The 56913-nt window shown below is 71.8% G+C and carries 50 protein-coding genes and 1 tRNA gene (2 of these 51 only partly in view); 27 read left to right on the top strand and 24 right to left on the bottom strand.

Features of this window, described 5'->3' with window-relative positions; genetic code table 11:
* Nucleotides 1-448: the 5' portion of a S41 family peptidase gene (locus IE318_RS12630; protein ID WP_189899699.1), read on the bottom strand. 2828 nt of this gene lie to the left of the window's left edge; the window shows 448 of its 3276 coding nt (coding positions 1-448); the start codon lies at nt 446-448; its stop codon lies off the left edge, out of view.
* Nucleotides 449-615: 167 nt separating this feature from the next.
* On the opposite strand from IE318_RS12630, the gene IE318_RS12625 reads away from it, so the two are divergent.
* From IE318_RS12625 to IE318_RS12605, 5 genes are all read left to right on the top strand, one after another.
* On the top strand, nt 616-1257 hold the full coding sequence (locus tag IE318_RS12625; RefSeq protein ID WP_229903485.1) for a TetR/AcrR family transcriptional regulator: 642 nt from the start codon (nt 616-618) through the stop codon (nt 1255-1257).
* A 114-nt stretch (nt 1258-1371) separates the two neighbouring features.
* Nucleotides 1372-3591, top strand: a complete 2220-nt coding sequence (locus tag IE318_RS12620; RefSeq protein WP_189899697.1) for an MMPL family transporter — start codon at nt 1372-1374, stop codon at nt 3589-3591.
* A gap of 159 nt (nt 3592-3750) precedes the next feature.
* Complete coding sequence (locus IE318_RS12615; protein ID WP_030163934.1) at nt 3751-4266, top strand: YbaK/EbsC family protein; 516 nt, start codon at nt 3751-3753, stop codon at nt 4264-4266.
* On the top strand, nt 4263-5108 hold the full coding sequence (locus tag IE318_RS12610) for an EamA family transporter (RefSeq protein ID WP_189899694.1): 846 nt from the start codon (nt 4263-4265) through the stop codon (nt 5106-5108). The genes IE318_RS12615 and IE318_RS12610 overlap by 4 nt, the downstream gene beginning before the upstream one ends.
* A gap of 113 nt (nt 5109-5221) precedes the next feature.
* Nucleotides 5222-5497 carry a DUF1876 domain-containing protein gene (locus IE318_RS12605; protein WP_030163937.1) on the top strand — a complete coding sequence of 92 codons (276 nt, stop codon included), beginning with the start codon at nt 5222-5224 and terminating at the stop codon, nt 5495-5497.
* Between the two features lie 52 nt (nt 5498-5549).
* On the opposite strand, the gene IE318_RS12600 is transcribed toward IE318_RS12605, so the two are convergent.
* The 4 genes from IE318_RS12600 to IE318_RS12585 form a co-directional block, all read right to left on the bottom strand.
* On the bottom strand, nt 5550-6761 hold the full coding sequence (locus IE318_RS12600; RefSeq protein ID WP_189899692.1) for a serine hydrolase domain-containing protein: 1212 nt from the start codon (nt 6759-6761) through the stop codon (nt 5550-5552).
* A 110-nt stretch (nt 6762-6871) separates the two neighbouring features.
* Complete coding sequence (locus IE318_RS12595) at nt 6872-7633, bottom strand: energy-coupling factor ABC transporter ATP-binding protein (protein WP_030163942.1); 762 nt, start codon at nt 7631-7633, stop codon at nt 6872-6874.
* Entirely contained in the window at nt 7621-8382 is a 762-nt protein-coding gene (gene cbiQ, locus IE318_RS12590) for a cobalt ECF transporter T component CbiQ (protein WP_189899690.1), read from the bottom strand. The genes IE318_RS12595 and cbiQ overlap by 13 nt, the downstream gene beginning before the upstream one ends.
* Nucleotides 8382-9434 carry an energy-coupling factor ABC transporter permease gene (locus IE318_RS12585; protein ID WP_189899688.1) on the bottom strand — a complete coding sequence of 351 codons (1053 nt, stop codon included), beginning with the start codon at nt 9432-9434 and terminating at the stop codon, nt 8382-8384. Before IE318_RS12585 ends, cbiQ begins: the two co-directional genes overlap by 1 nt.
* Before the next feature lie 177 nt (nt 9435-9611).
* Between IE318_RS12585 and IE318_RS12580 the strand changes: the two genes are divergently transcribed.
* Nucleotides 9612-9977 carry an SsgA family sporulation/cell division regulator gene (locus tag IE318_RS12580; protein WP_189899686.1) on the top strand — a complete coding sequence of 122 codons (366 nt, stop codon included), beginning with the start codon at nt 9612-9614 and terminating at the stop codon, nt 9975-9977.
* 15 nt (nt 9978-9992) lie between these two features.
* Here IE318_RS12580 and IE318_RS12575 read toward each other — a convergent pair whose 3' ends face one another.
* The 3 genes from IE318_RS12575 to IE318_RS12565 all read right to left on the bottom strand — a co-directional run bounded on the left by IE318_RS12575 (nt 9993) and on the right by IE318_RS12565 (nt 15691).
* Nucleotides 9993-11666 carry a penicillin-binding transpeptidase domain-containing protein gene (locus tag IE318_RS12575; protein WP_189899684.1) on the bottom strand — a complete coding sequence of 558 codons (1674 nt, stop codon included), beginning with the start codon at nt 11664-11666 and terminating at the stop codon, nt 9993-9995.
* 167 nt (nt 11667-11833) lie between these two features.
* Entirely contained in the window at nt 11834-13471 is a 1638-nt protein-coding gene (locus IE318_RS12570; RefSeq protein WP_189899681.1) for a penicillin-binding transpeptidase domain-containing protein, read from the bottom strand.
* A 468-nt stretch (nt 13472-13939) separates the two neighbouring features.
* Nucleotides 13940-15691, bottom strand: coding sequence for a dolichyl-phosphate-mannose--protein mannosyltransferase (locus IE318_RS12565; RefSeq protein ID WP_189899679.1), 1752 nt, complete (start codon nt 15689-15691; stop codon nt 13940-13942).
* Nucleotides 15692-15832: 141 nt separating this feature from the next.
* Between IE318_RS12565 and rsmI the strand changes: the two genes are divergently transcribed.
* The 6 genes from rsmI (at nt 15833) to IE318_RS12535 (ending at nt 21978) form a co-directional block, all read left to right on the top strand.
* Nucleotides 15833-16678 (top strand): 16S rRNA (cytidine(1402)-2'-O)-methyltransferase, encoded by an 846-nt coding sequence (gene rsmI, locus IE318_RS12560; protein WP_189899671.1) that lies wholly within the window; start codon nt 15833-15835, stop codon nt 16676-16678.
* A 264-nt stretch (nt 16679-16942) separates the two neighbouring features.
* A complete protein-coding gene (locus IE318_RS12555; protein WP_189899669.1) occupies nt 16943-17377 on the top strand; it encodes a hypothetical protein in 435 nt (144 codons plus the stop codon).
* A gap of 450 nt (nt 17378-17827) precedes the next feature.
* On the top strand, nt 17828-18706 hold the full coding sequence (locus IE318_RS12550) for a TatD family hydrolase (protein WP_189899667.1): 879 nt from the start codon (nt 17828-17830) through the stop codon (nt 18704-18706).
* An 89-nt stretch (nt 18707-18795) separates the two neighbouring features.
* Nucleotides 18796-20124 (top strand): resuscitation-promoting factor, encoded by a 1329-nt coding sequence (locus tag IE318_RS12545; protein ID WP_444546215.1) that lies wholly within the window; start codon nt 18796-18798, stop codon nt 20122-20124.
* Nucleotides 20125-20215: 91 nt separating this feature from the next.
* Nucleotides 20216-21088 carry a 16S rRNA (adenine(1518)-N(6)/adenine(1519)-N(6))-dimethyltransferase RsmA gene (gene rsmA / locus IE318_RS12540; RefSeq protein WP_030163964.1) on the top strand — a complete coding sequence of 291 codons (873 nt, stop codon included), beginning with the start codon at nt 20216-20218 and terminating at the stop codon, nt 21086-21088.
* Nucleotides 21085-21978, top strand: a complete 894-nt coding sequence (locus IE318_RS12535) for a 4-(cytidine 5'-diphospho)-2-C-methyl-D-erythritol kinase (RefSeq protein WP_189899654.1) — start codon at nt 21085-21087, stop codon at nt 21976-21978. The genes rsmA and IE318_RS12535 overlap by 4 nt, the downstream gene beginning before the upstream one ends.
* Nucleotides 21979-21983: 5 nt before the next feature.
* On the opposite strand, the gene IE318_RS12530 is transcribed toward IE318_RS12535, so the two are convergent.
* On the bottom strand, nt 21984-22577 hold the full coding sequence (locus IE318_RS12530) for a Uma2 family endonuclease (RefSeq protein WP_189899779.1): 594 nt from the start codon (nt 22575-22577) through the stop codon (nt 21984-21986).
* A 157-nt stretch (nt 22578-22734) separates the two neighbouring features.
* On the opposite strand from IE318_RS12530, the gene IE318_RS12525 reads away from it, so the two are divergent.
* The 4 genes from IE318_RS12525 (at nt 22735) to IE318_RS12510 (ending at nt 29770) form a co-directional block, all read left to right on the top strand.
* Nucleotides 22735-24546 carry an ABC-F family ATP-binding cassette domain-containing protein gene (locus tag IE318_RS12525; RefSeq protein ID WP_189899652.1) on the top strand — a complete coding sequence of 604 codons (1812 nt, stop codon included), beginning with the start codon at nt 22735-22737 and terminating at the stop codon, nt 24544-24546.
* A 275-nt stretch (nt 24547-24821) separates the two neighbouring features.
* A complete protein-coding gene (locus tag IE318_RS12520; protein WP_189899650.1) occupies nt 24822-26741 on the top strand; it encodes an outer membrane protein assembly factor BamB family protein in 1920 nt (639 codons plus the stop codon).
* A gap of 79 nt (nt 26742-26820) precedes the next feature.
* Nucleotides 26821-28740, top strand: a complete 1920-nt coding sequence (locus tag IE318_RS12515) for an outer membrane protein assembly factor BamB family protein (RefSeq protein ID WP_189899648.1) — start codon at nt 26821-26823, stop codon at nt 28738-28740.
* A 358-nt stretch (nt 28741-29098) separates the two neighbouring features.
* Nucleotides 29099-29770, top strand: coding sequence for a helix-turn-helix transcriptional regulator (locus IE318_RS12510; protein WP_030163976.1), 672 nt, complete (start codon nt 29099-29101; stop codon nt 29768-29770).
* 159 nt (nt 29771-29929) lie between these two features.
* On the opposite strand, the gene IE318_RS12505 is transcribed toward IE318_RS12510, so the two are convergent.
* Nucleotides 29930-30280 carry a hypothetical protein gene (locus IE318_RS12505; RefSeq protein WP_189899646.1) on the bottom strand — a complete coding sequence of 117 codons (351 nt, stop codon included), beginning with the start codon at nt 30278-30280 and terminating at the stop codon, nt 29930-29932.
* A 21-nt stretch (nt 30281-30301) separates the two neighbouring features.
* Entirely contained in the window at nt 30302-31993 is a 1692-nt protein-coding gene (locus IE318_RS12500; protein ID WP_030163980.1) for a sodium:solute symporter family protein, read from the bottom strand.
* Nucleotides 31994-32207: 214 nt separating this feature from the next.
* On the opposite strand from IE318_RS12500, the gene galT reads away from it, so the two are divergent.
* The 3 genes from galT to galK are packed head-to-tail and all read left to right on the top strand — an operon-like array spanning nt 32208 to nt 35415.
* Nucleotides 32208-33269, top strand: coding sequence for a galactose-1-phosphate uridylyltransferase (gene galT, locus IE318_RS12495; protein WP_030163981.1), 1062 nt, complete (start codon nt 32208-32210; stop codon nt 33267-33269).
* Complete coding sequence (gene galE, locus IE318_RS12490) at nt 33266-34234, top strand: UDP-glucose 4-epimerase GalE (RefSeq protein WP_189899644.1); 969 nt, start codon at nt 33266-33268, stop codon at nt 34232-34234. Before galT ends, galE begins: the two co-directional genes overlap by 4 nt.
* Nucleotides 34234-35415 (top strand): galactokinase, encoded by a 1182-nt coding sequence (gene galK / locus IE318_RS12485; protein WP_229903483.1) that lies wholly within the window; start codon nt 34234-34236, stop codon nt 35413-35415. Before galE ends, galK begins: the two co-directional genes overlap by 1 nt.
* Nucleotides 35416-35589: 174 nt before the next feature.
* Here galK and IE318_RS12480 read toward each other — a convergent pair whose 3' ends face one another.
* Nucleotides 35590-36033: a GNAT family N-acetyltransferase gene (locus IE318_RS12480; RefSeq protein ID WP_030163984.1), complete on the bottom strand. Its 444-nt coding sequence runs from the start codon at nt 36031-36033 to the stop codon at nt 35590-35592.
* A 327-nt stretch (nt 36034-36360) separates the two neighbouring features.
* On the opposite strand from IE318_RS12480, the gene IE318_RS12475 reads away from it, so the two are divergent.
* Complete coding sequence (locus IE318_RS12475; protein WP_189899642.1) at nt 36361-37143, top strand: LuxR C-terminal-related transcriptional regulator; 783 nt, start codon at nt 36361-36363, stop codon at nt 37141-37143.
* Here IE318_RS12475 and tamR read toward each other — a convergent pair.
* Nucleotides 37102-37599: a MarR family transcriptional regulator TamR gene (tamR, locus tag IE318_RS12470; RefSeq protein ID WP_189899640.1), complete on the bottom strand. Its 498-nt coding sequence runs from the start codon at nt 37597-37599 to the stop codon at nt 37102-37104. The genes IE318_RS12475 and tamR overlap by 42 nt on opposite strands.
* 79 nt (nt 37600-37678) lie before the next feature.
* Between tamR and IE318_RS12465 the strand changes: the two genes are divergently transcribed.
* Together IE318_RS12465 and IE318_RS12460 are read left to right on the top strand one after the other, a co-directional pair.
* The gene (locus IE318_RS12465; protein WP_189899637.1) at nt 37679-38530 is read left to right on the top strand and encodes a trans-aconitate 2-methyltransferase; all 852 of its coding nucleotides are present in this window, start codon (nt 37679-37681) and stop codon (nt 38528-38530) included.
* A 3-nt stretch (nt 38531-38533) separates the two neighbouring features.
* The gene (locus tag IE318_RS12460; protein WP_189899635.1) at nt 38534-38977 is read left to right on the top strand and encodes a VOC family protein; all 444 of its coding nucleotides are present in this window, start codon (nt 38534-38536) and stop codon (nt 38975-38977) included.
* On the opposite strand, the gene IE318_RS12455 is transcribed toward IE318_RS12460, so the two are convergent.
* Both IE318_RS12455 and IE318_RS12450 read right to left on the bottom strand, forming a co-directional pair.
* Nucleotides 38907-39581 (bottom strand): TetR/AcrR family transcriptional regulator, encoded by a 675-nt coding sequence (locus tag IE318_RS12455; RefSeq protein WP_030163993.1) that lies wholly within the window; start codon nt 39579-39581, stop codon nt 38907-38909. The genes IE318_RS12460 and IE318_RS12455 overlap by 71 nt on opposite strands.
* On the bottom strand, nt 39578-40588 hold the full coding sequence (locus IE318_RS12450; RefSeq protein WP_189899633.1) for an acyl-CoA desaturase: 1011 nt from the start codon (nt 40586-40588) through the stop codon (nt 39578-39580). The genes IE318_RS12455 and IE318_RS12450 overlap by 4 nt, the downstream gene beginning before the upstream one ends.
* Nucleotides 40589-40919: 331 nt before the next feature.
* On the opposite strand from IE318_RS12450, the gene ppc reads away from it, so the two are divergent.
* Complete coding sequence (gene ppc, locus IE318_RS12445) at nt 40920-43649, top strand: phosphoenolpyruvate carboxylase (protein WP_189899631.1); 2730 nt, start codon at nt 40920-40922, stop codon at nt 43647-43649.
* 79 nt (nt 43650-43728) lie between these two features.
* Here the strand turns inward: ppc and IE318_RS12440 are convergent, their stop codons facing one another.
* The 7 genes from IE318_RS12440 to IE318_RS12410 form a co-directional block, all read right to left on the bottom strand.
* Nucleotides 43729-44445 carry an LPXTG cell wall anchor domain-containing protein gene (locus IE318_RS12440; RefSeq protein WP_189899629.1) on the bottom strand — a complete coding sequence of 239 codons (717 nt, stop codon included), beginning with the start codon at nt 44443-44445 and terminating at the stop codon, nt 43729-43731.
* Between the two features lie 136 nt (nt 44446-44581).
* A complete protein-coding gene (locus IE318_RS12435) occupies nt 44582-45145 on the bottom strand; it encodes a hypothetical protein (RefSeq protein ID WP_189899627.1) in 564 nt (187 codons plus the stop codon).
* Nucleotides 45146-45198: 53 nt separating this feature from the next.
* On the bottom strand, nt 45199-45804 hold the full coding sequence (pth, locus tag IE318_RS12430) for an aminoacyl-tRNA hydrolase (protein WP_030164000.1): 606 nt from the start codon (nt 45802-45804) through the stop codon (nt 45199-45201).
* An 88-nt stretch (nt 45805-45892) separates the two neighbouring features.
* On the bottom strand, nt 45893-46489 hold the full coding sequence (locus IE318_RS12425) for a 50S ribosomal protein L25/general stress protein Ctc (RefSeq protein WP_030164001.1): 597 nt from the start codon (nt 46487-46489) through the stop codon (nt 45893-45895).
* 205 nt (nt 46490-46694) lie between these two features.
* Entirely contained in the window at nt 46695-47669 is a 975-nt protein-coding gene (locus IE318_RS12420) for a ribose-phosphate diphosphokinase (RefSeq protein ID WP_030164002.1), read from the bottom strand.
* A gap of 148 nt (nt 47670-47817) precedes the next feature.
* Complete coding sequence (gene glmU, locus IE318_RS12415; protein ID WP_189899625.1) at nt 47818-49266, bottom strand: bifunctional UDP-N-acetylglucosamine diphosphorylase/glucosamine-1-phosphate N-acetyltransferase GlmU; 1449 nt, start codon at nt 49264-49266, stop codon at nt 47818-47820.
* 129 nt (nt 49267-49395) lie between these two features.
* Nucleotides 49396-49466 (bottom strand) — tRNA-Gln (locus IE318_RS12410).
* Between the two features lie 180 nt (nt 49467-49646).
* On the opposite strand from IE318_RS12410, the gene IE318_RS12405 reads away from it, so the two are divergent.
* The gene (locus tag IE318_RS12405; RefSeq protein WP_189899623.1) at nt 49647-50981 is read left to right on the top strand and encodes a sensor histidine kinase; all 1335 of its coding nucleotides are present in this window, start codon (nt 49647-49649) and stop codon (nt 50979-50981) included.
* 100 nt (nt 50982-51081) lie between these two features.
* Here IE318_RS12405 and IE318_RS12400 read toward each other — a convergent pair whose 3' ends face one another.
* Nucleotides 51082-51576, bottom strand: coding sequence for an SUKH-3 domain-containing protein (locus tag IE318_RS12400; RefSeq protein WP_189899621.1), 495 nt, complete (start codon nt 51574-51576; stop codon nt 51082-51084).
* A 61-nt stretch (nt 51577-51637) separates the two neighbouring features.
* Nucleotides 51638-52162: a YwqJ-related putative deaminase gene (locus tag IE318_RS12395; protein WP_189899619.1), complete on the bottom strand. Its 525-nt coding sequence runs from the start codon at nt 52160-52162 to the stop codon at nt 51638-51640.
* A 317-nt stretch (nt 52163-52479) separates the two neighbouring features.
* Between IE318_RS12395 and IE318_RS12390 the strand changes: the two genes are divergently transcribed.
* From IE318_RS12390 to IE318_RS12380, 3 genes are all read left to right on the top strand, one after another.
* Nucleotides 52480-53520, top strand: a complete 1041-nt coding sequence (locus tag IE318_RS12390) for an SMI1/KNR4 family protein (RefSeq protein ID WP_189899617.1) — start codon at nt 52480-52482, stop codon at nt 53518-53520.
* 9 nt (nt 53521-53529) lie between these two features.
* Nucleotides 53530-56397 (top strand): SUKH-4 family immunity protein, encoded by a 2868-nt coding sequence (locus tag IE318_RS12385; RefSeq protein ID WP_189899615.1) that lies wholly within the window; start codon nt 53530-53532, stop codon nt 56395-56397.
* Between the two features lie 232 nt (nt 56398-56629).
* Nucleotides 56630-56913: the start of a coiled-coil domain-containing protein gene (locus IE318_RS12380; RefSeq protein WP_030164025.1), read on the top strand. Its footprint extends 613 nt past the window's final position; 284 of the gene's 897 nt are visible here — the first part of the coding sequence; it begins with the start codon at nt 56630-56632; its stop codon lies beyond the right edge, outside the window.

Below are 56913 nucleotides of genomic sequence, written 5' to 3'. Positions count from 1 at the left end.
GTTCACCGTCGAGGTCGGCGACCTGGAGGTCGGCGACCGGCCCCCAGGGCAGTTTGCGGCCGGGGGAGCCGTCGGTGTCGACCTTGTAGGCCCAGGTGAAGTACGAGAACGGCTCGCCGTGCGAGGTGACGGCGAGGATCTCGGTGTGGCCGTGCTCGTCGGGCGGGGCCCAGCCGCACACCTGGGTGTCGGTGCTGCCCCAGTACGACAGCTGCCGGCCCGGACCGCCGTCCACCGGCACGAGGTGGATCTCGGGCGCGAGGCTCCGCCAGCTCGTGTAGGCGATGTGGCGGCCGTCGGGGGAGAAGCGGGGGTGGCCGGTCTTGGTGCGGTCCACGGTGAGCCGCCAGGCACGCTCCGCTCCGTCGAGCGGCGCCAGCCAGAGGTCGTCCTCGGCCACGAAACACAGCAGATCGCCGCTGAGATGCGGCAGGCGCAGATAGCTCACCTCCCCCATGCTTCGCCCGCCCATCCAGCGCAGCAACTTGTGCCGTTTATGCGGATCCGACAGACGTGACCCACCACACGTACGAAACGGTTTCGTTTCGTTGAAGCGCTGCGCTACATTCGTTCCGTACGAAACCGTGTCGTTCGACAAGCGGAAAGGCGGGCGGGATGACCGAGGCGTCCAAGGGCGCGGCGGCAGCCGCTCCAGTGGAGCCGGTGCTCGCACCGGGGCGCCGGAGCCGGATCACGCCCGAGCGTGAGGCCGAGTTGTACGAGGCCGTGCTCGACCTGCTCCGCGAGGTCGGCTACGACGCCCTCACCATGGACGCCGTCGCCGCCCGGACCCGGTCCAGCAAGGCCACGCTCTACCGCCAGTGGGGCGGCAAGGCCGAGCTGGTCGTCAGGGCCGTCCGGCACAGCAAGCCCGGACAGCTGGACCAGATCGACACCGGGTCGCTCCGCAGCGACCTGCACGCCCTGGTCTCCCGCGAGGACGACTGCGGCATGGCACAGAACTCCGCGCTGATGCGGGGCCTGGCCATGGCGATGCACAGCAACGACGACCTCCGGCAGGCGTTCCGGGAACAGCTCATCGAGCCGGAGATGGCCGAGTTCCAGCGGCTGTTGCGGCGCGCCGTCGACCGGGGCGAGATCCGCGAGGACTGTCCCGCGCTGGACTTCGTGGTGCACATGCTGGCCGGCGGGTTCGTCGTCCGCGCGCTGATCGAGGACCAGCCGCCGACCCAGGCCTTCCTTCGTTCCTACATCGACGCCGTGGTCCTCCCCGCCCTCGGCGCGCCCACCGTCTGACACCTCTCCCGAGACCTCCCCAGCAAGCCCACCTTCTGACGTCTCCGCTCACGTCGTCGGGCTGATCACCCCTGCCCAGTTCCACCCCAACGACCTGACCGGGAGTACGCCCACGTGGCCACGTTCCTGTACAAACTAGGACGCCTCGCCTTCAGGCGACGGCACTTCGTCGCGCTGATCTGGGTGGCGCTGCTGACGCTCGCCGGCGTCGGCGCCGCCTCCGCGCCCCCCGCGGGCAACAGCTCCTTCTCCATCCCCGGCACCGAGGCGCAGAAGGCCTTCGACCTGCTGGAGCAGCGGTTCCCGGGCGCGAGCGCCGACGGGGCCACCGCCCGGGTGGTGTTCAAGGCGCCGGGCGGCGAGAAGATGACGGACGCCGGCAACAAGGCGACCGTGAACAAGACGGTCAAGGAGCTCTCCCACGGCTCCGAGGTCGCCTCCGTCGCCGACCCCTACACCGGACACGCCGTCAGCAAGGACGGCACCATCGCCTACGCCTCGGTGAAGTACAAGGTCTCCGGCATGGAGCTGGAGGACTCCTCGCGCACCGCCCTGGAGGACGCCGCGAAGGACGCGCGGGACGCCGGGCTGACCGTGGAGATCGGCGGTGACGCGCTGAGCGCCGCGCCCGAGACCGGCGCCACCGAGGTCATCGGCATCGCCATCGCCGCCGTCGTGCTCGTCATCACCTTCGGCTCGCTGCTCGCCGCCGGGCTGCCGCTGCTGACCGCGATCATCGGCGTGGGCATCGGCGTCTCGACGGTCACCGCCCTCGCCCACGCTCTCGACCTGGGCACCACCACCTCCACCCTGGCCACGATGATCGGCCTCGCGGTCGGCATCGACTACGCGCTGTTCATCGTCTCCCGCTACCGCGCCGAACTCGCCGAGGGCCGCGAGCGCGAGGAGGCGGCCGGCCGGGCCGTCGGCACAGCGGGTTCGGCGGTGGTCTTCGCGGGCCTCACCGTCGTCATCGCCCTGGTCGGACTGTCCGTCGTCAACATCCCGATGCTGACCAAGATGGGCATCGCGGCGGCCGGCACGGTCGTCGTCGCCGTCCTCATCGCGCTGACGATGATCCCGGCACTGCTCGGCTACGCGGGCCGCAGGGTCAAGCCGGCCGGCCAGAAGAGCAGGCTGCTGGGCGGCGCCCGCGCCGCGAAGAAGGCGGCCCGGCCCAACATGGGCACCCGCTGGGCGAGTTTCGTCGTCCGCCGTCCCGTCGCCGTGCTGCTGCTCGGCGTGATCGGCCTGGGCGCCGCCGCCGTCCCCGCCGCCTCCCTCGAACTGGGCCTGCCCGACGACGGCTCCCAGCCCGTCTCCACCACCCAGCGCCGCGCCTACGACCTGCTCTCGGAGGGCTTCGGCCCCGGCTTCAACGGCCCGTTGATGGTCGTGGTCGACGCGAAGAAGAGCGACGACCCGAAGGCCGCCTTCACCCGGGTGACCGACGACATCAAGGGCCTGAAGGACGTCGTCACGGTCACCCCGGCGCAGCCGAACAAGGCGGGCGACACCGCGACCGTCACCGTGATCCCGAACTCCAAGCCGTCCTCGACCACCACCGAGGACCTGGTGCACGCCATCCGCGACGCGGGCTCCGGGATCAAGGCCAAGACGGACGCCGAGGTCCTGGTCACCGGCTCGACGGCGATGAACATCGACGTCTCGCAGAAGCTGAACGACGCCCTCTTCCCGTACCTGGCCCTGGTGGTGGGCCTGGCCTTCCTGCTGCTGATCGTGGTCTTCCGCTCGCTCCTGGTCCCGCTGAAGGCGGCGCTCGGCTTCCTGCTGAGCGTGCTGGCGGCGCTGGGCGCGGTGGTCGCGGTCTTCCAGTGGGGCTGGCTGTCCGGCCTGATGGGCGTGGAGGAGACCGGCCCGGTCATGTCGATGATGCCGATCTTCATGGTGGGCGTCGTCTTCGGCCTGGCGATGGACTACGAGGTCTTCCTCGTGACCCGGATGCGCGAGGCCTACGTCCACGACGAGAAGCCGGGCCAGGCGATCGTGACGGGCTTCCGGCACGGCGCTCGCGTCGTCACGGCCGCCGCGGTCATCATGATCGCCGTCTTCTCCGGCTTCATCGGCTCCAGCGAGTCGATGATCAAGATGATCGGCTTCGGCCTGGCGATCGCGGTCTTCTTCGACGCCTTCATCGTCCGCATGGCCGTCGTCCCGGCGGTCCTGGCGCTGCTGGGCCGCAGGGCCTGGTGGCTGCCGAAGTGGCTGGACCGGGTCCTGCCGAACGTGGACGTGGAGGGCGAGGGCCTGCGCACGGAGCCGGGCTCCGGGCCCAAGGACCTCGACGAGGACAGGGAGTTGGTCCGCGTCTGACGCGGACGGCTCTTCGCCGACCGGCCGGTGAGGGTGCCCGTGGGGACGGGGCTGCACCCTCACCGGCCTTCGCCTCACCGGCCTTCGCCGCACGTGCCCTCGCCCCGCCGGGGGGAATTCGCTCGTGACCCGTGCGGCCGGCGGGCTAGCCTGCCCGGCATGACGACGACTGCCACCACCGACGCCGGAGGATCAGGAGCTCACCCCAGGTTCGTCGAGGCGTTGCGGGAGATGGGGATCGGGGAGCTGGCCGGTGAGGTGCGCCGGTTTCCCGAGGCCACTCGGACCGCCGTCGAGGCCGCCGCGGCCGTGGGGTGCGAGCTGAGCCAGATCTGCAAGTCGCTGGTCTTCGATGTGGACGGCGAGCCGGTGCTGGTGCTCATGGACGGCGGCTCCCGGGTGGACGTCGAGCGCGTCCGCGAGGAACTGGGCGCGGGCAAGGTCAGCCGCGCCAAGGCCGATGTCGTACGGGAGACCACCGGGTATGCCATCGGGGGCGTGCCGCCGTTCGGGCACCGTACCCGCACCCGGGTGCTCGCCGACCGGGGGCTGCTCGGCCACGACGTCGTCTGGGCGGCGGCCGGCACTCCGTACACCGTCTTCCCGATGGAGCCGAAGGAGCTCGTCGCCCACGCCGGCGGCACGCTCGTGGACGTGCGCGAGCGCACTGCGTGACGCCGCTGGTCACGGCGGCCGTGCTGGTGGCCGCGGTCACGCATGCCTGCTGGAACGCGCTCGCGCACAGGATCCCGGACAAGCTCGTCGGGTTCACCCTGATCTCCGGCGGCGGGCTGCTGATCGGCGCCGTCCTGGCCGCGTTCACCGCCGTGCCGGCGGCGGGCGCCTGGCCGTACCTGTGCGCGTCGGCCGCCATCCACATCGTGTACTACGCACTGCTGATGACGTCGTTCCGGCTCGGTGACTTCGGGCAGGCGTATCCGATCGCGCGCGGCACGGCACCGCTCGTCGTCACGGTGCTGGCCGCCGTCTTCGCGCACGAGGTGCCCGACCGCTGGGTCGCGGCGGGCATCGCGCTGTCGTGCGCGGGGCTGACCGGGGTCGCGCTGTGGGGGCTGCGCGGACGGCGGCCGAACTGGGCGGCGGTCGGGGCCGCGCTGGCCACCGGGCTGTCGATCGCGGCGTACACGGTCGTCGACGGCCTCGGCGTCCGCGCCTCCGGCACACCCCTCGGCTACATCGCCTGGCTGATGGCGGTCCAGGGCCTGGTCATCCCGGCGTACGCCGTCCACCGCCTGCGCCCCCGGACGGTCGCCGCGCTGCGTCCCCACGCCGCGCTCGGCCTGCTCGGTGCCGTCCTGTCCGTCACGGCGTACGGCCTCGTCCTGTGGGCGCAGACCAGGGCGGACCTCGCCCCCGTCTCGGCGCTGCGGGAGTCCTCCATCCTCGTCGGCGCCGCCATCGGCGCCCTCTTCTTCAAGGAGCGCTTCGGCGCCCCTCGCCTGGCGGCCGCCGGGCTGCTGGTCGTCGGCATCGGGCTGATGCTGCACGCGGGTTAGGGCCGGCTGCCGCCTGGGGCCAGGGCCCGGTCGCCGCCCGCGGGTTGGGGCTGATGCTGCGTGTCGGCGGCGAAAGGAGCACCCTGGAAGGAGGTGTTCCGGAGGTGATGGTCATGATGATGACTGCCGTGGGATGGCACGTCGAGCTCGAGTTCCAGGAGGACGACCAGCACACGCGGGCGGCGGCTCTGGTGCGACTGCCCGACGGCAGCGAGGTCCGGTCGCACGGGCGGGCAAGCAGGCACCGCACCGATTCCAATCAGCCACGCGTCGGCGAGGAGATCGCCGGGGCACGCGCGCTGAACGAGCTGGCCATGGAGCTTCTCACCAAAGCGCACGAGGAGATCGACCAGGCGTCGGGCCGCACGTCCCAGCCGATCCACATCTGAAGACCCTGCTGGGGCCCCGCTGAAAGCCCTGCGTCCGGTTCCGGCGCCGTGCCTACGCCAGTGACGCCCGCACGGCCCGTACCAGCGCCTGGGCCCTCGGGTCCGCCGTCACACTGGTGCGGAAGCCGTTGGTGACATAGCCGAAGGCGATGCCCGACTCCGGGTCGGCGAAGCCGAGCGCGCCGCCGCGGCCCGGGTGGCCGAAGGAGCCCGGCGCGAGCAGCGGGGACGCGCTGCCGTGCAGCATGTAGCCGAGGCCGAAGCGGGTGGGGACGACGAGGACGCGGTCCGGGCCCGCCGAGGCCTCCGCGCGGGCGCGGGCCGCCGTCTCCGGCGTGAACAGGCGTACCCCGCCGTCCACTTCGCCGATGAGCGAGGCGTAGAAGCGGGCCAGGCCCTCGGCCGTCGCGATGCCGTTGGAGGCGGGCAGGACGGCCGCCTTGTACGCGGGGTCGTTCTCGTCGGGCTGCGGGGTGATCGCGCCGAAGGCGCGGCGGGTGAGGGAGTACGGGTCGGCGTAGGCCTCGGCGACCGCACGCCGGGGGCGGGTCCGCAGTGCGCCGCTCTCGGTGGCCGGGGGCTCGACGCGCCCCACCCGGCCCACGCGCGGCGCCTCGCCCTCCGGCAGGCCGACCCACAGGTCCGCGCCGACCGGCCCGGCTATCTCGTCCGCGATCCACTGGCCGATCGTGCGGCCGGTGACCCTGAGCACCAGCTCGCCCGTCAGCCAGCTGTACGTCTGCGCGTGGTAGCCGTGGTCCGCGCCCGGCTCCCACACGGGCGCCTGGGCCGCCACCGCCTCCGCGCCGAGCACCGGATCGGCGGCCTGCGCGGGCGTGAGCGGCCGGTCCAGCACGGGCACGCCCGCCCGGTGGGCCAGGAGGTGCCACACCAGCGTCCGCTCCTTGCCGGCCGCCTTGTACTCGGGCCAGTAGGTGCCCACCGGGGCGTCCAGGTCCAGCTCCCCGCGCTGGTGCAGCAGCAGGAGCACGGCGGCGGCGACGCCCTTGGTCGCCGAGCGCAGGATCTGCGCGGTGCCCCGCTCCCAGGGCGCCGCACCGCCGGCCGGACCACCCGCGGTACCGTCCGCCGTGCCGTCGGCGACGGCGTCCACGTCCCGGGTCCCGGCCCACAGGTCGACGACCTTGTGCCCGTCCCGGTACACCGCGACCGCCGCGCCCCGCTCGCCCCGCGCGGTGAAGTTCCCCGCGAACGCGTCCCTGACCGGCTCGAAGCCCTCGGCCACCGCACCGTTCACGTCCACGTCCGCACTCCTGTCGCTGTCGCTCGCCACTTGCCGCTCGGCGCTCGTATCCGTCCATCACCTGCGACAGTGAGTGCAACACAGGCGTGCCGCCTGCGATTCCTCGGGGGTCAGGTCCTCGCCGTCACCGAGCGCGGGTCGAAGCCGAACGGCAGTTCAAGGCGGTGGGCGCCCATCAGCGCGTCGTCGGAGAGCAGCTCGCCCGTCGGGCCGTCCGCCGCGATCACCCCGTCGCTCAGGATCAGCGAGCGCGGGCACAGCTCCAGCGCGTACGGCAGGTCGTGGGTGACCATGAGCACCGTCACGTCCAGCGAGCGCAGGATGTCGGCGAGTTCGCGGCGCGAGGCCGGGTCGAGGTTGGACGACGGCTCGTCCAGGACCAGGATCTCCGGTTCCATGGCGAGCACCGTCGCCACGGCCACCCGGCGGCGCTGGCCGAAGGAGAGGTGGTGCGGCGGGCGGTCGGCGAAGTCCTGCATGCCGACCCGCTCCAGGGCCGAACGCACCCGCCGCTCGAGCTCCGGTCCCTTCAGGCCGGCCGCCGCCGGTCCGAACGCCACGTCCTCCCGCACCGTCGGCATGAACAGCTGGTCGTCCGGGTCCTGGAAGACGATGCCGACCTTCTGCCGGATCTCGGCCATGTGCCGCTTGCCGACCGGCAGCCCGGCCACCGTCACCGTGCCCGTCCCGCCCCCGAGGATGCCGTTGAGATGCAGGACGAGGGTCGTCTTCCCGGCGCCGTTCGGGCCGAGCAGGGCCACCCGCTCCCCGCGCGCGATGGAGAAGTCGACGCCGAACAGGGCCTGGTGCCCGTCGGGGTAGGCGAAGGCGAGGCCGGAGACCTCGAGAGAAGGCACAGTCACAGGACCCATCCCAGCAGACAGACGACGAGCGCGGCACAGGGGAGGGCGAGGGCGTACGACCACTGCGCCCGTGAGGCGGTCACCTCGTCGATGACCGGCATCGAACCGGCGTAGCCGCGGCTCACCATGGCCAAATGCACCCGCTCCCCGCGCTCGTAGGAGCGGATGAACAGCGCGCCCGCGGACTTGGCGAGCACCCCCCAGTGCCGGATGCCGCGCGCCTCGAAACCGCGCGACTCCCGGGCGATCCGCATGCGCCGCATCTCGTCGGTGATCACATCGCCGTAGCGGATCATGAAGGAGGCGATCTGGACCAGCAGCGGGGGCAGCTTCAGGCGCTGCAGGCCCAGCAGCAGCTCGCGCAGCTCGGTCGTGCTCGCCAGCAGCACGGACGCGGCGACCCCGAGCGTGCCCTTGGCGAGCACGTTCCACGCGCCCCACAGACCGCTCACGCTCAGGGACATGCCGAGGACGTCGACCCGTTCGCCCTCCGCCACGAACGGCATCAGCACGGCGAAGGCGACGAACGGGATCTCGATCAGCAGCCGTCCGAGCAGGAAACCGGCGGGCACGCGCGCCACGGACGCGACGACCGCGAGCAGCACGGCGTACAGCGCGAAGGCCCACATCGCCTCGCGCGGGGTCGACACCACGACCACGACGAAGGCGAAGGCCGCGGCGAGCTTCGTGTGCGGCGGCAGCGCGTGCACGGGCGAGTGCCCGTGCCGGTACAGCCGGTGTGCGTGCCCGGCCCCCATCAGGCGGCCTGCGAAGAGGGACGGGAGGAGGCGGCCGTACGGCGCCTGCGCACCACCCAGAAGACGGTGCTGCCCACGACGACGGTGGAGCCGACGCCGATCACGCCCGCGAGCCCGCCGGACAGCCGGGCGTCGGAGACGTCCTTCACGCCGTAGCCGGCGAGCGGGGAGTCGGCGGAGGTGTGCCGCTCCTCCTTCTTGTCGATGCCGTGGTCGTGGGCGACCTTCTCCAGGCCGTCGGGGCTGGCCGAGGCGTAGAAGCTGACGAAGCCGGCGAGGACGAGCGAGGTGACCAGGCCGGTGATCCACAGCTTGCGGTGCGAGCGCGCCGCTGTCGGGACGGGCGCGGGCTCGGCGGCGGGGGCGTCTACCAGCTCGCCGTTCACCCGCAGCTTCAGCCGTTGTTGCAGCCCGCGCGCGCCGTACACCAGGTCCGGCCGTACGGCGATGACGGCGCCGACGGTCAGAGCGGTGATCGCGGCCTCGCCGATGCCGATGAGGACGTGCACGCCGATCATCGCGGTGGCGACCTTGCCGATCGACACGTCGGTGGTGCCGCCGACCGCGTAGATCAGCGTGAAGACGACGGCGGCGGCAGGGACGGAGAGGAGCGCGGCGGCGAAGGAGGCGACGGTGACCGAGCGGCGGCGGCGCGGCAGCACCTTAACCAGGCCGCGGAAGACGGCGTACGCCACGACCGTCGTGGTGATCGCCATGTCGGTGATGTTGACGCCGAGCGCGGTCAGCCCGCCGTCGGCGAAGAGGATGCCCTGCATGAGCAGGACGACGGAGACGCACAGGACCCCCGTGTAGGGGCCCACGAGTATCGCGGCGAGCGCCCCGCCCAGGAGGTGGCCGCTGGTGCCGGCCGCGACGGGGAAGTTGAGCATCTGCACCGCGAAGATGAACGCGGCGACCAGGCCGGCCAGCGGTGCGGTGCGCTCGTCGAGCTCCCGGCGCGCGCCGCGCAGGCTCACCGCGAGGGCACCGGCGGCGACCACTCCGGCGGCGGCGGACGTAGGGGCGTTGATGAATCCGTCAGGCACATGCACCGTTCGATGATAGTGGCTTGTTGCGAACTGGTTGCAAGAGCGAGGAGGTCGTCATCACAGTCGCCACCACATCTGAGCGGCCGGCCGCCAGGATGTGTAAATCAGAAAATATGGGACATTGGTAACAAAACGGAAAAGTAGTTGCCGGGTAGGTCACCGAGTGTGAGGGGCCGTCTGATGCCTGTAGTCGAACAGTACGCGCGAGCCCACATAGTCACCGATGACAACTCCGTGGACGAGCACGGCGCCGTCCCGGTCGCTCTGCGCTACGACCCGGAGAACGACCCGCACTCGGTGAGGATCGCGCTGCCCGGCCCGCACGAGTGGAGGTTCCCCCGGTCGCTGCTCGAACAGGGGCTGCGCGCCCCCGTCGGCAGCGGACCGGTGCGGGTGTGGCCCTGCGGCCGGGTGCAGGCCGTGGTCGAGTTCCACTCCGCGCAGGGCGTCTCGGTGGTGGAGTTCGAGACCAGGACGCTGCTGAGATTCCTGCGGCGCACCTACACGGCCGCCGCGGCGACCAGCAGGGCCATGGTCCACCACTGAACGGACCTCGCTCGCTCAGCCGCCCATCTTCAGCAGAGCCGCCACGATCGGCCCCGCGGTGTCGCCGCCGTGGCCGCCCGCCTGGACGACGCCCGCCGCCGCGAGATCACCACGGTAGGCGGTGAACCAGCCGTTCGGCATCTTCTGGCCGTCGACCTCGGCGGAGCCGGTTTTGGCGCCGACGTCGCCGCCGACCCCGGACATCGCCTTGGCCGCCGTGCCGTACGCCGCGGTGTACGCCATGACGTCCTTCAGCTGCGCCCGGGTCTTCGACGACATCGTGCGCGAGGCCTTCGCCAGCGTGCGATGGTCCACCGAGGGGTCCACCAGGTACGGCTGGTGGAAGACGCCCGCCTGCACCGTCGCCGACACCGACGCCATGTTCAGCGGGTTCATGCGCACCCCGCCCTGCCCGATCAGCGAGGCGCCCATCTGCGCGCCGCTCTGCACCGGGACGGCGCCGTCGAACGACGGCACGCCGATGGCCCAGTTGTTCAGGCCGAGGCCGTAGACCTGCTGGGCCTCCTTCGTCAGGTCGCTGTTGGACAGCTTCGGCGCGAAATCGATGAAGGCGTTGTTGCAGGAGGCCCCGAAGCTCAACTTGAAGCTGCCCTTCTTGATCTCGGAGTCGGCGTCGTTGTGGAACGTCCAGCCGGCGAGCTTGTACGTCTTGGGGCAGGGGTGCGAGGCGTCCGGGGTGACGAGCCCCTTCTCGAACAGCATCGTCGAGGTCACGATCTTCATCGTGGAGCCGGGCGCGAGGGAGCCCTGGAAGGCGGTGTTGAAGCCGTGGCCGGTGTTCGCCACGGCGAGGATCTCACCCGTCGACGGGCGCATCACGACCACCGACGCCCGCTTCTGCTCGGACACCTGCTCCTCGGCGGCGGCCTGGAGGCTGGGGCTCAGCGTCGTCTTCACCGTGCCCGGGGTGCCCTTGCTCAGCTCGGCCAGCGTCTTGTCGGGCAGCTCCGCCTTCTTCGACGCGGTGCCGCGCACCACACGCAGTTCGACGCCCGCCTTGCCGCCGGCCGTCTTGCCGTACTTGTCGCGCAGCCCGTCCAGCACCGTGCCCAGCGACGGGTACTTGGCGGCGGTCAGCTCGCCGCCGTTCCGGTCCAGGGCCTTGACCGGAGGGGTGCCGGACTCGCCGGTGACCAGCCTGTCGCCGTCCTTGAGGTCGGGGTGGACGACGGAGGCGTGCCAGTCGACCACCGGTGCGCCGTCGGTGGCGCGGCGCACGACGGTGAGCGCGCTGTCGTACGACAGCGGCTTGCTCAGGCCCTTGTACGACACCGTCGCCTTGACGTGGAAGGGGACCTTGCCGCCGCTGGGGGTGCCCTCGGTCAGCGTGACGTCCTTGAGGTACGCGTCCTTGGCGTAACCGATGAGCAGGGCGCCGGCCGCGGCGGAGTCGCTGGTCGTGGCCGCCGCCTCGGTCGGCCTGCCCTGCTGCCAGGCCGACAGGAAGCGCCCGGCCGTGGTCTGCACCTCGGCCGCCGACAGGGGGCCGGTGGGCACCTTCCGGTGGCCGCTCGCCGACGTGGTCCGGGTCTGGTCCTCGGCCGCGGCACCACCGCCGTACAGCGCGTACGCACCGACACCGGCGCCGACGGCGACCACGGCGATCACACTGCCGACCACGGCCGGACTCGTCTTCCGTCGCTCGGCGACGCGCCTTCTCTTCCCCACTGCCTTCCGTCCTTTGCGATCCCCAGGCCCCCGCCGCCCGCGCTGCTCTTGCCGTCTTCGGCGCACCCACGCACCCAACGACGGCACCTACCCTAGAGTCCCGCCCTGTGCGGGTGACTTCGGCCACCCGTCCGTAGCCAAGCTGCGACAAAGCCGGGCCGCCCGGCTCAGCCGCCCGCGCGCAGCACCGCCGCCACGATCGGGCCGGCCGCGTCACCGCCGTGGCCGCCCTCCTGGGTCATGGCGGCGGCCGCCACGTCGTTCCGGTACCCGGTGAACCAGCTGTTGGACTTCGCCTGCCCGTCGACCTCGGCGGAGCCGGTCTTCGCCCCGATGCTGCCGCTCAGCCCGGACATCGCGACGGCCGCGGTGCCGCTGGTGGCGGTGCGGTTCATCATCCGCCGCAGCTGGGCGACCGTGCTCGCCGAAAGGCCCCGGGCCGTGGCGAGTTCACGGTCGTCGAGCTTCGGGGAGACGAGGACCGGCTGACGGAACCGGCCCGTCATCGCGGTGGCCGTCACCGACGCCATGTTCAGCGGGCTCATCTGCACCTGGCCCTGCCCGATCATGTTGGCCGCCTGGTCCGGGCCGGTGACGGCGGGCACCGAGCCGTCGAAGGAGGGGATGCCGCTCTTCCAGTTGTCCCGGCCGAGACCGAAGCGGTCCTGGGCCTCCCTGGTCAGGGCGTCCGACCCGGCCCGGTGCGCGAGGTCGTCGGTGAGCTTGACGAAGGCCGTGTTGCAGGAGCGCGCGAAGCTGTCGGAGAGGGTGGCGTGCTCGTCGGCGGTGAGGCCCTTGAGGTTGTGGAAGGTCTGGCTCTGCCACACCGCATCCGGAGGGCAGGGGGCAGGCCCGTTGGCCGTGGTGACCCCGTTGTCGATGAGGGCGGCGGCACTGATGATCTTCATCGTGGAGCCGGGGGCGAGACGCCCCAGGAACGCCGCGTTGAAGGCGTCCTCGCGGTGGTTGGCCACCGCCAGCACCTCACCCGTGGACGCCTTCACGGCCACGACCGAGGACTCGGTGAACCGTTGCACGGCCTGCTCGGCCGCCGCCTGCGCGCTCGCGCTGAGCGTGGTGCGCAGCTTGCCCGCCCGGCCCTTGGCGAGGGTGACGATCGGGGTCTCGGCGGCATTGGTGTCGGCGTGACGGATGCTCAGCTCGATGGAGGGCGTACCGCCCGCCTGGTCGCCGTACTTCGCGCGCAGCTCGTCCAGGATCGGCCCGAGGGAGGGGTACTTCTCCTTCGTCAGCACGGCGCCGTTGCGGTCGACGGCCTCGATCGGCGGCGCGGCCGACGCGCCCGTGACCAGCGTGTCGCCCTTCTTCAGCTCGGGGTACACCAGAGCCGGCTGCCAGTCGACCAGCGGCCGGTGGGTGTTGGTGCCGCGCACGATGCTCAGGCTGCTGCGGTAGGCCAGCGGTTCGGACTTCCCGTCGTAGGAGACGGTCGCCTCGACCGAGAAGGGAACGGTGGTGCCGGTGGCCTGCTGGGGCGTGATCTTCACATCGGTGATGTGCGCGTCGCCGCCGTAGGACGTGAGCAGTTCCTGGGCCGCATCGGGGAAGTTCGTGTACGAGGCGGCCGTCGCCGCGTCGCCCTTCTCCCACGCGGTGAAGAACTTCGCCGACGCCTCCTTCACCTCGTCCCCGTCCAGGGGCCCGGTCTTCACGGGGGCGGCCCCACTCCCGGCGGTGGTGGTCCCGTTCAGCGCGGACACGAAGTTGTAACCCCCGTACACCGCGCCGCCCACCAGCACGACGCACACACCGCTGACTATGGCGGCCTTGGCCCCCTTGCGCATGAGAGCGCTCCCTCCCCGTTTCCTCCCCCGCACTGTAAGTGGCGTGCGGGGAAACTGTGAGGGCTGTTTCCGGATGTTGTCCTAAGAGAGATCAGCCCGCTGACTCACACCCAGGTGTCCAGCCACATCCGTGAACGCCAGGAGTCGATCGGGATGGCGGTGCCCGTGTAGAGGGGATCATCAGCCTCCAATGGCTGCCGGGCCGAGGCCTCGGGACGAGAGAGCGGGACGGCGGATCTTGACGTGTCGGGTAGGAGGCCCAAATTCCCCCAGGTGTCCCCCAGTAGCGGCAGAGGCAGAAAGAACCGCAGGCCATGCATGGCGGACGGAGCCCGCTGTAAATCTGCCGCGGTGCCCTGGCTGGGCCGTCCCCGGGCCGTCCGAGGGCGGCCAGCAGCGACGGCTGACGACCGACAACGACCGGGAGGGCGCGGCAATCGGCCGCGCCCTCCCAGCGTGTCTGCCCAGCTAGACCCACGTATCCAGCCACATCCGTGAACGCCAGGAGTCGATCGGGATGGCCGTGCCCGTGTAGAGCGGCCAGAAGTAGATGAAGTTCCAGGCGATCAGGAGGACCAGGACGCCCGCGCCGGTGGTGCCGATGACGCGGCGGGTGTCCGTGGAGCCGGGTGGGCCGATGATCGCGCCGATCAGCATGGTGACGGCCAGGCACAGGAACGGCACGAAGACGATCGTGTAGAAGAAGAAGATCGTCCGCTCCTGGTAGTTGAACCAGGGCAGCCAGCCGGCCGCGATGCCGCAGGCGATCGCGCCGGCCCGCCAGTCGCGGCGGAAGAACCAGCGCCACAGGACGTACACGAGCGCGGCGCAGGCCGCCCACCACAGCACCGGCGTGCCGAGCGCGAGGACCTCGCGGGCGCACTTGTCGCCGGCGTCGGACGGGCAGCCCGCCGTGCCGGGCGAGGGGGACTCGTAGAAGTACGACACCGGACGGGCGTCGACGATCCAGCTCCACGGGTTCGACTGGTACGTGTGCGGCGAGGACAGGCCGACGTTGAACTTGTAGACCTCGTGCTCGTAGTGCCACAGGCTGCGCCACCAGTCGGGCATCAGCCAGCTCCAGTGGCTGCGCCTGCCGTCGGTCGCCGCCCAGTTGCGGAAGTAGCCGCCGGTGCCGTCCGCCGGGGAGAGGATCCAGCCGGTCCACGACAGCAGGTAGGTGAGGAGCGCCACCGGCACCGTGGCCAGGAAGGCGAACCCCACGTCGTACTTGAGCACCGCCACGTACGGGTGGCGGGCACCGGCGACCTTGCGGGTGCCGACGTCCCACAGCACCGTCATCACACCGAAGGCGATGAGGAAGAACAGACCGTTCCACTTGGTGCCGATCGCCAGGCCCAGCAGCAGGCCCGCCAGCCAGCGCCAGGGGCGCCACATCATCCAGAAGGTGTCGGCCGTGTGGGCGTCGGGGCGCACCCGGCCGTCCGCGTCGGCCGGGAGCGCGGCGGCGAGTCTCGCGCGCGCCCGGTCCCGGTCGATGAGCAGACAGGCGAACGCGGCCAGCACGAAGAACATCAGCACGCCGTCGAGCAGCGAGGTGCGGCTCATCACGAAGGCCAGCCCGTCCACCGCCATCAGCGTGCCCGCCAGGCAGCCGAGGAAGGTGGAGCGGAACAGCCGGCGGCCGACCCGGCACAGGATCAGCACGGAGAGCGTGCCGAGCAGCGCCGTCATGAAGCGCCAGCCGAACGGGTTGAACCCGAACATCAGCTCGCCCAGGCCGATCACGTACTTGCCGACCGGCGGGTGCACCACGTACGCCGCGTCGGAGGGCAGCGTCACATGGCCGCCGGTGCTCAGGATCAGGTCGTTGGCGTTCTTGTCCCAGTTGACCTCGAAGCCGCGGTGGACGATCGCCCACGCGTCCTTGGCGTAGTACGTCTCGTCGAATATCACCGCCTTCGGGCTGCCCAGGTGCCAGAACCGCAGCACGCCCGCCAGCAGTGTGACCAGCAGCGGCCCGCCCCAGCCCGACCAGCGCTCGAGGCGGTCGGCGAGCGTGTGCGGCACCCCGAGGGCCGCCCACAGCCGCGTGCCCGGCCGGGTGTACGGCGGCACCAGCCGGTCGCGTACGTCACTGGCGGGGCCCGCCGGGGCCGCCGCGTAGCCGAAGCGGCGCAGCCGCCACTGCCACGACGGCCGCTGGTCGTGGGGGGCCAGGTCCTGCCGGGGGTCCGTGGAGGACGCGGTACTGGTCACCGCGCCATCGTAGGGAACGGCGCTGTGTGAGTCCCGTGCATGGGCGGTACCGGGGGGTATGCGTCTGCTTCCCGGCCCGTGAACGGCCTCGCGGCGACGCTCGGGGCGGGACGTACGCGGAGGCTTGAGAGGATGGGGGGTGTGAGTGGAACCCTAGTTTTGGCCGGCACCCCCATCGGCGACGTCCAGGACGCGCCGCCCCGGCTCGCCGAGGAACTGTCGGGCGCGGACGTGGTCGCCGCGGAGGACACCCGGCGGCTGCGCCGGCTCGCGCAGGCGCTCGGCGTGACACCGCGCGGGCGGATCGTGTCGTACTTCGAGGGCAACGAGTCCGCCCGGACGCCGGAGCTGGTCGAGGAGCTGCTCGGCGGAGCGCGGGTGCTGCTGGTGACGGACGCGGGCATGCCGTCGGTGTCGGACCCCGGCTACCGGCTGGTCGCGGCGGCCGTGGCCAAGGACGTGCGGGTGACCGCCGTGCCCGGGCCGTCCGCCGTGCTCACCGCGCTGGCGCTGTCCGGCCTGCCGGTCGACCGGTTCTGCTTCGAGGGGTTCCTGCCGCGCAAGGCGGGCGAGCGGCTCTCCCGGCTGCGGGAGGTCGCCGACGAGCGGCGCACCCTGGTCTACTTCGAGGCCCCGCACCGGCTCGACGACACCCTGGCGGCGATGGCCGAGGTGTTCGGCTCCGGGCGGCGGGCCGCCGTGTGCCGCGAGCTGACCAAGACCTACGAGGAGGTCAGGCGCGGCGGACTGGGCGAGCTGGCCGCGTGGGCCGCGGAGGGGGTGCGCGGCGAGATCACGGTGGTGGTCGAGGGGGCGCCGGAGAAGGGGCCGGAGGAGATCGGTCCCGAGGAGCTGGTGCGGCGGGTACGGGTCCGCGAGGAGGCCGGCGAGCGGCGCAAGGAGGCCATCGCGGCGGTCGCCGCGGAGGCCGGGGTGCCCAAGCGCGAGGTGTTCGACGCGGTGGTGGCGGCGAAGCACGCGGGTTGACGCGGGGAGGTCGCGCGCGGGTTGCGAGACGGCGCTCACACCCACTCTGAGCAGGGCGTATCTCGCATGAGCGCGCGCCCCATGCGGGGGCAAAGGGCCGTTTCGGGAAGGCAAAGCGACACCTGCCGTTCAGGGGAGCCTTGGGCAAGCGCGGTCCAAATCGGCTCCAACACTCGACAGGCCTGCTGCGCGGGCGCCGACTGAGGCGTCCACTGGAGGAAGGGACGGATCGGTCCCTTCGCCCAGCGGAAACGAGGAGCTGGCATGAGCGAGATCACAGGGCAGGCCGGCCACCGCGGCGCGGCTGCCGCCGTCGTCAACGAGTCGTACTCCTTCGCCTGCATGCGATGCGGGCACGGCTGGGAGCAGTCGTACGAGATAGAGCACCACACGGACGCCGACGGCAACGATTTCGTGCTGTACGTGGCTGACGGCCGGGTCGTGCCGTCGCCGCTGTCCAGGCCCAGCTGCCGCAACTGCGACGGCCACGTCGTGCGGATCATGCGGGCGGGCCGGGTGTCGTCGGCACAGAGCCACCTGCACGAACACGAGCACCGGCACCAGCGCCCGGCAGGTCCCGTGATGGACCCGGCACCCGAGTCCGCGCCCGGGGAGGAGACGGGGACCGGCCGACCGGAGCCCCATCACTGGCACCTGTCCGACCTGCTGCATCCGTTCCACCACCGCAAGGCGGGCTGACGGAACGGTCGGCGGGCTGACGGGCCGGCGCGGCGGACCGACCTCCGGCCGGTCTGCCGGTCGGCTTGCGGACGGACCTACGGCCGGCGGGGTGGCCTGCGGTCTGCCGGTCTGCCGGTCTGCCGGTCGGCGAGCGGTCGGTGGTCGGCCTGGGCTCGGCGGTGGGGCCGGCGGTCGGTGGATGGACCTGCGGTCGGCTCGGGGGCGGGCGTCGGGCTGACGGTCGGCTGGCCGGCCGCGCTGTGCGGACGGCTGGTCGACGGGCCGGCGGTCGGTGAGCGGCCGGCGGATGTTCTGCGGTCGGTGGTGGGCCTGTGCGCGGCTACCGGTCGGGCGATCGGTCTGCGGTCGGGCTGTGTGCGGCCGTCGGCCGGTCGGCTGGGCTGTGGTCGGCCGGTGGGGTGGCGTCGGTGGGTCCGGCAGGGCTTGTCCCTTTCGTAGGATCGGGGCATGTCTTCCGATGCCGACAAGAACGCGGCGCCCCCGCTTCCGGAACCCCTCCGGATACCGGTCGCCGACTCGCACACCCACCTCGACATGCAGTCCGGCACGGTCGAGGAAGGCCTGGCCAAGGCCGCGTCGGTGGGGGTGACCACGGTCGTCCAGGTCGGCTGCGACATCAACAGCTCGCGCTGGGCCGCCGACACGGCCGCCGCGTACGAGAGCGTCCACGCGACGGTCGCCCTCCACCCGAACGAGGCGCCGCGCATCGTCCACGGGGACCCCGACGGATGGTCCCGGCAGGGCGCCCGGAAGCCCGGTGGTGACGCCGCTCTCGACGAGGCACTCGCCGAGATCGACCGTCTTGCCGCGCTGCCGCAGGTCAGGGGCGTCGGCGAGACGGGACTGGACTACTTCCGCACCGGGCCCGAGGGCAAGGAGGCGCAGGAGAGGTCCTTCCGCGCCCACATCGAGATCGCCAAGCGGCACGGCAAGGCCCTCGTCATCCACGACCGCGAGGCCCACGCCGACGTCCTGCGCGTCCTGAAGGAGGAGGGCGCCCCCGAGCGGACGGTGTTCCACTGCTACTCCGGCGACGCCGAGATGGCCGAGATCTGCGCCCGCGCGGGCTGGTTCATGTCCTTCGCCGGCAACGTCACCTTCAAGAACGCCCAGAACCTGCGGGACGCCCTCGCCGTCGCCCCGCTGGAGCTGGTCCTGGTGGAGACCGACGCGCCCTTCCTCACCCCGGCGCCGTACCGGGGGCGGCCGAACGCGCCGTATCTGATCCCCGTCACGGTGCGCGCGATGGCCGCCGTGCGCGGCATCGACGAGGACGCGCTGGCGACGGCCCTCGCCGCGAACACCGCCCGCGCCTTCGCCTACTGACCGTCACGCTCCGACCGTCACCGTAAGCACCCTCCGTAGTCGCGCCGCTTTGGAGAGTGACGACCGCTCCGCTAGGTTCTGGGGCTCCGATCCGACCCCTCGGACCCAGCCCTGTGGAGTGTGTCTGCGTGAGCAGCCGGCCGTACGAGACGTACCGCCCGCCGTATGAGCCCTGCGGCCCGTCGTACGAGGCGTATGAGGCGTATGACGAGACCGCCGGGACCCGTGAGACCGGTGAGCCGGAGCCGTCGGTTCCCCGGCAGACGCGGCGCGGCGGGGCGCGCCGGGGCGCGCGGCGGCGCAGGGCGCGCTCCCCGGAGCGTCCGGAGACGGGCGTACGACGGCTGCTGCCGCAGGCGCTGGTCGTCGCCTGCCTGGCGGGCGGCACCACCGCGTTCGTCGCCCAGGACAAGGCGATCGAGCTGAGCGTCGACGGCCGGTCGCGCACCCTGCACACCTTCGCCGACGACGTCTCCGAACTGCTGGTCGAGCAGGGCGTGCGGCTCGGCGCCCACGACACGGTGGCACCCGCCCCCGGCGCGGCCCTCACCAGTGGCGACGAGGTCTCGGTCCGCCACGGTCACCCGGTCCGGCTCACCCTGGACGGACAGCGGCACGCGCTGTGGACGACGGCCCGCACCGTCGAGGGGGCGCTCAGGCAGTGGGGAGTGCGCGTGGAGGGCGCGTATCTGTCGGTCCCGGGCTCCCGGCCGATCGGACACGCCGGACTCACGCTCGACGTGCGCACCGAACGCTCGGTCACGATCATGGCCGACGGCCGCGCCCGCACCATCCGCACCAACGCCCCGACCGTCGGGCAGGCGGTGGAGGAGGCCGGAGTCACCCTGCGCGGCGAGGACACCACCTCCGTGCCGCCCGGCAGCTTCCCGCGCGACGGGCAGACCGTCACCGTGCTGCGCATCACCGGCATGCGCGAGGTGCGCGAGGAGCCCATCCCCTTCACCGTGCGCCGCACCGCCGATCCCACCCTGTTCCGGGGCACGGAGATCGTCGAACGGGCCGGCCGGCCGGGGGTGCTCCGGGTCACGTACACCCTGCGCACCGTCAACGGCGTACGGCAGCGGCCGCGGCGCGTGGAGTCGGAGGTGGTGCGCGCACCGCGCTCGCAGATCGTCAAGGTCGGCACACGGCCCCACCCGCCGTCGGTACGGGGCACCGACCACCTGAACTGGCAGGGTCTCGCGCAGTGCGAGTCCGGTGGCCGGCCGGACGCGGTGGACTCGTCCGGCACGTACGGGGGCCTGTACCAGCTCGACGAGGGCACCTGGCACAGCCTCGGCGGCCGGGGCCGCCCGCAGGACGCGTCGGCGGAGGAACAGACGTACCGCGCCAAGAAGCTGTACGTCCGGCGCGGGGCCGGCCCCTGGCCGCAGTGCGGGAACAGGCTGCACGGCTAGGGGGGTGTGACAGGCTGCACGGCTGGGGGGTGTCTCGTCGAGCAGGCCGGACCAGGACGAGACCTGGTCCGGACCCCCGTACCCTTGTGCCGTGAGCAGCCCCACCCCCGACGCCCTCCTGGGCCCCGCCGACGTCCGTGAGCTGGCGGCCGCCCTCGGCGTACGCCCCACCAAACAGCGCGGCCAGAACTTCGTGATCGACGCGAACACGGTCCGCCGCATCGTCCGCACCGCCGACGTGCACCCCGAGGACGTGGTCGTCGAGGTCGGCCCGGGGCTCGGCTCGCTCACCCTGGCGCTGCTCCAGGCCGCCGACCGGGTGACCGCCGTCGAGATCGACGACGTGCTCGCCGCCGCGCTGCCCTCGACCGTCGCCGCCCGCATGCCCGACCGCGCCGACCGGTTCGCCCTGGTGCACTCCGACGCCATGCACGTCACCGAGCTGCCGGGCCCGGCCCCGACCGCCCTGGTGGCGAACCTGCCCTACAACGTCGCCGTCCCCGTGCTGCTGCACATGCTCGACACCTTCCCGAGCATCGAGCGCACCCTCGTGATGGTGCAGTCGGAGGTCGCCGACCGGCTCGCCGCCGCTCCCGGCTCCAAGGTGTACGGCGTGCCGTCCGTGAAGGCGAACTGGTACGCCGAGGTCAAGCGGGCCGGCGCGATCGGCCGCAACGTCTTCTGGCCCGCGCCGAACGTCGACAGCGGGCTGGTGTCGCTGGTGCGGCGCACCGAGCCGATCAAGACCACGGCCACCAAGGGCGAGGTGTTCGCCGTGGTCGACGCGGCCTTCGCCCAGCGCCGCAAGACCCTGCGGGCCGCGCTCGCCGGATGGGCCGGGTCGGCCGCGGCGGCCGAGGCGGCCCTGGTCGCGGCCGGGGTGTCGCCGCAGGCGCGCGGTGAATCGCTGACTGTGGAAGAGTTCGCGCGTATCGCAGAGCACAGGGAGTCCGACAACCAGTGAGCGTCACCGTCCGCGTCCCGGCCAAGGTCAACGTCCAGCTCGCCGTCGGCGCCGCCCGCCCGGACGGCTTCCACGACCTGGCGAACGTCTTCCTCGCGGTCGGCCTGTACGACGAGGTCACCGTCACGCCCGCGGACGAACTCCGCGTCACCTGCGAGGGCCCGGACGCCGCCCAGGTCCCCCTGGATCGCACCAACCTCGCCGCCCGCGCGGCCGTCGCGCTCGCCGCGCGCCGGGGCATCGAGCCGGCCGTCCACATCCACATCGCCAAGGACATCCCGGTCGCCGGCGGCATGGCGGGCGGCAGCGCGGACGGCGCGGGGGCGCTGCTCGCCTGCAACACGCTGTGGGGTACGGGCGCCTCGCGCGCCGAACTCCTCGCCATCTGTGCCGAACTGGGCAGCGACGTGCCGTTCAGCCTGGTCGGCGGGGCGGCGCTCGGGACCGGGCGCGGCGAGCAGCTGACGGCCCTGGAGGTGGGCGGCACCTTCCACTGGGTGTTCGCGGTCGCCGACGGCGGGCTGTCCACGCCGGCGGTGTACGGCGAGTTCGACCGGCTCAACGAGGGGATCGAGGTCCCCGAACCGGTGGCCTCCGAGGACCTGCTGGCCGCGCTGGCGAAGGGGGACGCGACCGCGCTCGCCGCCGCGCTCTCCAACGACCTCCAGCCCGCGGCGCTGTCCCTGCGGCCGTCGCTGGCGGACACACTCGCGGCGGGGCGTGCGGCGGGCGCGCGGGCGGGGCTGGTGTCGGGGTCGGGGCCTACGACGGCGTTCCTGGTCCCTGACACGGAGACGGCCGCTTCGGTGGCGGGGGCGCTGCTCGCGTCGGGGACGTGCCGGACAGTGCGGACGGCGGAGAGCCCGGCGGTGGGGGCGGCGGTTCTCTGAGGAGCTCAGCCCTTGCCAATCGCGGTCAGGTCGATGTCGATGGGGTAGGGCTTGTCAACCTTGATCCGTTCGCGGTGTATGCCCATGTGTACGTAGGAGTTGCTGAGTGGTTCGAGCTCATAGACGTGAATGATGGGCCCGCCCGTGGTTCCGTCCTGCTCGACCCGCCAGAAGTTCGGGATGCCCGCGGCGGCGTACTTCTGCGGTTTGGTCGTACGGTCGCGGGATTCCGAGTCCGGGGACACGACCTCCACGGCGAGCAGTACGTCCTCGGCCTGAAACCTGGTCTGCTCCAGCCCGGTGACCGCGTCGGCCCGAACCACGCTGACGTCGGGTTCCGGGCCGTTGCGCTTGTCGAGGACGACGGTCATCTCCCGTTCGACACTGAACTCCGGGGCGAGCGAGCTGCAGAGCCCGTTGAACAGCAAGTTGATCACAAGGTAGTGGAAACGGCGCTGCGGACTCACGAACACCAGGCTCCCGTCGATCAGCTCGGTGTGCGGCGGGAGATCCGGCAGCGTGAACAGGTCGTCCACGGTGTAGCCGTCCTGCGGTGGCACCGGCCACTCGACTCGGTGCTTGACGGACTCGGCGGTCATGGTTCCTCCCATGGACGGGATCCTGCTGCCTGCCCTCCACGGTAGCGGCCGTTTCCCGATCACGTCATCACAAAGAGTGACCATCCCCTCGCGCGTCACCCCCCACCCCGAAGGCCCTACGCTTGAAGGCTGACCCGCCCCCCTGCACAGGAGTGAAATGGCCGTCAACCTGGTCAATGTCGAGAACGTCAGCAAGGTGTACGGCACGCGTGCCCTGCTCGACGGTGTGTCACTCGGCGTGTCCGAGGGGGACCGGATCGGGGTCGTCGGACGCAACGGCGACGGCAAGACCACGCTCATCCGGATGCTCGCCAAGCTGGAGGAGGCCGACTCCGGGCGGGTCACGCACTCCGGCGGGCTGCGGCTCGGGGTGCTCACGCAGCACGACTCCCTCGACCCCGAGGCGACCGTCCGGCACGAGGTCATCCGGGACATGGCCGACCACGAGTGGGCGGGCAACGCCAAGGTCAGGGACGTGCTGACGGGACTGTTCGGCGGGCTCGACCTGCCCGGCTTCCCCAAGGGGCTGGACACCGTCATCGGACCGTTGTCCGGTGGTGAGCGGCGGCGCATCGCGCTGGCCAAGCTGCTCATCGAGGAGCAGGACCTGATCGTCCTGGACGAGCCCACCAACCACCTCGACGTCGAGGGCATCGCCTGGCTCGCCGGGCACCTGCGCAGCCGGCGCTCGGCGCTGGTCTGCGTCACCCACGACCGGTGGTTCCTCGACCAGGTCTGCACCCGCATGTGGGACGTGCAGCGCGGCACGGTCCACGAGTACGACGGCGGCTACTCCGACTACGTCTTCGCGCGCGCCGAACGCGAGCGCATCGCCGCCTCCGAGGAGGCCAAGCGGCAGAACCTGGTCCGCAAGGAGCTGGCCTGGCTGCGGCGCGGCGCCCCCGCCCGTACGTCCAAGCCGCGCTTCCGCGTCGAGGCCGCCAACGAGCTGATCAAGGACGTGCCGCCGCCGCGGGACCGCAGCGAGCTGATGAAGTTCGCCTCCTCGCGGCTCGGCAAGACCGTCTTCGACCTGGAGGACGTGACCGTCCAGGCCGGGCCCAAGGTGCTGCTCAAGCACGTCACCTGGCAGCTCGGCCCCGGCGACCGCATCGGTCTCGTCGGCGTCAACGGCGCCGGCAAGACCTCCCTGCTGCGGGCCATGCAGCAGGCCGCCCGGACCGAGGGCGAGGCACAGCCCGCGGGCGGCCGGATCGCCGTCGGCAGGACGGTGAAGCTGGCGTACCTGTCCCAGGAGGTCGCCGAACTCGACCCCACCTGGCGGGTCCTGGAGGCCGTGCAGCAGGTGCGCGAGCGCGTGGATCTCGGCAAGGGGCGGGAGATGACCGCCGGCCAGCTGTGCGAGATGTTCGGCTTCAGCAAGGAGAAGCAGTGGACGCCGGTGGGCGACCTGTCCGGCGGTGAGCGGCGCCGGCTTCAGCTGCTGCGCCTGCTCATGGACGAGCCCAACGTCCTCTTCCTCGACGAGCCCACCAACGATCTCGACATCGAGACCCTCACCCAGCTGGAGGACCTCCTCGACGGCTGGCCCGGCTCGATGATCGTCATCTCCCACGACCGGTTCTTCGTCGAGCGCACCACCGACACGGTGCACGCCCTCCTCGGCGACGGCACGCTGCGCATGCTGCCGCGCGGCATCGACGAGTACCTTGAGCGGCGCCGGAGCATGGAGGAGTCGGTCGCCGCGCGCGCCGCCGCCACCGCCGCGCCCAAGCCGGCGACCACGGAGAAGAGCGCCGCCGAGCAGCGCGCCGCGAAGAAGGAACTCCAGAAGATCGAGCGGCAGTTGGACCGGATCTCCGAGAAGGAGACCACGTTGCACGCCCAGATCGCCGAGAACGCCACGGACTTCGCGAAGGTGGCCGAACTCGACGCCCGGCTGCGCGACCTGACGGGGGAGCGCGAGGAACTGGAGCTGCGCTGGCTCGAACTGGCCGAGGACGCCTAGGCGGTGAAGACCGGCGCGTGAAGACCGGCGCGTGAAGACCGGCGCGTGAAGACCGGCGCGTGCCCCGCGTGAAGGGGTCGTGAAGGCGCGTAACGGGGGCATCACGGGCCGGTTCTCCCTTGGGAACAGGGGCGGACGCGGCCCGGTGGCGTGTCGGTGCCGGGTGATAAGAAAGAGCGGCCGGAGAAGTGTCCGGCCTGTGTGAGTGCGACTCTGGGGCCTTCGCGAATCTCAGGGCGTGGCTAAAAATCAGTCGATGAGGGGGAAACGCGCTGATGACTCAGCCGCCCAACCAGCCGCCGCACGGCGGATTCGGACCACCGGAACCGCAGGACCCACGGCAGGCCACGCCCCCGCCTCCGGCGCAGCCGCCGCAGGACGCCCCGCAGACCCCGCCGCCTCCGGCGCAGCCGCCGTCCGGTCCGCCGCAGCCCCAGCCCGGCTACGGCTACCCGCAGCAGCCCGGCCCCTACGGCCGGCCCGGCCAGCCGGGGCCGACCGGACCGTACGCCCAGCCGGGCCCCTACGGCGCGCCCGCCGCACCCGGTGCCCCCGCACCCGGCACACCCGCGCCCGGCCCCTACGACCGGCCGCCGCAGCCAGGGCAGCAGCCAGGTCCGTACGGCTACCCGCAGCAGCCCGGTCCGTACGGTCAGCCGGGTCAGCCCGGCCCGTACGGGCAGCAGCCCGGTTACGGCTACCCGCAGGCCCAGTTCCCGGGCGCGCCCGGCACCCCGCCGCCCGGCGGCGGCTCCCGCAACCCGTTCAAGGGCAAGCCCGCCGTCCTGATCGGCGCCGCGGTGGCCGCGCTGCTCGTCGTCGGCGGCACCGTGTGGGCCGTCACCAGCGGCGACGACGGCGGCAAGAAGAAGCCGGTCGCGCAGAAGAGCGGCGACTCCAAGCCCTCGGGGTCGTCCGCGTCCGGCGATCCGGTCAACCCCGGCGACGGCAGCGGCGACGGCGGCGATGACCCGGAGGACCTCAACTCGGGCCGCAAGGACGGCGAGGCGAAGGTGCTCTGGTACAAGGAGGCGCCCGACGCGCCCGGTTCCGGCGCCGACGCCCCCGGCATGTGGATCACCGACAAGGCGGCGGTGAAGGCGGCGTACAAGCAGGTCCTGGCCTACAACGTCGGCGACGGCAAGCCCACGTGGGCGCCGATCACCTTCCCGCAGAAGATCTGCGCGGTGACCCCGCAGAAGTCTGCCGACGACAAGGTCGTCGTGGCCTACGAGAGCGGCTCCAGCGACCGCGCCACCTGCAACCAGCTCCAGCAGATCGACCTGAACACCGGCAAGAAGGGCTGGAGCACCAAGGTCTCCGACGGCGAGCTGTTCGACAGCACGATCACCATCGAGCTGACCGTCACCGGCAAGACGCTGATGGTGGGCCGCTCGCAGTCGGGGGTCGCCTACGACATCGACAGCGGCCGCAAGCTCTACGACAAGAAGCGGTACGGCGAGGCCTGCTTCCCGGGCGCGTTCGCGGGCGGCACCCGGCTGATCGCGGTCTCGTCCTGCGGTGCGGGCAGCTCCAACGAGCACGACGAGGTGCAGGAGCTCGACCCGGCCACCGGCAAGGTCAAGTGGACCAGGAAGATCCCCAAGGGCTGGACGGTCCAGCGGGCCTTCTCCGTCGACCCCGTCGTGCTGTACTCGACCGACGAGAACAAGAAGCACTACAACATCTCGACCCTGAACAACGACGGATCCGTCCGCTCCCAGGTCGACTCCAAGGCCTCCTTCGACCCGCAGTGCGGCTGGGCCATCCTGGAGCGCGACCTCCAGGGCTGCCGGGCCGTCGCCTCCGACGCCACCACGCTCTACCTGCCCACGCAGGCCACCACCGGCGCCAACGAGGTCGTGGCCGTCAACCTCGCCACCGGCAAGGAGAAGTGGCGGGTGAAGTCCCCGCAGGACACCTCGATGCTGCCGATCAGGGTGGAGAACGGGAATCTCGTCGCGTACGTCGAGCCGTCGTACGACGCGGGCGGCCAGGTCGTGTCCGTGTCGGCCACCGGGTCGGCCCACACCATCACCAAGCTGCTGCAGAACCCGCAGAGCACCGCGGAGATCGAGAACGGCTTCTTCTCCCGGGACGTCGACTGGGTCGACGGACGCTTCTACATCTCCACCACCCGGCTGAGCGGCAACGACGAGTCGAGGGAGAAGCTGATGCTCGCCTTCGGCAAGTGAGGCGAGGCCGGCCGCCCGAGCGCGGCCGGCGCCGTTGCGTACCGCTCCCGACCCCGTCCCGTTCATCCGAGGTACCGTCATGACCCAGCCGCCTCCCCCGCCGCCCAACCAGCCGCCGCAGCAGGGTGGTTACGGCCAGCCGCAGGACCAGCGGCCCGCGCAGCCGCCGCAGCAGCCGGCCCCGGGCTACGGCTACCCGCAGGCACCCCAGCCGCCCCAGGGCGCCCCGCAGACCCCGCCGCCTCCGGCGCAGCCGCCGTCGGGTCCGCCGCAGCCCCAGCCCGGCTACGGCTACCCGCAGGCGCCCCAGCCCCCGCAGCCGCCGCAGCAGCCCGCGGGCTACGGCTACCCCGGCCGGCCGGCCACGCCCGCCCCTGCCCCCGCACCTGCGCCGAACCCGTACGCCCAGCAGCAGCCCAGTGGGTACGGCACCCCGCAGCCGGGCGCGTACGGCACTCCGCAGCCCGGTTACGGATACCCCGGCCAGCCGGGCCATCCGGGTCAGCAGGCCACCGTGCCGGCGCAGGCGCAGGCGGGCCTGCCGGGCGGCGACAGGGAGAAGAAGAAGCAGCTGCTGATCATCGTCGCGGCCGTCGTCGCGATCGCGCTGATCGTCGGCGGCGGCGTCCTGTACGCGAGCTCGTCCGGCGACAGCGGCGGCAAGAAGGACACCGCCGGCACCAGCGGCGGCACCGGAGGCAAGGGCGGCGACAAGGGCGGCAGCGGCGGCACGCCGACCCGCGGCGACGAGAAGGCGCCGGCCGACACCAACGCCAAGGTGCTCTTCCAGGTGCCGATGCCGAAGGTGGACGACACCACCACCGTCTCCGGCTCCTGGCTCACCGACAAGGTGTACGCCAAGAGCGGCGTCGCCGAGATCGTCGGCTACGACCCCGGCAAGGGCACCAAGCTGTGGACGATCAAGCTGCCCGGCCCGGTGTGCCAGGTCACCCGCCACGTCACGTCGGACCACAAGACGGTGATCGCCTACGAGCCCGCCATGCCGACCAAGGACAAGCGCTACCACGGCTGTTCCCAGGTCTCGGCGATCGACCTCGACGCCGGAACGAAGCTGTGGTCGCGGACGGTCAAGTCCGGCGACCAGTCGATCAACCTCGACAACGTCACCATCGGCGGGGGCACGGTCGCCCTGGGCAGCACCAGCGGCGGTGCCGCCTTCGACCTCGCCACCGGGAAGGCCCTGTGGACGCCGAAGCCGGGCGACACCTGCTACGACGCCGGCTACGGCGGCGGCGACAAGCTGGTGGCCGTGCGCAAGTGCGGTGACTACGACAACCCGCAGCTGCACATCCAGAACATCGACCCGAAGTCCGGGAAGGTGATCTCCGAGTACAAGATGGCGACGGGCGTCGAGTACGCGAGCGTGGTGTCGACGGACCCGCTGGTGGTCGCGGCGGACATCGGCGACTCCGCCAAGGGCCGCGGCATCTCCGACATCTTCAGCATCGACAACAAGACGGGCGCCCTGCGCAACAAGATCTCGGTGCCCGCCGACCGGTTCGCCGCCAAGTGCGACGGGATCACCAGGATCGAGGGCTGCTCCGGCATCGTGATCGGCAACGACCGGGCCTACCTGGCCACCGCCGAACACGACGGCAGCTCGGGCAGCTTCCGCGACACCAACGAGGTCGTCGCCTTCGACCTCGGCAGCGGCAAGCAGACCGGCCAGCGCGCCGACGCGGGAGAGGGCTACACCATCACTCCGCTGCGCATGGACGGCGGCAACATCATCGCGTACAAGGAGCCGCCCTACGACAAGGGCGGTCAGATCGTGAGCATCGACGGCGCCTCGTTCAAGGAGACCAAGCTCCTGGAGAACCCGTCGGACAAGGCGGTCCGTGACGCGGAGACCAGCTTCTCGACGGACTACGCCGAGATCCTCTTCCACAACGGGCACCTGTTCATGTCCCAGGTCTACGCCTCGGACTTCTCCAGCTCGAGCGAACGCTATCTGGCCATCGCCTTCGGCACGTCCTGACGGCGAGACAGCCTGACGGTGAGACGGCCTGACGACGTGCCGGCGTGACGGCGTGAGGGCGACGAGAACGGCCCCGTCCCCGATCCGGGGGCGGGGCCGTCGCCGTACCCGCTCGTCACCTTTCGCGCCCCGTCGTCACCCGCGCGCGCTCCCGCACGTCACCGTCGTGTGCGCGGTGGGCCAAAAAGTCCGCCGATCCGGGGTGCTTCTCGCCGGTAGGGGCAGCGCGACGTCGAACTAGCGTGTAGCTTCCGGGGGCATGCGGGGCGGGACTGCCGGGGGGCTTCCCGCCCGTTCGAGCCCGTCGGAGCATGGACGGCCCGATTGGGCATCCGTTGGGGGACTGGGGGGTTGCTCGATGGGAGTGCGGCTCATGGTGGTCGACGACCACCGACTGCTCGCCGAGGCACTGGCCTCGGCGCTGAAGCTGCGGGGGCACCGCGTGCTGGCCGCCGCGGCGCCGGCCGCGGGCGCGGCGGACCTGGTGATCAGCCGCGCGCCGGAGGTGTGCCTGCTGGGCACGGCGGCACCGGCCGAGCCGGGGGCCTTCGACCCGGTGGTGAAGATCAAGCGGGAACGTCCGCAGGTGGCGGTGGTCGTCCTCGGCCCCGTCCCCTCCCCGCGCGGCATCGCGGCGGCCTTCGCCGCGGGCGCCTCCGGGTACGTACGGCACGACGAGCGCATAGAGGGTGTGGAGCGCGCGATCATGAAGGCGCGCGCGGGGGAGGCGGCGGTGGCCCCGCAGCTGTTGCAGGGTGCCTTCGGCGAGCTGCTGAACCCGGTCGCCCAGCCGGACGACGAGGGCCAGCGCCTGCTGCGGATGCTCACCCCGCGGGAGGTGGAGGTCCTGGTCCGGGTCGCCGAGGGCGAGGACACCCGGCTGATCGCGGCCGGCATGGGCATCGCCCCCAGCACCGCCCGCACCCACGTCCAACGCGTCCTGATGAAACTGGGCGTCGGCTCCCGCCTCGAAGCAGCGGCCCTGGCCGCCCGCACGGGCCTACTGGACCGCGCGGGCAAGCCCACATAGCTGAGGGAACCCGCATAGCTGCGGGCAGTCGTGCCTCCCTCAGTGCCTCAACCCCTGGGAGGTACCCCCAGGGCGGCACGGGTGGGCGCAGCGGCCCCCCGCACGCGCGGGCGAGCGCACCACCGGGAGCCCCCGGCAGACCGCGCCCACCCAGCTACATCACTCGCCCATGGGCTCCTCCGCCGACGGCACGGACGGCGCGGCCGGCCGCAGCTTCAGCCACACCAGGAAGAACACCCCCAGCACCAGCATCCCGATACCGGTCCACAGGTTGATGTTCACCCCCTGCGCCTTGTCGATCGCCGCCTGCGAGTCCGTGATCCCGGTGACCGTCACGATGATCCCGTACAGCACGAACAACCCACCGATGATCCGCCGCAGATCGAAGATCCGCGCGGCGGTCGCGGACTTGCCCTCCAGCTCGGTGACTTCCCGCTGCACATCCTGCTCGGAGTACCCGGAGGGCTCGGAGTGCCCGGAGCGGCGTGCGGAGTTCTCGGAGTCTGACATGGTCTTCCAATCCTCCCGCGATCAGAACGAGAACGGGATGTAGCAGAGGGCGGCGAGGACGACGGCGCCCCACCCGAGCAGCGCGGGCCTGCGGTACCAGGCCTCGTCGCCGGGCGCGGCCGGCTCGGCCATGCCCGGCGAGCGGGTGCCGTAGACCAGGCCCCGCAGTTCCTCCTGCGGCCGCGGCTTGGTGAACAGCGACACCGCCACCATGACCACCGCGCCGGCGACGAACCCGGCGATCGCGGAGACGAAGTTGGCGCCCTGGTCGGTGGGGATGTCGATGATGCCCTGCTTGTAGAGGACGAAGTAGTTCACCATCGCCGCGGTCGTGCCGGCGAGCAGCCCCCAGAAGCCGGACTTCTTCGACGCGCGCTTCCAGAACATGCCGACGATGAACACCACGAACATCGGCACGTTGAAGAAGGAGAACAGCGTCTGCAGGTAGCTCATGATGTTCGAGAACGACGACGCCAGGAACGCCGTGCCGATCGAGGCGAGCACGCCGATCGCGGTGATCAGCCGCCCGAACCGCACGTAGTAGGCGTCCTCGCGGTCCTTGACGACGTACTTGGCCCAGATGTCGGTGGTGAACACGGTGTTGAACGACGAGACGTTCGCCGCCATGCCGGCCATGAAGGCGGCGAGCAGACCGGTCACCGCGATGCCGAGCACGCCGTTGGGCAGCAGCTCCTGCATCAGGTACGGGATGGCGTCGTTGTACTGCAGCCCGGAGCCGGAGGTGCCGATCTTCGGCACCAGGGCGGCGGCGACCAGGCCCGGGATCATCACCAGGAAGACGATGAAGATCTTCGGGAACGCGGCGATCAGCGGGGTGCGCTGGGCGGCGGAGAGGTTCTTCGCGGACAGCGCGCGCTGCACCTCGGCGAAGTTGGTCGTCCAGTAGCCGAAGGACAGCACGAAGCCGAGGCCGAGGACGATGGTGAGCCAGTTGGCGCCGAGCGGGTTGGCGTGGCCGATCCCGGTGCCGCCCCAGGCGGTGGTGAAGTTCTCGCCGTGGGTGGCGGTGAGCTTGTGGGTCAGTCCGTCCCAGCCGCCCACCTTCTTCAGGCTGAGCACCACGATCGGGATGAGGGCCGCGAGGATCACGAAGAACTGCAGCACCTCGTTGTAGATCGCGGAGGACAGACCGCCGAGGGTGATGTAGGCGAGGACGAAGAAGCCGGCGACGACGATCGCCACCCACTGCGGCCAGCCCAGCAGTGCCTCCACGACGATCGCGAGGGCGTACAGGTTCACGCCGGCGATCAGGATCGCGGCGAAGGCGAACAGGATCGAACTGAGCAGATGTGCGCCCCGGTCGAAGCGCAGCAGCAGGAACTCGGGCACCGAGCGCACTTTGCTGCCGTAGTAGAAGGGCATCATCACCAGGCCGAGGAAGACCATGGCCGGGATGGCGCCGATCCAGTACCAGTGCACGGTGTACGCGCCGTACTGGGCGCTGTTGGCGGCCATGCCGAGGATCTCGGTGGCGGCCAGGTTGGCGGAGATGAACGCCAGACCGGTGATCCACGCGGGCAGGGAGCGGCCGGAGAGGAAGAAGTCGAGGCTGGTCTTGACCGAGCGGCGCGCCGCGAAGCCGATGCCGAGGACGACCACGAAGTAGATGCCGAGGATCGTGTAGTCCAGGCCGTTGGTGGGGAGTCGTAGCTCCGCCGCCAGGTAGGCGGGTGCGTATGTGGGGGTTTGCATAAGAACTCGCTTCGTTGCGCGAACTGATCCAGCGGGGAACCTACGCCTTCGCGTTCAGAAATTGAACACTTTTGTTGGTGGTCTTTGTTTGATTGTGATGTAGAAGGTTGACCAAGGGTTGACGCCACAGGGGTGGTGGGTTGTGATGTGTTATGTTTGATTGTGTTGGGTGATGGAGTGCGGAGCGGACCTGGATCCGGTAGGGAGTCCGACAGTGAAGAAGACCTCGACCCGACTGGCCGACGGTCGTGAGCTCATCTACTACGACCTGCGGGACGACACCGTGCGCGACGCGGTCGACCGCCGCCCCCTGGAGCGGACCGTCACCACCTCCGAGATCCGCCGGGACGAGCTGCTCGGTGACGCGGTGGCCGTGGCCTCCCACCGTCAGGGCCGCACCTATCACCCGCCGGCCGACGAGTGCCCCCTGTGCCCCACCCAGGGCGAGCGCCTGACCGAGATCCCGGACTCCGCGTACGACGTGGTGGTGTTCGAGAACCGCTTCCCGTCGCTGGCCGGCGACTCCGGCCGCTGCGAGGTCGTCTGCTTCACCTCCGACCACGACTCCTCCTTCGCCGACCTGACCGAGGAGCAGGCGCGACTGGTGCTGGACGCCTGGACCGACCGTACGTCTGAACTGTCGCATCTGCCCTCCGTAGAGCAGGTGTTCTGCTTCGAGAACCGGGGCGCCGAGATCGGCGTGACGCTGGGACACCCGCACGGCCAGATCTACGCCTACCCCTTCACCACCCCGCGCACCGCGCTGATGCTCCGGTCGCTGGCCGCCCACAAGGACGCGACCGGCGGGGAGAACCTCTTCGACGCCGTTCTGGCCCGGGAGCTCGCCGACGAGCGGATCGTTCTGGAGAGCGACCACTGGGTGGCCTTCGTGCCGTACGCCGCGCACTGGCCCTACGAGGTCCACCTCTACCCCCGGCGCCGCGTCCCGGACCTGCTCGCCCTGGACGAGCCGACCCGCTCGGAGTTCCCCCAGGTCTATCTGGAATTGTTGAGGCGCTTCGACCGGCTGTTCGGCGAAGGTGAGCCTCCGACGCCCTACATCGCGGCCTGGCACCAGGCCCCGTTCGGCGCGCTGGAGGAGTTCGAGGGGGTCGTCCGCGAGGACTTCGCCCTCCACCTCGAGCTTTTCACCATCCGCCGCACTTCCGGCAAGCTGAAGTTCCTTGCGGGCTCCGAGTCCGGCATGAGCGTCTTCATCAACGACGTGCCCCCGGAGCGCGCGGCCGAGCGACTGCGAGAGGTAGCGAGTTCATGAGCGGGAAGTACCTGGTGACGGGCGGCGCGGGTTACGTCGGGAGCGTGGTGGCCCAGCACCTGCTGGCGGCCGGGCACGAGGTCGTCGTGCTCGACAACCTCTCGACGGGCTTCCGCGAGGGCGTGCCCGCGGGCGCCGTCTTCATCGAGGGCGACATCCGCGACGCCGCCAAGTGGCTGGACTCCTCCTTCGACGCCGTGCTGCACTTCGCGGCGTTCTCGCAGGTCGGCGAGTCGGTGGTGAAGCCGGAGAAGTACTGGGACAACAATGTCGGCGGCACCATGGCCCTGCTCGGCGCCATGCGCGAGGCCGGCGTGAAGAAGCTGGTCTTCTCCTCCACGGCGGCGACCTACGGCGAGCCGGAGCAGGTCCCGATCGTCGAGTCCGCCCCGACGAAGCCCACCAACCCCTACGGCGCCTCCAAGCTCGCCGTCGACCACATGATCACCGGCGAGGCGGCGGCCCACGGCCTGGGCGCGGTCTCGCTGCGCTACTTCAACGTGGCCGGCGCCTACGGCGCGTACGGCGAGCGCCACAACCCCGAGTCGCACCTGATCCCGCTGGTCCTCCAGGTCGCCCAGGGCCGCCGCGACGCCATCTCGATCTACGGCGACGACTACGCCACCCCCGACGGCACCTGCGTCCGCGACTACATCCACGTGGCGGACCTGGCCGAGGCCCACCTGCTGGCCGTGAAGGCCGCCGTCCCGGGCGAGCACCTGATCTGCAACCTCGGCAACGGCAACGGCTTCTCCGTCCGCGAGGTGATCGAGACGGTCCGGCAGGTCACCGGCCACCCGATCCCGGAGGTCGTGGCCCCGCGCCGGGCCGGCGACCCGGCGGTCCTGGTCGCCTCGGCCGCCACCGCCCGCGAGAAGCTCGGCTGGAACCCGTCCCGCGCGGACCTCGCGGGAATCGTCGCGGACGCCTGGGAGTTCGCGCAGCACATCGCGAGGGAGCAGTAGTGGCGGCGGAAGAGACGGAAGAGACCCGGCGGGCCCGGGAGACCAGAGAGGCCTTCACGGCTCTCTACGGCACCGAACCGGACGGAGTCTGGGCGGCGCCGGGCCGCGTCAACCTGATCGGTGAGCACACCGACTACAACGACGGCTTCGTGATGCCCTTCGCGCTGCCGCACGTCACGATCGCCGCGGTGGCGCGGCGCGAGGACGGCGTGCTGCGCCTGCACTCGGCGGACGTGCCCGGCGGCCCGGTCGAGCTGCGCGTCGACGAGCTGGCGCCCGGGTCCGACAAGGACTGGACGGCGTACCCGGCGGGCGTGGTCTGGGCCCTGCGGGAGGCCGGCCACGCGGTGACGGGCGCGGACGTGCACCTGACGTCGACGGTCCCCTCCGGCGCGGGCCTGTCCTCCTCGGCGGCGCTGGAGGTCGTGGTCGCCCTCGCCCTGAACGACCTCTGCGCCCTGGGTCTGAAGGGATGGCAGCTGGCCCGTCTGTGCCAGCGCGCCGAGAACGTCTATGTCGGCGCACCGACCGGCATCATGGACCAGACGGCCTCGGCCTGCTGCGAGGCCGGGCACGCCCTGTTCCTCGACACCCGCGACCTGTCCCAGCGCCAGATTCCGTTCGACCTGGCCGGTCGGGGCCTGCGCCTGCTGGTGGTGGACACCCAGGTCAAGCACGCCCACAGCGGCGGCGAGTACGGCAAGCGCCGCGCCGGCTGCGAGAAGGGCGCGGCCCTGCTGGGCGTGGACGCCCTGCGGGACGTCCCCTACGACGGCCTGGCCGCGGCCCTGGAACAGCTCGGCGACGAGGAGGAGGTCCGGCGCCTGGTCCGCCACGTCGTCACCGAGAACCAGCGCGTCGAACGGGTGGTGTCCCTCCTGGAGTCCGGCGACCCCCGGGCGATCGGCCCGGTCCTGACCGAGGGTCACGCCTCCCTGCGCGACGACTTCCGTATCTCCTGCCCGGAACTCGACCTGATCGTCGACACGGCCCTGAGCGCGGGCGCACTGGGAGCGCGGATGACGGGCGGCGGCTTCGGCGGCTCGGCGATCGTCCTCACGGAGGAGGCCGACGTCCCGGCCCTCACCAAGGCCATCGAGGAGGCCTTCGCGAGCGCCGGCTTCACTTCCCCCCGAGTCTTCGAGGCTGTCCCCTCGGCGGGAGCCCGACGACTGTCCTGACCTCCGCAGTCCACGTGGCGGCGCCGACCAGAACCCGGCGCCGCCACGTGGAACCACCTCACGAAGTGCCGGGCGTCATCAGGCACTTGGCAAGTCCTCCCTGCGACGCCTCCAAGGGCTGTCCGGTCATCGCCGAGATGACAGCGACCCCGGCGGCGCCGGACTCAGTCGCCGTCAGCCCAGTGGCTTGATCAAGGTGTACTCCGTGATGCCCGGTGGGTAGTCGGGGATGGCGCAGACGACCTTGTAGCCGTGTCTGCGGTAGAACTCCGGTGCCTGGAAGTCCCAGGTCTCCAGGCGGGCGCCGCGGCAGCCGCGTTCGTCGTGGGCGATGCGTTCGGCGCGGGTGAGGAGCCGGGAGCCGAGGCCCGCGCCTCGGTGGGGGGCGTCGACCCAGAGGTAGGCCACGTGCAGCCAGGTCGTCCAGGTGTGGCCGACCAGGCCGCCGGCCAGGTCGCCCGACTCGTCCAGGGCCCAGACGTGCAGGGGGATCTCGCGCTCGGCGGGGGTTCCGCGCAGGGCGGCCAGGACCGGGGACGCCGCCGTGTTCGTGTCGCGGAGGCGGGAGCGGAGCAGATCACGGCGCTGCTTGTCGACTTCTGCCTCAATACGAAACATGCGGCACACCCTAAACGCGCCGGACGGTCAGTTCTGCGAATTGCCTTCCCCTTCGGGCCCCCGGCCGTACTCTGAGGAGCGGTGCCGGTGGGGGCCGGTGCCGATCAGGGGGCGAGACAGCCGGGTACGACGCCCGAAGTGGGGGTAACAGTTCCGCATGGCGGCGGCCGTGCGGCGGTGGCGCCCACTCCGGGCGTCGTGCCCGTGCCGGTGAAAGCGGTCAGCGCTGCCGGCGGTGTCAGCCGTGCCGGCGGTGTCGGTGGTGCCGATGTCTCGGGACAATGGGAATCCCCTGCTCTGCCAAGGAGCTTGGGGAAGGGGGTTTCAGTGGTGCGTATCCGCGTTCTGGTCGTCGACGACCACCGCATCTTCGCCGAGTCGCTCGCCGCCGCACTGGCCGCGGAGCCGGACGTCGACGTGTCCGCCGCTGGGTCCGGGCCGACGGCGCTGCGCTGCCTGGAGCGGGCCGGGGCCGAGGGCCGCCGCTTCGACGTGCTGCTCGTCGACGCCGACCTCGGCGGGAACGTGCCCGGAGGCCGGGCCGCCGTGCCGGTCCAGGACGGCAACGCCGACGGGCTGGTGGACGGGATCTCCCTGGTCGCCGGGGTACGCGGCGCGTATCCCGGAGTGCGGACCGTCGTGCTCGCCGAGAAGGACGACCCGCGCCGGGCCGCGCTCGCCCTTCAGGCCGGCGCCTGCGGCTGGGTGGCCAAGGACTGCTCGCTGTCCCGGCTGCTCACCGTCATCCGCGGGGTGCTGCGCGACGAGACGCATCTGCCGCCCGCCCTGCTCACCGGTGTCCTGCGGGAGTTGACCGCGGCGCGCAAACACCGTACCGAGAGCGAACGGCTGGTGGAGTCCCTGACGCCGCGCGAGCGTGAGGTGCTGCGCTGCATGGTCGCGGGGCTGGGACGCAAGGCCGTCGCCGAGCGCCTTTACCTGTCCCCGCACACCGTGCGCACGCACATGCAGAACGTCCTGGGCAAGCTCGGCGTGCATTCCACGCTCGCCGCCGTCGCCCTGGCCCGCCGGGCCGGGGTCGGGCCGGTCGACCTGGCCGGGGACGACCTAGCCGGGGATGTTGTCGAACGGGGCGGTCAGCTGGCGTAGCAGTCCGGCGAGTTCGGCTCGCTGGGCGGAGGACAGTTCGGCCAGGATCGCGCGCTCCTGGTCCAGCAGGCCCGCGAGGGACTGGTCCGCGCGGTCGCGGCCCTCCACGGTGAGGCGGACCAGCACACCGCGCCGGTCGCTGGGGTCGGGCAGCCGCTCCACCAGGCCCTTCTTCGCCAGCCGGTCGATGCGGTTGGTCATGGTGCCCGAGGTGACCAGGGTCTGGGTCAGCAGCTGTCCGGGGGAGAGCTGGTACGGCACTCCCGCGCGCCTGAGCGCGGTCAGCACGTCGAACTCCCAGGGCTCCAGGCTGTGCTCGGCGAAGGCCAGCCGGCGTGCGCGGTCCAGGTGCCGGGCCAGCCTGCTCACCCGGCTGAGCACCTCGAGCGGTTCCACGTCGAGGTCCGGGCGCTCCCGCCGCCACGCCGCGACCAGCCGATCGACCTCGTCCTCCATGCGATCAGTGTAGTGGTTGTGTCGACGTGAAGTCTCTTGATATCAACTATCTTGGAATCGAGATAACAGGGAGGCCGCCATGTCCGCCGATAGCTCCCACCGTGCCCGCCGCGCCGACAGTCCCACCTGGGACCCCGCCCAGTACCTGCGCCACGCCGGCCACCGGGCCCGCCCCTTCGCCGACCTCCTCGCCCGCGTCCCGGACCTGCCCGCGGACCCGCGCCCGCCCCGCATCGCCGATCTCGGCTGCGGCCCCGGCAACGTCACCGTCCTCCTCGCGGACCGCTGGCCCACCGCGCACATCACCGGCTACGACAACTCGCCCGAGATGCTCGACAAGGCCGTGGTGGATCACGAGGGCCCCACGCCCGGCGGCGGCCGCCTCGACTTCGCCGCCGCCGACGCCCGCACCTGGACGCCCACCGAGCCGTACGACCTGATCGTCAGCAACGCCACCCTCCAGTGGGTGCCGGGGCACGTGGGGCGCTTCGCCGACTGGTTGGCGGCCCTCGAGCCCGGCGGCGTCTTCGCCTTCCAGGTGCCCGGCAACTTCTCCGCCCCCAGCCACCGGCTGATGCGCGACCTCGCGGGCTCCGCCCGCTGGCGCGACCGCCTCGGCGACGTCCTGCGGCACGAGGACGCGGTGCTCGCCCCCGAGGCGTACCTGGAGCGACTGACCGGGCTCGGCTGCGCGGCCGACGTGTGGGAGACGACGTACATCCACCTGCTGACCGGCCAGGACCCCGTCCTGGACTGGGTGAAGGGCACGGGTCTGCGCCCGGTCCTCACGGCGCTCGCCGACGACCCGGAGGCCCGCGAGGCGTTCCTCGCCGAGTACCGGGCCGCCCTGCGCGAGGCCTACCCGGCCGGTCCGCACGGCACCCCGTTCCCGTTCCGCCGCCTCTTCGCGGTCGCCGTGAAGGGGGCGTAGGCCGTGCTCACGGCCATCGACCACGTCCAGCTCGCCGCCCCGCCCGGCTCCGAGGACGACCTGAGGGCGTACTACGTCGGCGTCCTCGGCATGACGGAGATCCCCAAGCCACCGGTCCTGGCCGCGCGCGGGGGCTGCTGGTTCCAGGCCGGGTCCGTCCAGCTCCACCTGGGCATCGAGGAGGACTTCCGGCCCGCGAAGAAGGCCCACCCCGGCCTGAGGGTGACGGGCATCGAGGCGTACGCCGTCCGGCTGGCCGAGCGGGGCGCCCCGGTCACCTGGGACGACAACCTGCCGGGCCACCGGCGCTTCTACTCCGAGGACCCGGTGGGCAACCGGCTGGAGTTCCTGGAGCCGGTCCACAGGACCGGCCCGCTTACGCCTTGCGGTGCCCTATCAGCCGCGGCTTCTGTTCCAGGCCGTCCAGGCCGTGCCAGGCCAGGTTGACCAGGTGGGCGGCCACCTCCGCCTTCTTCGGGCGGCGCACGTCCAGCCACCACTGGCCGGTCAGGGCGACCATCCCGACCAGCGCCTGGGCGTAGAGCGGGGCCAGCTTCGGATCGAAGCCGCGGGACTTGAACTCGCGGCCCAGGATGTCCTCCACCTGGGTGGCGATGTCGGAGATCAGCGAGGCGAAGGAGCCCGTGGACTGGGGGATCGGGGAGTCGCGGACCAGGATGCGGAAGCCGTCCGTGTACTCCTCGATGTAGTCCAGGAGTGCGAAGGCCGCCTGCTCGCACAGCTCCCGCGGATGGCCGGCGGTCAGCGAGCTGGTCACCATGTCGAGCAGGCGCCGCATCTCGCGGTCCACCACCACCGCGTACAGCCCCTCCTTGCCGCCGAAGTGCTCGTACACCACCGGCTTGGACACCCCGGCCTTCGCCGCGATCTCCTCCACCGACGTGCCCTCGAAGCCCTTCGCCGCGAACAGGGTGCGACCGATCTCCAGCAGCTGCTGGCGGCGCTCGGCACCGGTCATACGGGTGCGGCGGGTGCGCCGCGGCTTGTCGCTGCTGGAAGTGCTGGAGTCGGTCGCCACGGCGTCAATCATGCCGCCTCGGCGGTCTCCTTCCGGCGCCGGGAGCCGCGATCGTCGGTGTTCCGGCGGGAATCGATACGCGAGCGTGACGGCCAGCGCACGTCGTACGCCCAGCCGAGCTGCTCGAACCAGCGGATGATGCGGGCGGAGGAGTCCAGCTGACCGCGCTCCACACCGTGCCGGGCGGAGGTCGGGTCGGCGTGGTGCAGGTTGTGCCAGGACTCGCCGCAGGACAGGATCGCCAGCCACCACACGTTGCCCGAGCGGTCCCGCGACTTGAACGGGCGCTTGCCCACCGCGTGGCAGATCGAGTTGATCGACCAGGTCACGTGGTGCAGCAACGCCACCCGGACGAGCGAACCCCAGAAGAAGGCCGTGAGCGCACCCCACCACGACATGGTCACCAGGCCGCCGATCAGCGCCGGCAGCAGCAGCGACGCAGTCGTCCACAGCACGAACTGACGGGAGATCCGCCGCATCACCGGGTCCTTGATCAGATCCGGCGCGTACTTGTCCTGCGGGGTCTGCTCCTCGTCGAACATCCAGCCGACATGCGCCCAGTACAGGCCCTTGACCAGGGCGGGAATCGTCTCGCCGTACTTCCACGGCGAGTGCGGGTCGCCGTCCGCGTCCGAGAACTTGTGGTGCTTGCGGTGGTCGGCCACCCAGCGCACCAGCGGGCCCTCGACCGCCATCGATCCCGCGATCGCCAGCGCGACCTTCAGGGGCCGCTTGGCCTTGAAGGAACCGTGTGTGAAGTGGCGGTGGAACCCGATCGTGATGCCGTGGCAGCCGAGGAAGTAGAAGAAGACCAGCAGACCGAGGTCCAGCCAGCTCACCCCCCACCCCCAGGCCAGCGGCACCGCCGCGAGCAGCGCCAGGAACGGAACGGTGATGAACAGCAGCAGCGTGATCTGCTCGAGCGAACGCTTCTGCTCGCCGCCCAGAGTGGCGGAGGGCAGCTCGCCGACTGCCGCCTCCGGGGCGTCGTCGAGCACATCGGAGGAGCTTGTGGTCATGGGCGTCCCCTGTGGGGTCGAGGGTCGTGACAGATACCGGTGGTGCCGGGACAGATGCCGGTGGTGCCGGTGGTGCCGGTGGGTTTCGGAAACGACCAGCTCCCTACGGTTCCGTAACCTACGGCGACGTAAGTATGGCAGCGCGTCGCCGCGCGGCAAGAGCCCCTGGCCTGCGCGTCCCAGCCGACACCTAGACTTGGTGTCGGTCGGACAGCGCGGTCCGCTCTGAAGATTCCTTCCCGGATGCCCGGCCCGTATGCGGCAGCCGCCGCGCGGCACCCGTCCGGGTTCCCCTCCCAGACGAGCTTCAACACTGCAAGGAGCCGCACCTGTGAGCAGTGCCGACGACCAGACGACGACCAGCAGCGAGCTGCGCGCCGATATCCGCCGACTGGGCGACCTCCTGGGGGAGACCCTGGTGAGGCAGGAGGGCCCCGAGCTCCTCGACCTGGTCGAGAAGGTGCGCCGCCTCACCCGCGAGGACGGCGAAGCCGCCGCCGAACTGCTGCGCGGCACCGAACTGGAGACCGCGGCCAAGCTGGTCCGGGCCTTCTCCACCTACTTCCATCTCGCCAACGTCACCGAGCAGGTCCACCGCGGACGCGAACTGCGCGCCCGCCGTGCCGCCGAGGGCGGCCTGATCTCCCGCACCGCCGACCGGCTCAAGGACGCCGACCCCGAACACCTGCGCCAGACCGTCCAGCACCTCAACGTGCGCCCGGTGTTCACCGCGCACCCCACCGAGGCCGCGCGCCGCTCCGTGCTCAACAAGCTCCGGCGCATCGCCGCACTGCTGGAGACCCCGGTCCTCGAATCCGACCGCCGCCGCCTGGACACCCGGCTGGCCGAGAACATCGACCTCGTCTGGCAGACCGACGAACTCCGCGTCGTCCGCCCCGAACCCACCGACGAGGCCCGCAACGCCATCTACTACCTCGACGAACTCCACGCCGGCGCCGTCGGCGACGTCCTGGAGGACCTCACCGCCGAACTGGAGCGCGTCGGCGTCAAGCTCCCCGACGACACCCGCCCCCTCACCTTCGGCACCTGGATCGGCGGCGACCGCGACGGCAACCCCAATGTCACCCCCGAAGTCACCTGGGACGTGCTGATCCTCCAGCACGAGCACGGCATCAACGACGCCCTCGACATGATCGACGAGCTGCGCGGATTCCTGTCCAACTCCATCCGCTACAGCGGCGCCACCGACGAGCTGCTCGCCTCCCTCCAGGCCGACCTCGACAACCTCCCCGAGATCAGCCCCCGCTACAAGCGGCTCAACGCCGAGGAGCCCTACCGGCTCAAGGCCACCTGCATCCGGCAGAAGCTCGTCAACACCAAGCGGCGCCTCGCCAAGGTCACCCCCCACGAGGCCGGCCGCGACTACCTCGGCACCGGCGAACTCCTCGCCGACCTGCGCCTCCTCCAGGACTCCCTGCGCGCCCACCGCGGCGGCCTGTTCGCCGACGGCCGCCTCGCCCGCACCATCCGCACCCTGGCCGCCTTCGGCCTCCAGCTGGCCACCATGGACGTCCGCGAACACGCCGACGCCCACCACCACGCCCTCGGCCAGCTCTTCGACCGGCTCGGCGAGGAGTCCTGGCGCTACGCCGACATGCCCCGCGAGTACCGCACCAGGCTGCTCGCCAAGGAACTCAGGTCCCGCCGCCCGCTCGCTCCCACCCCGGCCCCCGTCGACGCCGCCGGAGCCAAGACCCTCGGCGTCTTCGAGACGATCAAGCGGGCCCTGAAGGTCTTCGGACCCGAGGTCATCGAGTCCTACATCATCTCCATGTGCCAGGGCGCCGACGACGTCTTCGCGGCGACCGTCCTGGCCAGGGAGGCCGGCCTGATCGACCTGCACGCCGGCTGGGCGAAGATCGGCATCGTGCCGCTGCTGGAGACCACCGACGAGCTCAAGGCCGCCGACACCATCCTGGAGGACATGCTCTCCGACCCGTCCTACCGGCGCCTGGTCGCACTGCGCGGGGACGTCCAGGAGGTCATGCTCGGCTACTCCGACTCCTCCAAGTTCGGCGGCATCACCACCTCCCAGTGGGAGATCCACCGCGCCCAGCGCCGGCTGCGCGACGTCGCCCACCGCTACGGCGTACGGCTGCGCCTCTTCCACGGCCGCGGCGGCACCGTCGGCCGCGGCGGCGGCCCCACCCACGACGCCATCCTCGCCCAGCCCTGGGGCACCCTCGAGGGCGAGATCAAGGTCACCGAACAGGGCGAGGTCATCTCCGACAAGTACCTCATCCCGTCGCTGGCCAGGGAGAACCTGGAACTGACGGTGGCCGCCACCCTGCAGGCCTCCGCCCTGCACACCGCCCCCCGCCAGTCCACCGAGGCCCTCGCCCGCTGGGACGCGGCCATGGACGTGGTCAGCGACGCCGCCCACGCCGCCTACCGCCGGCTCGTCGAGGACCCCGACCTGCCGACGTACTTCCTCGCGTCGACGCCGGTGGACCAGCTCGCCGAACTGCACCTGGGCTCCCGGCCCTCCCGCCGCCCCGGCTCCGGCGTCTCGCTCGACGGCCTGCGCGCCATCCCGTGGGTGTTCGGCTGGACCCAGTCCCGGCAGATCGTCCCCGGCTGGTTCGGCGTCGGCTCCGGACTCAAGGCGCTGCGCGAGGCCGGACTGGACACCGTGCTCGACGAGATGCACGAACAGTGGCACTTCTTCCGCAACTTCGTCTCCAACGTCGAGATGACGCTCGCGAAGACCGACCTGCGCATCGCCCAGCACTACGTCGACACCCTCGTCCCCGACGAGCTGCGGCACGTCTTCGACGTCATCAAGGCCGAGCACGAGCTCACCGTCGCCGAGATCCTCAAGGTCACCGGCGAGCGGGAACTCCTCGACGCCCAGCCCGTCCTGAAGCAGACCTTCGCCATCCGCGACGCCTACCTCGACCCGATCTCCTACCTCCAGGTCGCCCTGCTCAAGCGGCAGCGCGACGCGGCGGCAGCGGGCGAGGAGGTCGACCCGCTGCTGTCCAGGGCGCTGCTCCTGACCGTCAACGGCGTGGCGGCCGGCCTGCGCAACACCGGCTGACCAGGGCCGCCGGACCACATGAGGGTGGGCCCGGGATCCGTGCGGATCCCGGGCCCACCCTCATGTTCCTTCCGCTCTGTCAGCCGCGGCGGGCCCGGCGCCGCAGCACCAGGAAGCCACCCGCCGCGACCAGCGCGGCCGCGACGCCCGACAGCAGACCCACCGGGGCGCTGCTGCCCGTCTCGGCGAGGTCGCCGCTCGCGCCGCCCTGCGCGGACGGGGACGAGGAGGCGGCGGGAGCCGCGCCCGAGGAGGTCGCCTCCGCGGTCGGTGACGCGGAGGCGGTCGGAGCGGTGGACCCGCTCGGCGTGGAGCCGGGTCCGCCGGGCGTGGTGCCGGGCGTGCTCGGCGTGGAGCCGGAGCCGCCGTTCTCGGGCGCGCAGTCCGTCCAGAACACCTTGTGCTTGGCGGCGGCACTCTTCTCGCCGTCGAAGTTCCAGAACAGCTTGTAGTGCCCGTCGGGCAGCGACAGGTCCTCCGTGCGGCCGTGGCCGTCGGCGTCCAGGGTGATGTCGCCGGCCTTCACGGTGTCGCCCTTGACGGCGCCGGTCGGCGCCCACGTCTCGATGTGCCAGTCCACCTGCTGCCCGCCGTCGAATCCGAAGGCGTCCAGATAGAAGGTGCAGACGTGCGGCTCGTTCCGGCGCAGCTCCTCGCCGGTCTTCGCGTCGTGGATCTTCACGGTGCCGTTGTCACCGTGGTGGGAGTTCTGCGAGGCGGCGTGCGCGAGGGGAGCGATCGCGAGCGCCGCCGAGACACCGGCGGTCACCGCGCCGGCGCGGATCAGGGTACGCATGGGGCAGTCCATCTTCGAGAAGCGAACGGGAAGATGTGGAGGGGGCGGCTCAGCTTCCCAGCCGCACCCCAGGCCCCGTCAATCACAAAGCGGGAACAAAGACAGCCCTTGGCGGCACGGTGCCCGCCCAGCCTGGTCAAAGTGCCAGAAAAGCCGCCGTCAGCAGCGCGACACCCGACCCGGCCAGCACCCACGCGGCCCGGGCCAGCCGCAGCCCGCCCGCCACCACCACCGAGGCCAGCAGCAGCGCACCGCCCAGCGGAGCCCATGCGTACAGGATCCCGGCCGGGCCCGAACGCAGCACCTCGTCGGTGCCCGGCTTCACCACGACGCTGTACGTCCGCCCCTTGTGCACCACCGCCGAGCCGATCTCCACCCGGTCCCGGGCCGTCGACCCCGCGGACAGGGGCGTGTACGGGCCGCTGCACGTGTCGTGGGCGCACCGCGTCACCTCGACCGTCCCGCGCTCCCGCCCCTTGGTCAGCATCACGTAGGGCGCGGTGCTCCAGGACGCCCACACGCCCGCGATCAGGATGAGCACGGTGACCGCGCCCATCGTGGCGACCCGCCCGAACCGCAGCGCGGCGAACGAGGCCGTACGGGCGGGCTTGCGGTTCGTACGGCCGGGCTTGCGGGTCGTACGGGCCTGACGGGAACGACTACGGGCGGTGGCTGCTGCGGCAGGCATGGCCGGGATCATTGGCCATTCCCCTGCGCCCGGTCAACTCCCGAGGAGGCCGGCGGCCCGACAAGTCAGGAGTTGTACGCGCTTTGCGCCCGCTCCAGCCCCTCCGCCAGCAGACATTCCACCGAGTCCGCCGCCCGGTCGACGAAGTAGTCCAGCTCCTTGCGCTCCGCCGCCGAGAAGTCCTTCAGCACGAAGTCCGCCACCTGCATACGGCCCGGCGGACGCCCGATCCCGAACCGCACCCGGTGGTAGTCCGCGCCCATCGCCTTCGTCATCGACTTCAGGCCGTTGTGCCCGTTGTCACCGCCGCCCAGCTTCAGCCGCAGGGTGCCGTAGTCGATGTCCAGCTCGTCATGGATCGCCACGATGTTCGCCACCGGAACCTTGTAGAAGTCCCGCAGCGCGTTCACCGGACCGCCCGAGAGGTTCATGTACGACATCGGCTTCACCAGGACCACCCGGCGGCTCTCCGGGCCCGGCGGACCGATCCGGCCCTCCACCACCTGCGCCTGCGCCTTGCTCGCCCGCTTGAACCGGCCCCCGATACGGTCGGCCAGCAGATCCACCGCCATGAACCCCACGTTGTGCCGGTTCATGGCGTACTCCGGTCCGGGATTGCCCAGGCCGACGATCAGCCAGGGGGCGTTCGCGGAACTCGCCGGGGTGGTCACGTCTGCTTCTCCTTGATACGCACCGGCCGCCGCTCCCCCTACCGGAGTACGGGAAGCAGCGGCCGGCGAAACGACGATCGGCTGAGGATCAGGCCTCGGCGGCCTCTTCGCCCTCGGCCTGCTCGCCCTCGGCGGCCTCCTCGACCTGCGCCTGGAGGACCTGAAGGACGACCGCGTCCTCCTCGACGGCCAGCGTCACACCGCTCGGCAGGGTGATGTCCTTGGCGTGGATCGAGGCACCGGCCTCCAGACCCTCCACGGACACCGTCACGGCCTCGGGGATGTGGGTGGCCTCGGCCTCGACCGGCAGCGCGTTCAGCACGTGCTCCAGCAGGTTGCCACCCGGGGCCAGTTCGCCCTCGGCGTTGACCGGGATCTCGACCGTGACCTTCTCGCCGCGCTTGACCAGCTGAAGGTCGACGTGCTCCAGGAAGCCCTTCAGCGGGTCGCGCTGCACGGACTTCGGGATCGCCAGCTCGTTGGTCTTGCCGTCGATGTCCAGGGAGATCAGGACGTTCGGCGTACGCAGCGCCATCAGCAGGTCGTGGCCCGGCAGCGTCAGGTGCAGCGGGTCGGAGCCGTGACCGTAGAGAACACCCGGGACCTTGTTGTCACGGCGGATGCGGCGCGCGGCACCCTTGCCGAACTCGGTGCGGGTCTCGGCGGCGAGCTTCACCTCGGACATGCTTCTCACTCCTCGTAGAAGTAGGGGACGTGGTCACCCGGCCACACGAACGGCCTGCTACGAAGAGCGCGTCGATTACGGACCGCCGTATCCGCCCGAAGACGGCCACGGCCTCCCTCGCCGAGCAACCTGAGCAGTCTACTCGGAGAAGGAGGCCGTACCCAAAACGATCTACGGGAGCCCGTGAAAGGTCACAGAGTGATCGTTACTGCTCGTCGAAGAGGCTCGTCACCGAACCGTCCTCGAACACCTCGCGCACCGCCCGCGCGACCGTCGGCGCGATCGACAGCACCGTGATCTTGTCCAGCTCCAGCTCGCCCGGCGTCGGCAGCGTGTTCGTGAACACGAACTCGCTCACCTGCGAGTTCTTCAGCCGGTCCGCCGCCGGACCCGACAGCACACCGTGCGTCGCCGTCACGATCACGTCCTCCGCACCGTGCGCGAACAGCGCGTCCGCCGCGGCGCAGATCGTGCCGCCGGTGTCGACCATGTCGTCCACCAGCACACAGACGCGGCCCTTCACGTCACCGACGACCTCGTGCACGGTGACCTGGTTCGCCACGTCCTTGTCACGCCGCTTGTGCACGATCGCCAGCGGCGCGCCCAGCCGGTCGCACCACCGGTCCGCCACCCGCACCCGGCCGGCGTCCGGGGACACCACCGTCAGCTTCGAACGGTCCACCTTGTTGCCCACGTAGTCCGCCAGCAGCGGCAGCGCGAACAGGTGGTCCACCGGGCCGTCGAAGAAGCCCTGGATCTGGTCCGTGTGCAGATCGACGGCGAGGATGCGGTCCGCGCCGGCCGTCTTCATCATGTCGGCCACCAGACGCGCCGAGATCGGTTCACGGCCACGGTGCTTCTTGTCCTGCCGCGCGTAACCGTAGAAGGGCACGATGACCGTGATGGAGCGGGCCGACGCGCGCTTCAGCGCGTCGATCATGATCAGCTGCTCCATGATCCACTTGTTGATCGGAGCCGTGTGGCTCTGGATCAGGAAGCAGTCCGCGCCACGTGCCGACTCCTGATAACGCACATAGATCTCGCCGTTGGCGAAGTCGAACGCCTTCGTCGGGACGACCCCGACACCCAGCTCGTGGGCGATTTCCTCGGCAAGCTCGGGGTGGGCGCGGCCGGAGAAGAACATCATCTTCTTCTCGCCGGTCGTCTTGATCCCGGTCACAGCAGTGTCTCCTCAGAGGGTGTTCGCAGCTGGATGTCGAGATGACCTCATGAGCCGTGTCAGACCGTGGGCGAGAGGCCGTCTCAGCTGGTGGGGGTGCGGGTGTGCACTTATCACGGTACGCCGTGTTTGGCGCACCCGTGTCCGGTCAGGCCTCGCCCTCGCCCTTCGGAGACGCCGCCTCGGCCGCCTTCGCCGCCGCGCTGCCCGGACGCTTTCGCGCCACCCAACCCTCGATATTCCGCTGCTGACCACGGGCCACGGCCAGCGAACCGGGCGGTACGTCCCGCGTGATCACGGACCCGGCGGCCGTGTACGCGCCGTCCCCGATCGTGACAGGCGCCACAAACATGTTGTCCGAGCCGGTGCGGCAGTGCGACCCGACGGTGGTGTGGTGCTTGTCCTGCCCGTCGTAGTTCACGAACACGCTCGCGGCGCCGATGTTCGTGTACTCGCCGATCGTGGCGTCACCGACGTAGGACAGGTGCGGAACCTTCGTCCCCTCGCCGATCGCGGCGTTCTTCGTCTCGACGTACGTACCGACCTTGGACTTCAGCCCCAGGCGCGTGCCGGGCCGCAGATAGGCGTACGGACCCACGGACGCCTCCGGGCCCACCACGGCCCCGTCGGAGACGGTGTTGTCCACCCGTGCCCCCGCCCCGACCCGGGTGTCGGTCAGCCGGCTGTTCGGGCCGACCACGCTGCCCTCGGCGAGATGCGTCGAGCCGTGCAGCTGGGTGCCCGGCAGGACGGTGACGTCCTGCTCGAAGGTGACGGTCACATCGACCCAGGTGGTCGCCGGGTCGACGACGGTCACCCCGGCGAGCATGGCGGCGGTCAGCAGCCGGTCGTTGAGGATCCGCCGGGCCTCCGCGAGCTGCACACGGTTGTTGATCCCCGCGATCTCCCGGTGGTCGCCGGCCACACAGGCCCCGACCCGGTGACCGGCCTCACGCAGGATCCCGAGGACATCGGTGAGGTACTCCTCACCCTGGCTGTTGTTCGTCCGCACCTTGCCCAGCGCGTCCGCGAGCAGCCGCCCGTCGAACGCGAACACCCCGGAGTTGATCTCCCGGATCGCCCGCTGGGCCTCGGTCGCGTCCTTGTGCTCCACGATCGCGGTCACGGCACCGCTGTCGCCGTCGCGCACGATCCGGCCGTACCCGGTGGCGTCCGGCACCTCGGCGGTCAGCACGGTGACGGCGTTGCCGTCCTCGCCGTGCGTGGCGGCCAGCTGCCGCAGCGTCTCACCGGTGAGCAGGGGGGTGTCCCCGCAGACGACGACCACGGTCCCGTCGACGGCCCCGCCGAGCTCCTCGAGCCCCATGCGGACGGCGTGCCCGGTGCCCTTCTGCTTCTCCTGCACGGCGGTACGGACCTGGGGGTCGACCTCCGTCAGATGCGCGGTCACCTTCTCCCGCGCGTGCCCGACCACGACCACGAGGTTCTCGGGCTTCAACTCACGCGCGGCCGCCAGCACATGACCGACCAGGGAACGGCCACAGATGTCATGCAGGACCTTCGGTGTGGCCGACTTCATACGGGTGCCCTCACCCGCTGCGAGAACGACGACGGCTGCCGGGCGAATGGCGCTCACAGGATGCCCTTCGGCTTTTGGGGTGGGGTGGACATCCGCAGGATAGCGGGGCGCGGGGAGGGGGAGACGAGAGCGGGTCCTGACCCGAGACGGGCCAGGACCCTTGGGGCGAGCTCCCGCTCGCTGCGGCTCCCGGAGAAGGATTCGAACCCTCATTCAACGGACCAAAACCGTTTGTCCTGCCCTTAGACGATCCGGGACTGTGTGCGTGTGATGTCCGATTCGTTGATCGGCTCCGCGCTCGGACACCACTATGCCGTACCGGGCGCCCTCGATGCGACGGTGTGAGCCGCTGCCGCACCTCCGCCGCGCGGCGCGGTGGCGAGCGGCACGCGAAACTCACCGGAAATGCCGCCGCGGGCGCCCGTACGCTGGAGGGCATGACCAGGACGGGGGAAGACCATCGGGCGGCCGGGGCCGGGGCCGGGCCGTGGTGGTGGGCGCGGTGGCGCAGTGCGGTGCTCGACGGGAGCCTGGCGCTGGTGTCCGCGGTGGAGTGCGGGGCCGAGGGCGTGCCGTTCGCGCGGGACGCCGGGGTTCCGCCGGCCGTCGGGATCGTGTTCGGGGTGCTGGCCGGGTCGGTGCTGCTGATCCGGCGGCGGTGGCCCATCGCCGTGGTGCTGGTCGCGATCGCCGTCACGCCGGCCCAGATGGGTTTCCTGATGGGGATCGTCGGGCTGTACACCCTGGCCGCGTGCGAGCTGCCGCGGAGGATCATCGGGGCGCTGGCCGGGATGTCGTTCCTCGGCACGATGATCGTGACGTTCGTGCGGGTGCGGCAGGACATGGCGCGGGGGGATTTCTCCCTCGGGGACTGGTTCGTTCCGTTCGCCGCCGTGACGACCTCGCTGGGTCTGACGGCTCCTCCTCTTCTTCTCGGGCTGTACGTCGGCGCCCGGCGGCGGCTGATGGAGTCGCTCAGGGAGCGGGCGGACAGTCTCGAGCGGGAGTTGCAGCTGCTCGCGGAGCGGGCGGAGGAGCGGGCCGAGTGGGCCCGTAACGAGGAGCGGACGAGGATCGCCCGGGAGATGCACGACGTCGTCGCGCACCGGGTGAGCCTGATGGTCGTGCACGCCGCCGCGCTGCAGGCCGTGGCCCGGAAGGATCCCGAGAAGGCGGTGCGCAACGCCGCGCTCGTCGGGGACATGGGGCGGCAGGCGCTGACCGAGCTGCGGGAGATGCTCGGGGTGCTGCGCAGCGGGGACGAACAGAAACAGCGGCGCCGTGAGCGGGCCTCCGCCTCCGTGCCGCTGGTCGCCGTGGGGGTGGCCGCCGCCGCCGCGGCTTCCCGGGCGGCCGGTGAGCCGGGCGGTGCGGAGGGGCCGTGTCTGGCGGAGCTGGAGGAGCTGGTCGGGCAGTCGGCGGCCGCGGGGATGGTCGTGGATCTGTCGGTGGAGGGTGAGACGCGTTCCTACGGCCCGGAGATCGAGCAGACCGCCTATCGCGTGGTGCAGGAGGCGCTGACGAACGTCCACAAGCACGCGGCGGGGGCGAAGGCCTATGTGCGGCTCGCGCATCGGGGGGCGGAGATCGCGATGCAGGTGGAGAACGAGCCGCCGCCGGAGCCGTCGTCGGCGTCGTCGGCGCGGTTGCCGTCCGGCGGGAACGGGCTGCTCGGGATGAAGGAGCGGGTCGTGGCGCTGGGCGGCGTGTTCGTGTCGGGGCCGACGGAGGCGGGGGGTTTCCGGGTGTCGGCGGTGATTCCGGCCGCGTAGTCCCTGCCCTTGCTCCGGGCTCGGGTCGAGCCTTGCTTCGGTCTCCGGTCGAGCTCTGCCACGGGCTCGGGTCGAGTGCGGCTCGTGTTCGACTCGTGCGTCAGCCGGCTGTCAGGCGTACCGGGGCTATGCCGGAGATGAGGGCCGACAGGGCTTGGTCGATGTCCGGGCCGAGGTACCAGTCGCCGGTGTGGTCGAGGGCGTAGACGCGGCCCTCGGTGTCGATGGCGAGCAGGGACTCGGTGTCGGTCTCGGCGCCGAGGGGGCAGACCTCGGTGTCGAGGGCGCGGCCGAGGTCGCCGAGGGTGCGGGCCATGTGGAGGCCGTGCAGCGGGTCGAGGTCGAGGGCCGCGGGGGCGATCTGGCGGCCGCTGTCGGTGGGGGTGACGCGCAGGCCGCCGAATTCGGCCCAGGCCTCGACGGCGGCGGGGAAGACGGTGTGCCGGTGGCCGGCCGGGGAGGTGTGGTCGCGCAGGGCGTCGGCCCACACTTCGGCCTGCTTTATGTCCCAGCGTCCGGGTTGCCAGCCGGCGGCGCGCAGGGCGGCGTCGACGGGTACGGCGAAGCGTGTGGAGGTGTGGCGGTCGGCGTGCATCTGCCCTTCGTTCGTCGTGGCCGCGGTGGGGTGCGGTGCGCGTGGCCGGGTGTGCGGGTCGTCAGGCTTCGCCGTCCGTGGGGTCGACGATGCGAACGCCGAAGTGGGCGCTGAGCGCGGTGCAGGCGCGGCAGGGGGCGGCGAAGCTGCCGTGCAGGGGGTCGCCGTCCTCGCGGATGCGGCGGGCGGTGAGTTTTGCCTGTTTGAGGGCTTTGCGGGCTTCGCCGTTGGTCATGGGTTTGCGGGAGGCGCGTTTGCTGCGGCTCGCGTCGGTGGCGCTGATGTGCCGGGAGATGAGGATGGTCTCGGCGCAGCGGCCGGTGAAGCGGTCGCGCTGGGCGCTGGGGAGGGTGTCGAGGAAGTCCTGGACGAGGGGGTGCAGGGCGGGGGGTTCCTCGCCGCGGGCGGCGGTGCCGGTGAGGGTGGCACCGCGTACGGACAGGGCGGCGGCGATGGTGGGGAGTATGCCGTCGCGGCGGTGGCGGAGAGCGGGCGCGTGGGGCGTCTCGGCGCTGCTCCAGCCGATCCTCGGGTCGCCGGATGCACCGGCATGCGGTCCCGTCTGCGTCGCATTCATGATCATCATCCCCTCCCGAGCATCCCCCCGGAGGACACAGAGTGCCAAATCGCGTGGCTGCTGCGGAAGCTGGGGCGCCGCGACACGCCCGGGCCGGGGCGGTACGTCACGGTGGGGTGACGGCTGGTCACGGCGGAGTGATGGGGAGTGGGTGGCCGGTGGGTGGAGGCCCGGTGACCGGTGTCGGCGTACCGCATAGGCTGTCGGCACGCCGCGATGCGCGCGGTCGACGCGTTGGAGAGAAGTAGTCGATACGGGTCTTGGCGGTACGGCGTCAGCAGCCGTCCCGCCGTGGGTCGTACAGAGTGCCGCAGGGGGCAACCGCCATGACATCAGGTCGGCTCGGGCTGGGGGCACCGCCCAGCCGCCAGGCCGGGGGGCAAGCCGCGCCGCCGAACGCGGCCTATGCCGGGCAGGTCGTGCACTTCCCGGACCCGGTGCGGGCCGCCCGTCACCCGAGAGGGGTACGGGTGGACGAGCGTGGTCACCCCGACTTCTCGCCGTACGCGCGGGCGGCGGCGGAGATCGCCGAGCCGCCGGAGGGCTTCGGCGTCGACGAGTTGCGGCTGACGGACTACGTCTCCGCGAACGCGGCGCTGGCGGCGTCCGGGCACGAGCTGTGGGACACGGTGCCGAACGTGGCGACCCCGCACGGCTGGACGTGGCACCACGTGGCGAGCACCCGGCGCCTGGAGCTGGTCCCGGTGGAGGTGAAGGCGCTGCTGCGCCATCACGGCGGGATCGCGACCGCGAACGTCGACCAGACCAAGCGCGGCACCCGGCCGCTGCAGGAGACCCGGCCGGCGCACTTCGGGCTGCCGAAGTCGGGTGCGGCGGTGACGGAGCAGCAGGTGCAGGGGGTCGAGGAGGACCTGGGGTACCGGCTGCCGGGCGCGTACCGGTCGTTCCTTAAGGCGGCGGGCGGTTGCGCGCCGGTCGGGACGGCGCTGGACGCGGAGCTGGGACTGCTGATCGACCAGCCGTTCTTCACGGTGCGTGAGGAGGCGGCGGTCAACGACCTGGTGTACGTCAACAAGTGTCTGCGCGACCACCTGACCAAGGACTATCTGGGAGTCGGTTTCGTGCAGGGCGGGCTGCTGGCCGTGAAGGTGAAGGGCGAGCGGACCGGGTCGGTGTGGTTCTGCGCGTACGACGACGTCCGGGACGTCGATCCGTCGTGGTCCCAGGCCGAGCGCGTGGAGCGGCTGCTGCTGCCGTGCGGTGCGGACTTCGACGCCTTCCTGTCCCGGCTGGCGGGATCTCCGCCGGAGTTGGAGACGGTGGCGAACCTGATGGTGGACGGCGGTTTCGCACGGGTCGTCCCGGTGGCGTCCGCGTCGTCTTCCGTGTCGTCGGTGGGGGAGTGAGGTCGGGCGATGGTGACCTTCGCGCAGGCGCAGGAGCGCGCGGAAGAGTGGATCAACGGTGATGTGCCGTCGTACCAGCACCGGGAGGTGCGGGTACGGGAGTTCGACCTCGGTTTCGTGGTGTGGGCCGAGGACCGTGCGGACGGGCCGCGTTCGGACGGCGGTGCGCAGCGGCTGGTGATCGCGCGGGACAGCGGTGAGGCCACGCTGTGGCCCGCGCTGCCGGTGGGCGAGGTGATCCGCCGGTACGAGGAGGAGTACGGCGGCCCGGACGGCGACGCGGATTCCGCCGCCGCCGCGGCGCCGCCCGCCCGGGTGGACCTGAACCAGACGTCGTTCCTGCTGAGCCCGCCGGAGTGGCTGCAGGAGGCGGCGGACAAGCTCGGGATCCCGGACCGGCGTGGTGACAGCGGTGGGCGGGGGGCCGGTGCGGAACCGGGTGCTGGTGCCGGTGTCGGCGCGGGTGCCGGTTCTGGTGCGGGTGCCGGGGGGGACGCGCTGCCCCGGACGCAGGCCGGGGTGCCGGTGAGCGGGTCCGCCGGCGCGGGTACGGGTGTTCCGGCGGCGCCCGCCGCGGCGGGTGTCACGGGTGCGCCCGCCGGGGCGACCCCGTGGGCCGGGACGGACACCAACGCCGAGGGCGGGGACGACCGTTCCGTACCGCTGCCCGCGACCGTGTTCGCGCCGCCGCTGAGCGACGCCGACGACGACACCCCGCCTCCGGCCGCCGCTCCGGACGCCAAGACGGCGCTGATGGCGGGCGGCAGCCGGCTTCCGCCTACGGCTCTGGCGCCGGCACTCGACGGCTCGGACGCACCAGGGGTCCCGGGCGTCCCGGGAGCACCCTCCGGCGCGCCCCAGGGCAGCACGCCGCCTCCGCCGCCGGGCGGTCCGTCGAGCGCGTATCCGCCGGGGCCGGGCACTCCGCCCGCGCCGCCGGCCGCTCCGTCGTACGGCTCTCCGCAGGGTCCTGGTGCGCCTGTTGCACCTGGTGTGCCCGGGGCTCCCGGTGTGCCGGGCGCGGGGGTTCCGGCGGGTCCGGGTACCCCGCCTCCGCCGTCGCCCGGTGCGCCGTCCTACGGCTACCCGCAGGGCCCCGATGCTCCGGGCACCCCGGCCACTCCGTCGCCGGCCGGTCCCGGACGGCCTCTCGCGCCGAACGCCGGTGACATCGCGGACGCCGCGACGAGCAAGGCGGCGCCTCCGCCGCGCCGGGGGCGGGGCGGCTCGCCGACGCCTCCGCCGCCGGGTGTCCCCGGGGCGCCCGGTGCGCGGCCGGGCGCGGCCTCCGTGCCGCCTGCGCCCGGAGCTCCGGGAGCGCCGGGAGCCTCCGATACCGCGGGCGGGTACGTGCCGACCCAGCTCGTCTCGTCGCTCGGCCCCGACGGGCCCGCCGGTCCGCCGACGCCTCCCCCGCCGGGGGCTCCGGGTGCTCCAGGTGCGCCCGGCACGCCCGGCGGTACGCCTCCGGGCGGTGTCCACCACGCCGCCACGATGCTCGCCGACCCCAGCCAGGGCGGCGGCGTCCCGCAGCCGCCCGGTCCGCCCGCCGCTCCGGGTGTCCCCGGTCCGCCGCAGCCGCCGGCTGCGCCCGGCGCTCCGGGTGCTCCGGGTGCTCCGGGTGCTCCGGCGGTCCCCGGCGCGCCGGGATCCGGGCAGGGTGGCGTGCACCACGCGGCGACCATGCTGGCCGGGCCCGCGCCCGGCGGCCCCGGCGCGCCTCCGCCACCGCCGGTCCCGGGCGTGCCCGGTGCTCCCGGCGTTCCCGGTACGCCTCCGGGCGCCCCGCAGCCGCCACAGCCCATGCCCCCCGGCGCCATGCCGCCGCCCGGTCAGCCGCCCATGCCCGGACAGCCCCTGCCCGGTCAGCAGCCCCCGGCCTACGGCTACCCCCAGCAGGCACAGCCCACCGTCGGTCCCGGCTACCAGGCCGTGCTGCGCTACCGCGCTCAGGACGGTTCCGAGCAGCAGCTGATCCGGCGTTCGGCGCCGGGCATGCCGCACCCGGAGTGGCAGATCTTCCACGAGCTGCGCGCCATGAACGTGCCGCCGGACCAGGTGCTGGAGCTGCACACCGAGCTGGAGTCGTGCCAGTTGCCGGGTGCCTACTGCTCACGGATGATCCGTGAGCAGTGGCCGCAGGCGCGGATCACGTCGATCGCGCCGTACGGCACCGACCATGCGAGCCGGCAGCAGGGCATGGCGCAGCTCCTCGCCCATCAGGGTGAGTTGCACCAGGTGGCCGACGGGCCCGCCCGCCCGGCCCCGGTCCGGGCGCCGATCCCGCCGGTGCAGGCGGTGCCGCCGGTTCCGCCGGAGGGCATCGCCCAGGAGCTGGGCGCGGCCTTCGGGCCGGGCGTGTTCCGGTTCGAGCAGGCGGCGGTGTCCCGCCAGGGCGTGCCGCCGGTCGTGGCGCACACGCTGGTGGTGGCGGGGCTGCCGATGGACATGGGTCCGTTCTTCTGGGCGCAGGCCCAGCCGGGGCGGCCGGTGCCGACGCTGGCCGAACTGGCGGCCGAGCGCGGCGTGCAGCCGGCCCCGGACGCGGGCTCGTACCTGGTCATGGGCAGCGACTTCGGCAAGGCGATCTGCGTGCAGTACGGCACGGCCAACATCGTCGCGGTGCCGGTGGAGGCGGGGCCGGGCGGTACGTCCGTGCCGCCGCAGTTCGTGAACACCGGCCTGCCGGAGTTCGCGCGCTGTCTGGCGCTGCTCGGGCGGATGTGGCGGCTGCGCCACGGCCTGAACCAGGAGCAGGCGGGCCGCTGGACCGTCGACTTCCAGGCCCAGTTGGCCGCCCTGGACCCGGCGGCGCTCGGTTCGCCGGAGAGCTGGTGGTCGGTGCTGCTGGAGCAGATGTGGGACGGCCTGCTGTGAGCGGGTGAGCACCTGACGGCGTGTGAGGCCGAGCGAGGCCGGGCGACGCCGAACGGGCCGGGTGTGGTCGTACGACCGGTACGACCGCACCCGGCCTTTTTGTGTTCGGCGACCGATCGAATCGTGTGTCCGGAGTGTCGCGTTATGAACATTTCCGCCCAATACCTCAAGATGTGCGCGAAATCATCGTGTCGCATCCGCTCGGCGAGGCTTCGGCGGAGAGGGGTTCAGGATGGACAGCGCCTCCAGGTCATCGGCCGCGTTTCACGGCTTCGTGGTCGTGCGGGGGCGTGGCTACCGTCCCAGCCAGGTGAACGCCTGTGCGGACGCACTCTCCGACGAACGCGACGCCGCCTGGGAGAGAGCCGCCCGGCTGACCGTGCTGGCCAAGAACATGGAGGCGGAGCTCGCCGCCCTGCGGGAGGCCGCCGACCGGATCGGTGAGCAGACCTACGAGTCGCTGGGGGAGGGCGCCCGGCGGCTGTACGAGCTGGGGCAGCGGGAGGCGCAGGCGGT

Source organism: Streptomyces spiralis (assembly GCF_014654675.1).
Lineage (GTDB): Bacteria > Actinomycetota > Actinomycetes > Streptomycetales > Streptomycetaceae > Streptomyces > Streptomyces spiralis.
The sequence above is the reverse complement of the archived record's forward strand: the minus strand, read 5'-3'. Positions and strand labels throughout refer to the sequence as shown.

What these genes read in the sequence shown, in the direction of transcription:
- IE318_RS12400 (WP_189899621.1), bottom strand. Translation starts at nt 51,576, where the DNA reads ATGCACGCCGACCGCCACACCTCCACACGCTTCGCCGTACCCGTCGAC.
- IE318_RS12440 (WP_189899629.1), bottom strand. Translation starts at nt 44,445, where the DNA reads ATGCGTACCCTGATCCGCGCCGGCGCGGTGACCGCCGGTGTCTCGGCG.
- tamR (WP_189899640.1), bottom strand. Translation starts at nt 37,599, where the DNA reads ATGGAGGACGAGGTCGATCGGCTGGTCGCGGCGTGGCGGCGGGAGCGC.
- IE318_RS12570 (WP_189899681.1), bottom strand. Translation starts at nt 13,471, where the DNA reads ATGCGCAAGGGGGCCAAGGCCGCCATAGTCAGCGGTGTGTGCGTCGTG.
- IE318_RS12550 (WP_189899667.1), top strand. Translation starts at nt 17,828, where the DNA reads ATGTCTTCCGATGCCGACAAGAACGCGGCGCCCCCGCTTCCGGAACCC.
- IE318_RS12405 (WP_189899623.1), top strand. Translation starts at nt 49,647, where the DNA reads ATGACCAGGACGGGGGAAGACCATCGGGCGGCCGGGGCCGGGGCCGGG.
- IE318_RS12520 (WP_189899650.1), top strand. Translation starts at nt 24,822, where the DNA reads ATGACTCAGCCGCCCAACCAGCCGCCGCACGGCGGATTCGGACCACCG.
- IE318_RS12450 (WP_189899633.1), bottom strand. Translation starts at nt 40,588, where the DNA reads ATGACCACAAGCTCCTCCGATGTGCTCGACGACGCCCCGGAGGCGGCA.
- IE318_RS12390 (WP_189899617.1), top strand. Translation starts at nt 52,480, where the DNA reads ATGACATCAGGTCGGCTCGGGCTGGGGGCACCGCCCAGCCGCCAGGCC.
- IE318_RS12530 (WP_189899779.1), bottom strand. Translation starts at nt 22,577, where the DNA reads ATGACCGCCGAGTCCGTCAAGCACCGAGTCGAGTGGCCGGTGCCACCG.
- IE318_RS12455 (WP_030163993.1), bottom strand. Translation starts at nt 39,581, where the DNA reads ATGATTGACGCCGTGGCGACCGACTCCAGCACTTCCAGCAGCGACAAG.
- IE318_RS12510 (WP_030163976.1), top strand. Translation starts at nt 29,099, where the DNA reads ATGGGAGTGCGGCTCATGGTGGTCGACGACCACCGACTGCTCGCCGAG.
- IE318_RS12515 (WP_189899648.1), top strand. Translation starts at nt 26,821, where the DNA reads ATGACCCAGCCGCCTCCCCCGCCGCCCAACCAGCCGCCGCAGCAGGGT.
- IE318_RS12425 (WP_030164001.1), bottom strand. Translation starts at nt 46,489, where the DNA reads ATGTCCGAGGTGAAGCTCGCCGCCGAGACCCGCACCGAGTTCGGCAAG.
- IE318_RS12395 (WP_189899619.1), bottom strand. Translation starts at nt 52,162, where the DNA reads ATGATGATCATGAATGCGACGCAGACGGGACCGCATGCCGGTGCATCC.
- IE318_RS12435 (WP_189899627.1), bottom strand. Translation starts at nt 45,145, where the DNA reads ATGATCCCGGCCATGCCTGCCGCAGCAGCCACCGCCCGTAGTCGTTCC.
- IE318_RS12525 (WP_189899652.1), top strand. Translation starts at nt 22,735, where the DNA reads ATGGCCGTCAACCTGGTCAATGTCGAGAACGTCAGCAAGGTGTACGGC.
- IE318_RS12385 (WP_189899615.1), top strand. Translation starts at nt 53,530, where the DNA reads ATGGTGACCTTCGCGCAGGCGCAGGAGCGCGCGGAAGAGTGGATCAAC.
- galE (WP_189899644.1), top strand. Translation starts at nt 33,266, where the DNA reads ATGAGCGGGAAGTACCTGGTGACGGGCGGCGCGGGTTACGTCGGGAGC.
- IE318_RS12480 (WP_030163984.1), bottom strand. Translation starts at nt 36,033, where the DNA reads ATGTTTCGTATTGAGGCAGAAGTCGACAAGCAGCGCCGTGATCTGCTC.
- IE318_RS12465 (WP_189899637.1), top strand. Translation starts at nt 37,679, where the DNA reads ATGTCCGCCGATAGCTCCCACCGTGCCCGCCGCGCCGACAGTCCCACC.
- IE318_RS12595 (WP_030163942.1), bottom strand. Translation starts at nt 7,633, where the DNA reads ATGGGTCCTGTGACTGTGCCTTCTCTCGAGGTCTCCGGCCTCGCCTTC.
- IE318_RS12615 (WP_030163934.1), top strand. Translation starts at nt 3,751, where the DNA reads ATGACGACGACTGCCACCACCGACGCCGGAGGATCAGGAGCTCACCCC.
- cbiQ (WP_189899690.1), bottom strand. Translation starts at nt 8,382, where the DNA reads ATGGGGGCCGGGCACGCACACCGGCTGTACCGGCACGGGCACTCGCCC.
- IE318_RS12555 (WP_189899669.1), top strand. Translation starts at nt 16,943, where the DNA reads ATGAGCGAGATCACAGGGCAGGCCGGCCACCGCGGCGCGGCTGCCGCC.
- IE318_RS12505 (WP_189899646.1), bottom strand. Translation starts at nt 30,280, where the DNA reads ATGTCAGACTCCGAGAACTCCGCACGCCGCTCCGGGCACTCCGAGCCC.
- IE318_RS12625 (WP_229903485.1), top strand. Translation starts at nt 616, where the DNA reads ATGACCGAGGCGTCCAAGGGCGCGGCGGCAGCCGCTCCAGTGGAGCCG.
- IE318_RS12500 (WP_030163980.1), bottom strand. Translation starts at nt 31,993, where the DNA reads ATGCAAACCCCCACATACGCACCCGCCTACCTGGCGGCGGAGCTACGA.
- IE318_RS12605 (WP_030163937.1), top strand. Translation starts at nt 5,222, where the DNA reads ATGATGATGACTGCCGTGGGATGGCACGTCGAGCTCGAGTTCCAGGAG.
- IE318_RS12580 (WP_189899686.1), top strand. Translation starts at nt 9,612, where the DNA reads ATGCCTGTAGTCGAACAGTACGCGCGAGCCCACATAGTCACCGATGAC.